Here is a 57,671-nt window from a genome sequence, read left to right on the forward strand (position 1 = left end):
ATCAGCTTGCGAATTTCTTCGCGATGCATCAGTAGCTTGCGGGTGCGGCGCGGGTCATGGTTGAACGCTTGGTTGGTGGTTTCGTGAGGAGAGATGTGGACATTGAGCAACACCACTTCTCCATCTCGCACCAAAGCAAATCCATCTCGCAAGTTGACTTGTCCGGCTCGAATAGATTTGACTTCGGTTCCCCTTAGCTCAATCCCCGTTTCATAGGTTTCAAGAATCTCATACTGAAACCGAGCTTGGCGGTTATCACTAACGATTTTGTAGCCTGTACTATCCTTACTCATAATTTACGCTTCAATAAAAGATTAAAACTTTGTGACTGCCAGCAATTAATTTAACTACAGCTTATTCAACTACAACTCGCCACTCATAAAGTTGATAATCCACACAGCCATTTTGTACGAGTGGGTCTTGAGCCACGATCGCAGCCGCTTCATCCATTGACTCTGCCTTAAAGAGCAACATCCCTCCTCCTCGTTGTGCCCAATAACCCGTTTTGGCTTGATGTCCCTTCTCAATCAGAGATTGCACATAAGCTTTGTGATCTGGGACGTATTGGTCAAAAAGCGGTTTATCCACTAAACCTTTTTCAATTTTCACGAACCAGGGCATGCATGTCTTCCTTATAACGGTGTATCAATTTAGGTAGCCTGTCTAGATTAGCTTGCACTTTGAACCAGCAAAAACGTCGCTTCTTTGTTGCCTTGTTGCCGCCGCAGCCAATTCAGGACTATGCGAACGAGATTAAGCAGCACTTCGCCGAGCAATACGCCAGTCGAGCTGCCCAAAAATCTCCGCCGCATATCACGTTACAGGCTCCCTTCGAGTGGTCAATGGATGAGATTGACACACTGAAGCAGAGTTTGAGTGAGTTTGCGATCGCTCAAACCCCTATCCCGATCTCATTATCCGGGTTTAGTGCCTTTGTGCCACGGGTGATTTATATCAATGTTTTAAGAACTCCCGCCCTGCTCGATCTGCACCAAGCTTTGATCGCTCATATGGAAACAGCACTGGGAATTGTTGACCCAAAAGCAAAACAACGTCCGTTTGCCCCACACATGACGGTAGCGTTCCGAGACTTGTCTAAGCAAAACTTCCGCGCCGCTTGGCCAGAGTTTCAACATCGGTCTTTAGAGTTTGAGTTCCTGGCGTTGCACCTAACCTTACTGCTGCATAACGGCCAGCACTGGAACAGCTACGAAGACTTCCCTTTGGCATCATCTACTTCTACCCCTCTGCGGACGGATTAGTCGCTCACCCGATTGCTGCCAACAGCTTCCCTACTTCAGAGCTTTAATGCCTCTATCATAGAGAATAATCTATGCCATAAATTAGAAACATTGTATTTTCTTTATGGAATTCTAAGAGTATTATCTTGACTATAGAGAAGTTCAATTCCCTTCCACAAGACGTTGCACAGTCCCAAATCGCAGGCTTTGGGGTTGTGCTTTCCCTCCTGACTTTTACCTATTTCAGCAGCAAGAGTCCGTCAAACTGATGATTCGGCATTGGGTCTAGTCATCCGTTCACGAAACTCTGCCTCAGCTTAATTGCATCTAGAGCCTCTTTGTCTCTAGAGGATTGATATTGGCGTTCTTTCGAGGACAGCCGCGCTATTCACCTCTGAGTTTCTAAGGATAGGATATGAGCCCGTTTGATCGTTCGGTTTCGCGTCGCAAGTTTCTGATCACGGCTGGAGCCTCTGCGGTGGGCTCTATATTTCTCCACGGCTGTTTAGGAAATCCTCCCGATTCATTTACTAGGTCTCAAGCCGTACAACCTGTGTCAGCAGCTAACTTGAGCCCAGAGCAAAGGCCAGAAACCACCACGATCAAGCTGGGTTACATCCCTATTATCGAGTCTGCTCCGCTGATCATTGCCAAAGAAAAAGGCTTTTTTGCGAGGCATGGCATGAGTGATGTGGTGCTCGATAAGCAGTCTTCTTGGGGCACCATGCGAGACAACACAGAAACGGGCTTCGAAGGTGGCGGCGTGCATGGAGGGCAATATCAGATGCCGATGCCTCACCTGATTTCAGAAGGGATTATCACGAAGGGTAATAAAAAAATCCCGATGTACAACCTATTGCAACTCGTTACACATGGCAATGGGATTGCGATCGCGAATAAGTATCGGGAGGCTGGGTTTGCCTTAAATGCGAGTCAGGCAAAAGGGGTAATCAGCAAAGAGAAATCTCTAGGAGCCCAGTTTGTGGCGGCGCACACTTTTCCACATGTGAACCAAGACTTCTGGATTCGCTATTGGTTCGCCGCAGGCGGGATTGATCCAGATAATGACATCAGTTTGTTGCCTGTGCCCTCAGCGCAAACCGTTTCCAACATGAAGACTGGCACAATGGGAGCTTTTAGCACCGGAGATCCCTGGCCCTACCGGATTGTGGCTGACAAGGTTGGTTATATGGCAGCTTTAACCGCCGAGATGTGGAAAGAGCACCCTGAGGAATATCTAGCGATTCGGGCTGATTGGGTAGATAAGCATCCCAAAGCTACTAAAGCAATTCTTAAAGCCGTGATGGAAGCCCAGCAGTGGTGCGATGACTTCAACAATCGCCAAGAACTATCTGAAATCTTGGCCAGTCGGCAATACCTCAATGTGTCTGTCAAAATTCTCCTCGATCCCTTCATGGGCAAAATCGACATGGGCACAGGTCGCGTAATTGACGATCGCTCAATGGCACCTCTGTATTGGAAAGGCGAGAAAGGAAGCGTTTCTTATCCTTTCAAGAGTCATGAACTCTGGTTCCTCACAGAGAGCGTGCGTTGGAATTTCCTACCTCCGGATACCTTGGCGAGAGCTAAAACCATCATCGACGCAGTTAACCGAGAAGACTTGTGGCGAGAAGCTGCCAAGGAATTAGGAGTTGCTGCTGCGGATATCCCTCAAAGTACTTCCCGTGGTGTGGAAACCTTCTTTGATGGCATCAAATTTGACCCGGAAAACCCCAAAGCTTATCTCGACAGTCTCCAGATTAAACGTGTGTAAGTAGACCATTTTAGTCCCGCTCCAAACCCTAAGAAGCAACATCAAGGAGAGTTTTTCAAATGACTATCAGCCTCAAAAGCCGCCGTCGTAGCTTTGATCTACTTGGTTCTGTTGGTAGCCTATTCAAGGCGGTTAAGTCACCTGCGATCGCGATCGCCGTCTTTTTAGCGATTTGGCAACTATTTAGCTGGCTGCCTGGAGCCACACTTCCCGGTCCGATTCAAGTGGTACAAGAGACTTGGATTTTGATTTTGTATCCTTTTTACGATCGCGGTGGCACCGATGTTGGTTTGTTCTGGCAGTTGTTGGCTAGCTTAAAGCGAGTTGCTGTGGGCTTTACAGCTTCTGCTATCGTTGGCATTGCCCTCGGTATCCTGATTGGGGTTAATACCGGGATCTACAAATCCCTTGATCCCCTCTTTCAGTTGTTACGCACCATTCCTCCCCTGGCTTGGTTGCCCCTCTCCCTAGCAGCGTTGCAGAAAAACGAACCTGCGGCTATCTTCGTCATCTTTATTACTTCGATTTGGCCAATTCTGATTAATACATCGGTAGGCGTTCGGCAAATCCCCCAAGACTACAACAACGTGGCTAGAGTCTTGCAGCTCTCGAAACAGGAATATTTCACTAGCATCCTGATTCCCTCTGCCTTGCCCTACATCTTTACAGGTCTGAGAATCGGGATTGGTTTATCTTGGTTGGCGATTATTGCGGCAGAGATGTTGGTCGGGGGTGTGGGGATTGGCTTCTTCATCTGGGATTCCTGGAACGCTAACAAAATCAGCGAAATCATCTTGGCCTTGGTTTACATCGGCGTGGTGGGTCTATTGCTAGATAAAGCAATGGCTTATGTCGAATCGTTAATTGTCCCTGCGGAACAGAAATAGCGGCGATCGCTCCATCACTCATTGCATTCCCTAGCCGTACTCCACTTGCAAACTCACGCCTTTGCCAGTTCAAAGGATACAGGCAGGCGTCGTTAACCCTACCTCCGAGATGAACCATGTCTACCTTTGTTGCCGTTGATCAAATTGATAAAGTCTTTCACCTGTCCGGTGGTCAAGAGTATATTGCGCTGAAAGGCATTGACCTGCAAATCAAAAAAGGAGAATTTGTCTCCCTGATTGGTCACTCCGGATGTGGCAAATCCACGCTCCTGAACATGGTGGCAGGGCTAGATCTCCCGACAGAAGGCATCGTGACCCTAGAAGGGAAGAAGATTACCCAACCAGGCCCCGATCGCATGGTGGTGTTTCAAAACTACTCTCTGCTACCCTGGCGAACCGTGCGCGAGAACATTGCCTTGGCGGTGAACGCGGTGATGAAAGATTTACCCGTGAGTGAGCGCCGCTCCATCATCGAACAGCACATCGACATGGTGGGATTGCGCCCCCACGCCGACAAGCCCCCCGCGATGTTATCCGGAGGTCAAAAACAGCGAGTTGCGATCGCCCGTGCCTTGGCAATTCGACCTAAACTGCTGTTGCTTGACGAACCCTTTGGAGCCTTAGATGCCCTGACTCGTGGCAACTTGCAAGAACAGTTAATGAAAATTTGTGAGGAGAACCAAGTCACCGCGATTATGGTGACGCACGATGTGGATGAAGCCGTGCTGCTCTCCGATCGGATTGTCATGCTCACCAACGGGCCAGAATCCAAAATTGGGCAGATTTTAGAGGTAGATATCCCTCGGCCTCGCAAGCGCTTGGAAGTGGTGGAACATCCGAGCTACTACAGCTTACGCAGTGAAATTATTTACTTCTTAAACCAACAAAAGCGAATTAAAAAGCTCCGGGCTAGAAAAACTACTGCGATCGCCCGTCACGGCCTAGAAAAAGTCAATTTAGAAATCGGTTTTGTGCCGTTGACCGCTTGTGCGCCTCTGGCGATCGCCAAAGAAAAAGGATTTTTTGCCAAGCATGGCCTAGATGAAGTCACGTTGGTGAGGGAAACCAGTTGGCGAGGTATTGTCGATGGCATATCCGGCGGATATTTGGATGCGGCGCAGATGCCCTCTGGAATGCCAATGTGGTTAACGCTGGGAGGACATGAGAATCGCTCGCTACCCACAGTGACCTCCCTCACCATGACCCGGAACGGCAATGCCATCACCCTAGCCAAGCGCTTTTATGAGGCAGGTGTTTATAGCCTCTCGGATTTCCGGAAATATCTTCAGCGCACCGCTCAGCAACGTCACACAATGGGGATTGTCCATCCCTCTTCTATGCACAACCTGTTGTTGCGGTACTGGTTAGCGGCTGGAGGCATTGACCCGGATCAAGATGTCTCTCTCACCACAATTCCACCCGCGCAAATGGTGGCAGACCTCCAGGCAGGGACGATTGATGGCTATTGTGTGGGCGAGCCTTGGAATATGCGTGCTACCGAAGAAGGAGCAGGTTTCGTCATTGCCACGGATCTAGAAATTTGGCTAGGGCATCCAGGAAAAGTGCTGGGCGTGCGGGAAGAGTGGGCCGCCGCTTACCCCAATACTCATATCGCCTTAGTCAAAGCGTTGCTAGAAGCAGGTCAATATTGTGCTGACCCCGCCAATGCCGCAGAAGTTCGCGAAATTCTAGCTCGCCGCGAGTATCTCAGCACAGACATGGCCTATATCCAGATTGAGGAGCATGACCCCACTATCTGTGACCTCGATCGGCCCATGCAAGAGTATGCACACCATCAGTTTTATGGAGAAGGGGTGATTAACCGCCCCAGTCGCACCGAACAGTTATGGATTATGACTCAGTTGGCCCGCTGGGGAGACACGCCATTTCCGCGTAATTGGGTGGAAATTTTGGAGCGGATCTGTCGAGTTGGAGTCTTCAGCACGGCTGCTCGCGAATTAGGCCTAGAAGTGAACTACAACCGCACCCCGATTCAACTGTTTGATCAGGTGCCATTTAACGCCGATGACCCAATCGCCTATCTCAATCACTTGAAGATCAAACGTGCCTTCAGCGTCGCAGATGTAGCAGTTCAGGCTTCCACCCGCACAGCTGCCTAGTATTTTGCCCCCTAGCCCCCCCAATCCTGGGGAGCTGAACTTCAGGCTTTTCTCTACCCAATCTTAAAAAGTTGAGCTCCACCGATGCACAATCGTCCCCTTGCTTATACAAACTCCGAGACCAGCAGCACCAAACAGCGCAGCTCAGTTGCTACCTCCTCCGAACCGTTTCTCAGCATTCAAGATGTCGCCAAGATCTACCCAACTGCTAACGGTCCTTATCCCGTTTTGCAAGGCGTGAACTTGACGGTGCAGCAGGGAGAGTTCATCTGTGTGATTGGTCACTCTGGCTGTGGCAAGTCAACGCTGCTGAACATGATATCCGGGTTCGCCACTCCCACCCGTGGAGAGGTGCGGCTGCGATCGCAACCCATCACCCAACCTGGCCCCGATCGCATGGTCGTGTTTCAGAATTATGCGCTGTTGCCGTGGAAAACTGCGTTGGAAAACGTCTACATTGCCATTGACGCGGTGCATAAGCAAAAGTCTAAAGCTGAAAAAATGGCGATCGCCCGTGACCATCTCGCCTTAGTGGGACTGACGGAAGCGGCTGACAAAAAACCAACACAACTGTCTGGCGGGATGAAACAACGGGTAGCGATCGCCCGTGCTCTAGCCGTTCGGCCAGAGGTGTTGATTTTGGATGAACCCTTTGGCGCGTTAGATGCCATCACCAAGGAAGAACTTCAGGAAGAACTGCTAAAAATCTGGAATGACCACCGTTGTACGGTCCTGATGATCACCCACGATATTGATGAAGCGTTATTCTTAGCGGATCGATTAGTCATGATGACCAACGGCCCTGCTGCCAACATTGGGGAGATCATGACCATTCCCTTCCCTCGCCCTCGCGATCGCGCCCGGATTATGGAAGATCCGCACTACTACAAGTTACGCAACCAAGCGCTTGACTTTCTCTACCATCGTTTTGCCCATGATGACGTTGGTTGAGCTATTTCTCCCGGTGGTTTGTTTTTAACCCAGTGTGCTGCTAACTCCTTGATTTTTGAGGTATCTAGTCATGGCTTCAGCAACCCTTAGCTTCCTGTTTATGCTCAATTGGGCTACGCAAGACTCGACTCCCACACTCAACTTTACAAGTTTTCTCTTTGTTCTTACCAGCGCGATCGCCTTGGCAACATTACAAATCGCCCACAAACATAACTAGAAACCTAACCCCCAACCTCTCTAAGACAAGACTTAAAGCCCCTCTCCCGTGGGAGAGGGGTTTGGGAAGAGGTTTTTCTAAACAGTGGATGAGCAAGCACATGTGGAAAGAAATTAGAAGCCAAATTTCTGATTGGAGCGATGATGAAGCTTTTCTCATCCGTGTGAAACAGCTGGAGAATCTGGCTTCCAAAGCTCTATCGATCGCGATGGTAGTGGTTATTTTATTTGCGATCGTTGATTTGGGAGTGGTGCTGATTAAGGATTTACTATTACCGCCTTATAATATCCTGGGTAAAGATTTACTTGAGATCTTTGGGCTGTTCTTAAATGTTTTAATTGCTTTGGAGATTCTGGAAAATATTACGGCTTATCTCCGAAAGCATGTGATTCAGGTTGAGTTGGTTATTGTCACTTCAATTGTGGCGGTTGCTCGTAAAATTATTATTTTAGATTTTGGCAAAACGTCAGGATTAGATTTAATTGGTTTGGCGATCGCAATTTTTGCTTTAGCTATCAGTTATTGGGTGATTCACAATACTAATTCCAAGTCATCTCATCATTAGCGTGCGTCAAATGCCAGAGCTTCTTGGATTTCAAGATCGTGTTGCTGTCCTAGCTAGCATGCACCAAAAAGAAACGGTGATTGCCCCAATTTTAGAGTTGGAATTGGGCCTCAAAATAGTAGTGCCACCAGACTTGGATACCGATCGCTTTGGTACTTTTACTAGAGAGAAAAATCGTCCCGGAAGTCAACTCGAAACAGCCCGATTAAAGGCAAAACAAGCTCTATCTCTGACTGGAGAAACGCTGGCGATCGCGAGTGAAGGAGCCTTTGGACCTCACCCACAAATTCCTTGGTTATCCTGCGATCGCGAAATTATTTTGTTGTTGGATCAACGGCAAGAAATCGAAATTGTGGGACAAACCCTTTCTACCGAAACTAATTTTGCCTCGCAAACAATCACCAGCTATGCAGAAGCTCAAGCCTTTGCTGCCAAAGCGGGATTTCCGGCTCATGGCTTGATTATCATGAGCGATCGCGACACTAAAAATCCGTCGGCAATCTTTAAGGGAATCAGGACAGAAGCAGCACTTTATGAAGCTGTGATGCAAGCTTTGGCCCAATCCACCTCAAGCCGTATCCATATCGAAACCGACATGCGAGCCATGCATAATCCTACTCGGATGCAGGCGATCGCTGCCGCAACTGAAGACTTGGTGAGAAACATTCGTCAGGTTTGTCCTCAATGCGGTTGCCCTGGGTTTGCGATCGTAGAGGCTCTAACGGGTCTAGTTTGTGCCCATTGCCACTCCCCAACTCGGTTGACTCGTAGCGTGAGATATGAGTGCCAGAAATGTCATTTTTCTGAGGAAGTTCTCTTTCCCAACGGTCTAACAACTGCCGACCCAGCACAATGTCTATACTGCAATCCTTAAAACTTGCGTGATTTACTACTGCCTTTGGGCATAACTATTTAAGCAATCACAATTTTGCAGTAATAAAAGGGTTTTCCATAGACTTAAGTCTATGGAAAATATTTGACATATTGACTTTTACTTATAACGAAGTCACTCTATGATGCTCATAGAGCGAACTAGTTGATTGCTTCCAAGCTATCTGTCGGGTGCCCCCTGAGCTTGCAAGTAGTTAACTCGTTTTAACTGCTGTTTTTTCACAATTAGGCACTTGCTATGAGCCAGCTTCTCTTGGAGAGCATCTGGTTGATTCCTTGCTATGCCTTAGTGGGCACGGTACTGGCGATTCCTTGGTCACCAGGCTTGCTAGACCGCGTCGGTCCACGGCCCGCAGGCTATCTCAACCTACTAATGACCACCTTGGCGTTTGGCCACAGTCTGTTGGCCCTTTGGTCGATCGGACAACAAGCGCCTCAACAAATCTTTTTCCCTTGGCTACATGCCGCAGGTTTGCAAATTGATCTTGCATTCTTGGTATCCCCGGTGACTCTTAGCGCGATCGCCGTCGTCACTGGGCTGAACTTACTCACCCAACTCTTTGCGATCGGTTATCTGGAGATGGACTGGGGTTGGGCTCGCTTTTTTGCCCTGATGGGCTTTTTTGAAGCGGGGGTATGCAGTCTAGCTCTCTGTAACTCTTTGTTTTTTAGTTACGTTTTTCTAGAACTGCTAACTCTGGCAACCTACCTTTTAGTCGGATTTTGGTTCGCACAGCCATTGGTGATGACTGGAGCCAGAGATGCCTTCTGGACAAAGCGAGTCGGCGATTTGATCCTCTTTATGGGCGTAATCGCACTTTTCCCTTTAGCAGGCACCTGGAATTTTACAGAGCTAGGAGAATGGGCTGCAACTGCCAATCTTTCTCCCTTAAGTGCGACACTACTAGGCTTGGCGCTGATTTCAGGCCCACTAGGTAAATGTGCCCAATTTCCCTTTCAACTGTGGCTAGATGAAGCGATGGAAGCGCCAATCCCCGCTTCAATTTTGCGGAACTCAGTGGTAGTCGGGGCAGGGGCTTATGTGCTGATCAAACTGCAACCTGTTTTAGCCCTCTCTCCCGTGGCTTTGACGGCTTTGGTAGTGTTCGGGACTGCGACAGCTCTAGGAGCTTCGTTAATCGCGATCGCCCAAATTGACATCAAGCGGGCGCTGTCTTACTTGGTTAGTGCTTACATGGGCTTGGTGTTTATTGCAGTGGGCACTCAACACCCAGAGGCAGCTCAGTTACTGCTGTTAACGCAGTCCTGTTCGTTCGCCTTGTTGTTTATGGCCGCAGGAGCGGTGATTTGGACCACGATTAGCCAAGACTTAACCCAGCTAGGCGGTTTGTGGTCTCGGCGACCCATCTCCGGTTTAGCTTTGCTAGTCGGTGGCGGTGGGTTGATTGCGCTCCCTCCATTCGGCGGTTTTTGGGGATTGTTGCAGCTAGCCGATTCTCTGTGGACAACCCGACCCTGGTTAGTGGGTGTGTTGTTAATCGTGAATGGGCTGACGACCTTCAGTTTGATGCGCGTCTTTGGCCTAACGTTTGGTGGCCAGCCAACCCCCATGACCGAGCGATCGCCAGAAGTAAGTTGGCCAATGGCTTTACCCATGACTGTGCTGACTGTCTTCACTCTGTTGCTGCCTTTGGTTTTAGAGCAATTTAATCTATTGCCAAACTGGGCAGACCTGAACAAACAATTAGCCCCATTGATCGTTTGGTCGAGTGTGTTAGGCGGTAGTTTAGGTGGCGCAATTTATCTCGGCAACGCGTTACCCAAGCCTGTCAAGTTGTTTTGGCAACCTCTGCAAGAGTTCTTTGCTCACGACTTTTACATTCAGCGGCTCTACCAACTGACCATTGTGAGCTTGGTGAATTACAGCGCTCGGTTAACGGCTTGGTTCGATCGCCATGTGGTCGATGGCGCGGTGAATGCAGTCGGTTTTGTGACTTTGTTTAGTGGCCAAGCGTTGCGATATACCGCATCTGGTCAGTCGCAGCTATATGTCTTGTTGGTGGTTTTTAGTTTGATTGCGATCGGATTTCTGGTCAGTTGGTCTTTCTAGACCCCATCGTTTTTAGTTCCTCGTTGACAGCATTTGTAAGCATAAAAGGATAAACAGTCATGGCTCAGCAGCAATCACAGTTTTCTCGCCGTAACATGTTGAAGTTTGGAGCAGGTGCTTTAGGTAGTGGGGCGATCGCCGTGGGCTTAGGTGCTAAGTCCCAAGCAAAGGAGCCAGCAGTTGCCAAACCAGCCGCTCAACCCGCTGCTGCCAAGCCCAAAGTTAACAAAAAGGACCTCACTCCCGATCAAGCGCTGAAACTATTAATGGATGGCAACAAGCGCTTTGTTACCCGCAAACTGGAAAAGCCTCGTCAAGATTGGGCCAGGATCCAGGAAGTTGCTAAAGGCCAAAATCCCTTTGCTGCTGTTCTAAGCTGTGCAGATTCACGCATCCCTTCTGAGATTGTTTTTGATCAGGGATTTGGCGATTTATTTGTCTGCCGCGTTGCAGGTAATGTTGCAACTCCTGAAGAGATTGGCAGTTTGGAATTTGGGGCGGCGGTGCTCGGAACCAAAGTAATTATGGTAATCGGTCACGAACGATGTGGAGCTGTAGAAGCCACAATGAAGGGTGCCCAGGTGCCAGGACAAATTGGCAGCTTGATCGATGCGATTAAACCTGCTCTAAGTCGCTCCAACAAGTTTACAGGTGATCCGCTGGCAAAGTCAGTGAAGGCCAATGTGTCGCTGCAAGTTAGCAAGCTCAAAGCCTCCACAGTACTAGCCGATCTGATCGCATCAGGCCAACTGAAAGTGGTGGGCGCTTACTACGACTTAGATGCTGGAACGATCACGCTCGTTTAATTGATTCATCTTGCTGGAGTAAATCGCGTCATGCTCAGTACAATCATTTGGCTGCCTGTGTTGGGCGCTGCTTTAATCGGATTTTGGCCGCAAACCTGGAGCCCGCAGCGATCGCGTTTTGTGGCTTGGGCGATCGCGGGTCTGACTTTCCTCGTTACGGTGTTCTTAGCGCTCAAGTTCGACTTTCAAGCATCAGGTCTGCAATTTCAAGAACATATTAGTTGGATTGCTCCGCTGGGCTTAGATTATCGGCTCGGAGTGGATGGCTTGTCACTGCCGTTGGTAGTGATGAATGGATTGCTGATCTGGATCGCGATCCAAAGTACACCTGAGCAAGTGTCTCGCCCTCGGCTGTTTTATTCGCTGATCTTCCTACTCAGTGCAGCGGTGGCAGGAGCCTTCCTGGCTCAGAACTTGCTGTTATTCTTCTTGTTCTATGAGATAGAGCTGATTCCCATCTATTTACTCATTGTGATTTGGGGTGGCGATCGCCGAGGCTATGCAGCAACCAAGTTTCTGATCTACCAAGCGCTCTCTGGAATTGTCTTGCTGGTTGGATTCTTAGCTTGGGCCTGGGCGAGTGGCTCCAGCACCTTTACGGTGGAAGTGGAAGCGCTGGCTTCTACCTTACCGATGGGACTGCAACTCATATTGCTCTCGATTTTAATCTTAGGCTTTGGTATCAAAATGCCGCTGGTGCCGTTCCATACTTGGCTACCGGATGCCTATGTCGAAGCTTCCACGCCTGTTTCAATTTTGTTAGGCGGCATTGTTTCCAAGCTTGGCACCTATGGCCTGATCCGCTTTGGCCTCAGCTTGTTTCCGGATGCTTGGAATGTGGTGGCACCTTGGCTGGCTAACGCTGCGGTCGTCACCGCTCTGTATGGAGCTTTAGTCGCGATCGCTCAAACCGACATGAAGAAGATGATCGCCTACAGTTCTGTCTCCCACCTCAGCTATGTTTTGCTGGCTAGTGCGGCTGCTACGGAACTGAGTCTCTTGGGTGCGGTTTGTCAGATGGTGGCTCACGGCTTAATCTTGGCCCTCCTGTTCTATCTGGTAGGTGTGATTGAGGCCAAAACGGGCAGCCGCGAGTTAACCCAACTGCAAGGATTGTTGAACCCCAAGCGGGGATTGCCACTCATCAGTGGAGCCTTAATCTTGGGGACAATGGCGAGTGCTGGAATTCCTGGAATGGTCGGATTTGTCGGTGAGTTTCTCAGCTTCCAAGGCAGCTACAGTAGATTTTCGGCGCAAACGCTGCTCTGCTTAGCCAGTACGGGGCTGACCTCAGTTTATTTTGTGATTTTGATTAACCGAGCTTTGTTTGGTCGTTTAGAAGGCAAACTCAGCTACCTGCCTAAAGTCACCTGGGAAGAAAAAATTCCAGCGATCGCCCTAGTCGCGTTAATTGTTCTATTAGGGGTGCAACCAAATGCCCTAGTGCGCTGGAGCCAAAACACCACCAATTCTCTCGTGGCAATGGTGGCTGAGCACAGCCCCCAACAGGTCGCTCTCACCCCTCCAGCCGCTCAATCTGATTAGAAAACAGTGGCTCCATGATGTCCTGAGCAATGTTCACGCCCTGAAAATACGACGCGATCGCTTAACTACAGCTTCTTGAATTAATCCCTATCCCGGAAAGGAGATCTGCAACATGACAACTGCAACCGCAACCAAACTGCCTCCTTCTAACCATGAATTCGCCGACGTGATTCATCGGCTAGAAGCGGGTGGTGCCATGCTGCCTGATACGCCAGAAAACCTGATGCAAATTATCGGCATTTATAAAGCTTATGCAGTGCCGATGGATTTCTACTGGCGCGATCTCCTTTACATTGCCGAGCGCGTCTTCCTCAATCCCTTGCCCTTTTTCAAATACTTCCTACCTCAAGAATATTTAGACCTGCACAACCACTACGCCGGAGACGATGCTGATCTTCGGATTTGGCGAGGGGAAGCAACCGCCCATCCAGAACTCCTAGCATTCATGCAGAAGGGCGAAACTACCCAGATGCCCAAGCTGTTCCATCACTTGTTGCACGATCGCGTCAACATGGAGTTTGCCGAAGCTTGTATGCGAGCGATGCTGTGGCATCGGGGCATGGGTGGCAAGTTTGACCCCTATCTCGACACACCCGAATATAAAGCCGCTGCCGATCGCGCCATCAAGGCTTACTTCAAGGGCAATCCTGCCATGCTGGGCCTCTACAAGCTATTCCCAGAAATGTTTATTGAGCAGGTGCGGCAGTTGTCTTACTACGCCAACCTAGGTTTGTTCTGGGAAGTGATGGCTCCAGTGTTCTTTGAGATGAGCGATCGCTACGATTGCGGCGAAATCACCAGTGTTCCAGAAGCGATGAATTTCTTGGTGAATGGCATCTTTGCAGTCGCAGGCCGCCCCATTTACCATCATGTCTATATTGATGGAGAGTGCTACGAAATTATCCCTAAATCCTGTGGTTTTACCTGGCTGTACGAAGCCGCGCTCCCTTATGTGGAAGCTGTGTTTTACCGCACCGCTCCCTTCCGAGGCACCAAGTCGTACAACGCTCAAGCGGAGCAAGTTCCAGCCGAGCAAAAGGATTTCCACTACGGCATTCTTTACGCCGATGTGAATCCGGTAGGGACGGCAGGGATTCCCCCCACATTGCTAATGCAGGATATGTTGCACTTTCTGCCGCCTTACTTGGTGGACTATTACCAGAAGCATTGCCGAGGCGAAGATGACATGCTGATCCAGCTAGGGGTAAGCTTCCAGCGATCGATGTATTGTGTCACCTCTGCGGTAATCCAAGCGCTACGGACAGCGTTGCTTTATCCCTTAGATGATCAAAATCCGAAGCATTTGCAAGCCAACCGAGAATTCTTTGAAGCCCAGATCGATCGCTTTAAGCGTCCAGAAGCTCGCTTGCGAGATGTTCAGTCCCAGTCCTATCGCTAAGCAGACTTATTCACAAATGTTTCACCGAGAAAGCGGGTGAAGCATTCGGGTGAGGCTCCTCCGAGCAGTTTTACACATACCTAGCCGAATGCTTCACCCCTACGACCCTATTGTTCTTTAGTTCCTATCCCTTCAACTCCAAACGCTATGGCAGACATTGTTGATATTGCAGTAGGTGCAGGCTCCTTTAATACCTTGGTGGCAGCAGTACAAGCGGCTGGTCTCGTTGAAACGCTTAAAAGCCCAGGACCGTTTACCGTTTTTGCGCCGAATGATGCCGCCTTCGCCAAGCTGCCTCCTGGAACCATCCACACGCTGTTGCAAAATATCCCGCAGCTGACGCGAATCCTGACTTATCATGTCGTGTCGGGGAAATGGACTCAAGCTGACTTGGCTAAGGTAGACTCTCTGACTTCGGTAGAAGGTTCACCGATTCGCCTTGATCTGTCCGATGGATTTGAAGTCAAAAACGCCACGGTGGTTGCTCCCGACATCGAAGCCGACAACGGCATTATTCACGTCATCGATAACGTGATTTTAATGGGTTGAATCGGTGTTGTCTTTGGTGAAGTTGCTCAATCCAAATACGAGTTTCTATTTCAGAGGATGGGCAGACAGAGTCGCCTGTGATTGAATCGTAGGTATACCATCAGATATTGCTTCGGCGATCGCGTCTTTACCAGACACGCAACTCTGGTGTGCCCATTCCTTGTGAACGGGTTATGTACCACCATGTTAATCTCCACTGATCTCCACCAATTTTTCACCAGAACGTAGCAACTCTAATGCTTCTAGCAAGACGGAACTCAAAATTTCCCGTAATCTTGCATTTGCAGTGTTTCCGCAAGTCAACCAAATAATCTGTGGTGGTGCTCCAAGTCGGTCAACTAAATCTACAAAGTCACTGTCTTTAGTCATAAAAATAACTCCTTGAGCTTTCGCAGCCTCAAAGATTTCAGGATCTTCTGCATCTCGCAAGCCAAGGTCACGTAGTGCTAGTGCTGTTACACCAAAGGTATCGGTAATCCAAGTTGCTATTGCTGGCGTCAGGTGTGCATCAATCCAAATAGTGGTCATGCGACTAATATAGGATGATTCAGTTTACGTGATGCATATACCAGAGATGCTCGTATATCTTCCATTTCTAAATCTGGCAAGTCTTCTAAAATCTCATTAGCACTTAAACCTGCTGCAAATAAATCTAGAACATCAGACACGCGAATTCTCATTCCACGAATACAAGGGCGACCACCGCACTGTCTAGGATTTACTGTGATTCGTTCAAGTGATTTCGACATTTGGAAAAACCTCCATAAACCAAGTATCTATCGAAAATTACGTTCGTTTATTTCCTCGAGAGATAATGCCTCACTTTGCTTAAGGCGGCATAACAACAGCTTACGAACCTAAGACCGCATTGCTTTAGTCGAAGTTATACTTATTTATCTCGTCGAATTCGATTGATCTCTTTTTGCAGTTCCGCCAATTGCCGCCGTAACTCCTCTGCTTCGGCTTGGGAGGATTTGGCAGAAGTATTGACGGCTCCTGCGGCTTCGGCGTGTTGATAGTGGCCTTGGCGAATTTGACGGTACTCTTCTGAGCTGGCCCATTCACGGATGTAGCGGATGCGCTCAACTGGGAATGGATGGCTGAGCATGGAGCCTTGAGAACCGTTGCCGTTATAGAGCAAAAACTTATAAATCTGGTTCAAACCATCTTGGTCTAGCTCTTGGTAGCTTTCGGACTGACGAATAAATTCATTCAAGCTGCATTCTTGTAGATGCTTGCTACTGCCGCCCGCAATTTTCATCATGGTTTGCATCACTAGCGTCAGGTCATCGGTGGCGAGGAGTGCGGCGCGATCGGAGGTCAGTTCGGCTTTGCGTCGCCATTCGTAAAAGGCGTAGATTAAGCCACTACCAACGATATTGCCCAACCCCATCGTCATTTCTCCGATCGCTGCCACCATCTGAATCGCCCAGTTTGCCATCTGGATCAAAGTGGTATGACCGCATTTGATGTGACCTAATTCATGGGCTAGCACTACCCGAATTTCTGCATCGGTGAGTAAGTCCAGCAGTCCTGTGTGAAGGACGATATAAGGATGCTCTTCTCCCAAGGCATAACTATTGGCCAGAGGATTTTGCACTACAAACAGGGAAGGTTCTGGATAGATGTCTAAGTCACGGACACATTCGCGAAAAATGTGATAAATCGAGGCGTACTGACGGGGACCAACCTGAATGCCATTGCCCATGAGATAAATCAGTTGGGGCCGTTCGTAGAGGAATTCCACAAACTTCCGCGCCACGAGATCAAAGCCAGGGACATTGCGTAAAGCTTGCTCCGCTTGGCGATCCAGGGGATGCCGAAATGCTTCACTCGAAATTCCTGGATAGGTAGGCATCGCAACACTCCTTAATGGTTGATCTCAAAAATCCAGAAAACTGCCAATACTGGTATAGCAAGTCAGAGAGCGCTTTTGAGTGATTTTGAACCACAAGTTAAAGAAAGGCGATCGCTTTTTGTAGCTTACGATTCTACATCGCTCGCGATCGCCCGGAATAATAATGGCAATTGGGATTCTTCAACCGCTTATGAAGCCGTACCAAACCCTAGCTACACTGCTTTCTACCGTCACCGGGCGTTTAACTGTGACCAGCAATCACAGGCGTAGTGGCTTTTTGGAAGCAAATCCGAGGCTACATGCTTTGCTACTGGAACATCCAGAGTTGGAGCATCCCGAAATTCTGTTGACTGAGCTGCCTAAAGAAGCTGCTTTCTCTTCCGTCACAGACCAAGATTTGCTGTTAACTCGCTAGTTAGCAGTCTAGTTAGGGGCACTACCGCATTGGTCATAGACTAACTACCTGTTTCTCCGAAGCGCGATCTCACACAGTTCTCCAGTCGTAAGGCTGGAGATTTTTTTGTTTAATTAGCCTTTGATGTTTGTCCAAAACTAGAAGCCCCAGTCAAAGACTGAGGCTGGGAAGTCGTATGCTAGCTAGCGATTTTATACAAGTTCAGCAGCGATGTTAGCTAGCCGAAAGAGCGACAAATACAGAAGTTGCAACCAAAAGAACAGCGATCGCGGCTTGGAACAGGTAACGCTGCTGTTGTGCTGGGGAGGGATATTCTGAGTAGTACATGGCAGGCTCTACTGCGTAGTTGTTGAGAACGCCGTGTTCGTCGGTGGTGTAGCGCATGTTTCAGTTCCCTTTGTTGCTTTATGTAAACTAATGTAACAGATTGTTTACAAATTGCAACGCTTTTCCGATTTTCTGCTATCTATTTTTCTGGGGTCAGTTATAAGCATGGCTTAACTGTGCCTTTAACCCCCGAAGGAAAGGCGATCGTAGGTTTAGCTAGAAGCTGGGGTAGCAGTATTTCTAAAGCCAATACGCAAAAAACCGCTACCCCAAAGGGTGCGGCTATGTTTACAAAAGCTGCCTACGCAGTTTCAAAGTGTCAACTTACAAGGTAGTCGAGCCGTAACGAATTACAGACTGTTGGCAGCGAAGGTATTGCATTGATCGGGGTCGCCACTCTGAACACCCCGGCGAAACCATTCGACTCGTTGTGCGGCACTGCCGTGTGTGAAGGATTCAGGTACTACATAACCTTTAGAGCGGCTTTGTAAGCGATCGTCGCCGATGCTACTCGCAGCAGTTAAGGCTTCTTCGATGTCGCCTGTTTCTAAAACTTGGCGGGAGCGGTTGGCTTGGTTAGCCCAAACACCCGCAAAACAATCGGCCTGTAGTTCTAAGCGCACAGAGAGTTGATTGACTTCTACTTTACTCCTGGCTTGGCTTTGGAGCGATCGCACTTTATCGGAAATGCCGAGCAAGTTCTGGACATGATGGCCTACTTCATGGGCCACGACATAAGCCTGCGCAAAGTCTCCGGGTGCGTCAAAACGGTTTTGCAGGTCTTCGTAGAAACTCAAGTCGATGTAAACTTTCTGGTCTCTAGGGCAATAAAATGGCCCGACTGCTGCTTCGGCGTAGCCACAAGCAGATTCCACGGCTCCCGAAAACAGCACGAGTTTAGGTTCAACGTAATTTTCGCCTGCCTGCTGGAAAATTTGATTCCAAGTATCTTCGGTGTCGGCAAGCACGACTGAAACGAAGTCAGCCATTTTGTCTTGGGTGGGGGAATTGGTCGTTTGGGGGGAGTCGGGGTAGGAGCGATCGCCTGAGGGGGCTGCTTGATCCAGAATCACGCTGGGGTCACCGCCTAAAAATGCCACGACCAACGCTAAAAGAATGGAACCAATACCGCCGCCAACAAGGGGGCCAGAAACTCTAGAACCACGCCGATCTTCAACGTTTTCGCTTCTACGACCAAATTCCCAACGCATGGCAGCTTTCCGAATGGTTTTATTGGTCTAGTTTGGCTTTCCTGGGCGAACAGTATCACTCTCTCTGGGCTTAATGTGTGGGTGATATTAAATCTGTCAGTCTATGTAAACGGGCAGATTTTATCTCTATCGCATCGAGGGTTGCAGTCTAATCTGCGATCGCTTTTGGATATGACATTCTTTGAAAAACCAAGAGCTTGGGGGCACTCGCCCCCAAACCCCCGCTGAGGGACGGTTGCGTCCCCCAGACCCCCTCCAAAAGGGTTTAGTGGTGAAGGTGTTTTTGTAGGGGATAGGGCGATCGCTCGATCTTGACAACACTAATTTGGCAGCACTAAGAACACAGATTTGACTGGACGTTGAACGGGATATCCTTCGAGGTCTACTTTGCCATACCAAGTTTTGTCTTGGTAATAAAAGGAGGATGAGCTGCCGCCATCTAGGTTCATGGCTTGCTCAACGCCTAAGGTTTTCAGGAAGGCGATCAATTCGGTAAAGGTCATTCCTGAGTCGGCGGGTGCTTCTGGTTTTTGCGCCACCATGACCCAAACCACATCTCCTGTTTGGGTGAGGGCGATCGCGGTTCTGGCGTTGGGTTGGTTGCTGCCTAATGGATCTCGAATCACTTCTCCATTGACGGTATCCACAAATCCTTCTGGCTGTGCGGTCAGCTCTGGGAGCAGGCGAGGGCCACCGCCCAAAGCATCGATTAGCTGGCAATTGGCAGGGGGAGGTGCGTTGTGTAGAGCTATGTCGTAACGAAAAGCAGAGCCACATTGATAGCGACGAAACTCGGTGCGGTTGAAGATTTGATTTAGGTAAGGAGATAAATCTGGGTTGTTGACTAAGCGCTCATTGAGTTTTGGATCGGCTGCTAGTTTGCCTTGCAATACAGCATAGGAAGCTGATTTCTGATTGGTTGGATCAAAAAAGCCACCGTTTAGAACTGCGATCGCGCCATGCTGCTGAGCGAAATTATCTAATGTATCAACACTTTCTGAGAGGGCAGGCACCACTGCAAATGAGCTTTGCGCCGGAATCAGCAAGGTATGGACAGTGCTATGAGCCAAACTGTAGGTTTTGTACTGCAATGGCATATTGGGTTGCCCTTGAGATGAGACAGGTGACATAGTTGGCGACATGGATTCTGGAGTAGATGGGGTTCGAGCCACTATCAGCAGGGCGATCGCCAAACTTCCTAACCCTGCTAGCACCCAACTCAGTCGCCACATCTTACTCACAAATGGTTGCAAACCTTAGGATTTTAACTAGTCACAGCCACAGAAGGATTTAGCAGTGCCGAAATCAAACAAGCCGTGATTTCTGCACTCTACCAGTCGCTGTATCTCAAACAGCCTTTGGATACTGCACTTTTCGTTCAAGCTATTCGCGGTATTATCCAACTCTCCGTCTCCTGACGCGAAGAACTGCTGCAACGGAGAGCGATCGCCAAAGAACGATTTGTCAGCGTCAAGTAAGGCAACCGCCGCTAATGATGAACTATTCAGAAAATGCGGCTTCAATAGGAAACTTTGTTTTTATTTGTTCAATCATCTGTGCTTCTTCTGGTGTAGTTACACCATCAAGTTCAGCAATTTTCTGGCTTAACGCAATTAAGGGTACTGCAAAGTCAGGTTCAAGCTGATTTAACAATGTTTCCAGAGCTATTGGTGATTTGATATGAACAGCGATCGCCTCTAGAGAAGTTGGACTCAAGCTTAAAGTTTGCAGTTCTGGTAGAATCTGCTGCCAAGTCTTGCTAGGATTACCTGCCAAAATGAGGTGGGCTAGGATCTGATCCATGACAGCTTGCTGAGCCACTACTTGCTTTAGATACTCTTCGCTCTCAACGGGAGAAGCGGCTGCTTTGGCATCAGGACTAGTTGGATTGAGCTTAGCTTCATAGAAATGACAAGCGGCATAGCCAACGGCATAAAGAGCGGCTGCATTACTACTTGCACCAATTACAGCGCCAGCCATCGGAATATTACGCAGGAAGCCAAGGCCAGCTTTGAGGGCATAGCTACCACCCAACGCCAGTCCAAAAACGGCCACAATCTCTCCTTTGCGGGCTGGTTCGTTGAGGTCAAAACCATAAGCACAAGCAATTTGATAACCCATCTCAGCTTGAATGGCAGTGGTTGCTGCTAAGTCTACTGCAAATAGAGCCGCCGCAAATCCTGGTACTAAACTACTGCTTAATCCGGAGCCACCTACATACAGCGCTTTTTCTAGCATGAGACGGTGGGCAATATCGCTCGGTTTTTCTTGAGGATATTTCCGTTGAAGATTTTTGACATGCGTTTCAGCCTTAACGACATCAACTTGATCAATAATCCTAACCAGCCAGTCAACTTTTACCGCTTTTGTCAGTTCCTGCAACTGTGGGCTGTGGCTAATCGTATCAAGGACGTAGCCAATTCCATCAGTTGCATGCCAAGCAGCATTGCCCACTGCTCCGCCAACACCAACCGCCGTTCCAACCACTGCTCCACCCGCTTGGACAGCAGCATTTCCAATCGCGCCACCTGCACCAATGGCAGTACCTACAACAGCACCACCTGCTTGAGCAGCAGTATTTCCAACCGCACTACCAATGCCAACCGCAGTGCCTACAATCGCACCACCCGCATGAGTCGCTGCACTTCCAACCGCTCCCGCTGCCCCAACTGCCGTCCCAACCACAGCGCTACCTGCGTGAGTCGCTGCACTTCCGACAGTTCCCGCCGCACCTGTCACTGCGCCAAAGACTGAACCCCAAAGCGATCGCTGCGGCTGTTCTGATTTTTGTGGTTGGGATGCTGTTTCAGGTGAGCTTTTCAGGATTGACGTTACTTCTGGTATTGCTAGAGCCATTTCCTCCACCGAAATTTGCTCAGAATCAATACTAGAGGCTAGAGAGAGGGTTGATTGAGATACATCTAGCTCTTGTTGCCACGCTGGAAAATCCTCACCAATTTGTCTTCCATAAACACGGATCTTTTGAATAGACTCTAATCCCAAAACCACTGTGCTTTTTCGCACAAACTCAACCAGGACTTGCTGGTTAGGGACTTGTTCTGATTCGAGCATCACTTGCAGGCAGTTGTCTTTAAGAGATGCCTTGGCAGTAATATTTTTAGGCTGTAATAACCGATTCATTAAAGCGGCGATCGCTTCTATATTGCCTTGCTTAGCGGGTTTTAGAAGATCAGGTTGTGAGGATGTCATGAGTGGAGTTTGGAGAAATTGCAGCAACGTCTTTCATAAGATGCCCTCTCCCAAACTTTGGCTAACGAATATCAGTTCATCTGCAAATTACAAATACTTTTTCAGTAGTTGACCTAAGACCGAAATGCCTCGCTCAATTTCGGCGGGTGTAGAGGAATAATTTAAGCGCATAGCGGTGTAGCCCTTTTGGTCAGGAAAGAAGAGAGAGCCGCAGGACATCACGACTTTTTGGGCGATCGCTTCTTGGCGGATCATTTCCATTGGTAATTGAGATGGCAGATGCACCCAGAGAAACAGCCCGCCATTGGGCACAGTCCAAGATGCTTCTTGAGGAAAATAGCGTTCTAGGGCTTGCAGCATGGCATTACGGCTTTGTAGATTCTCGGTGCGGAGATGGTTGAGATGCCGCCGATAGTGACCAGAGGCTAGATACTCACTGATGATGGCTTGCGAAACTGTGGAGACATGCAGATCATTCAACAACTTGCGCTCCACCAGGGGGCGGTAATGCTTACCCGTTACCACCATGTAGCCCACACGCAATCCGGGCATCAGTGTTTTAGAAAAGGTGCCAATGTAGGTGACTAAATCCTGGCGATCGATCGCCTTAATCGGAGCAGGCACAGGCTCAAAATTCAGTCCTTCATAGGCGTTATCTTCCAAAATGGGGCAGGCATACTGTTCTGCTAGTTCTAACAACCGTTGTCGATGCGCTTGGGAAGTTGTAATCCCAGTAGGATTGTGCAGCGTGCTAATCGTGTAAATCAGCTTCGGGCGATGGCTGCCAAGATATTGTTCTAGCAGTTCCAAATTCATCCCGGTTGCGGTCATCGGGATGCCAATCACTCTCGCACCCAAATTCTCTAGGACTGCGATCGCCCCATGATAGGTGGGACTCTCCACAATCACCCAATCTCCCGGTTGCACATAGTAGTGCATCACCAAGGACAGCCCTTGCTTGGAACCGCTGGTAATGATGATGTTGTCTGTCGAAACTTGTAACCCCTGTTGCCACACCAGCATTTGGGCAATCTGTTTCCGCAGCACCAAGCGCCCTTGAGGCAAATCATAATTGAATAAAGCTGTGTCTATATCTGCGATCGCGCGTCTAGCAATCCGCCGCAAATCCTCTGACTCTGGTGGCCGAGGGAAACCACAGCCTAGATTGATCACACCCTTTTGGGTTTGCGCTAGCATCGAGTCCGCGTAGACATCAAAAAAAGAGATGCTACGTTGTTGCGGAATGATCACATCCTGCGCTGGAGCAAAGGTAGGCTCCGATTTAGGGGCGGGAATGGAGGAAGAGTTGACAAAATATCCCGCACCTTGACGAGCAGACACCAAACCATCCGCCTCTAACACGCCATAAGCTTCAATCACTGTTAGTTTGTTGACTTGAGCATTTTCAGCCAACATCCGAATCGACGGCAGGCGTTCTCCTGGCTGCATCGCTCCTGATTGAATCAAATGACGAAGGCGATCGCGGATTTGCAAATAAACAGGTTTTGGTGACTGTCGGTCTAACGGAATTCTCATCACTCGCTCCAATAACAGAAGCAGCAGTTAAAAACAGTTGGAGCCGAAATCTACTAACAGCTCTAAGCAGAATTTAAGCATTACTAGCTGCCACAAATTGAAATATATATGATTCTTTTCAAATTAACCTGGTACAGTTTTGCTCAGTTTCTACTAGAACAGTTTTTGGACTTGCACAACTGTATTAGTTACTATCTCTAAGTTTTAAACTTTTCTGACAATCCTCACCCAAACCTGAATAGCCAAAGCTAAATCCAAATCAAAGCCTAGCTTACGATTCAGTAGAACCCAACCTTACTCTTGCACACATCCCCCGATCGCATGAATCTTCTGAACGAGGTAAATCTTTAACAGTTTACTTAGCTTAGAAGAACCAGTCCCACTACAAACATTCAGATTTCTTCCCTGCTACAGCCAATCAGCAATCACTTGAAACTACCAAGTAATTGCTGCACTTAGACAATTTTTAGGATTAAAAACTGTACTAGTCAAATTGATTCATTTTTGTACCTTTTCAGTCAATTACAACACCATCCATAGTAATTAACAAGAACTTGAATTACCTTTCGTGAGGTTCATCATGAAAACCTTAAGATTTACTTCTTCAACATCTCAATATCTCTCTAACCTGTGGCAATCATTGAGGCGAGTGATTGCTCGTTATACAGAGATTCGAGTTTGGCAGAAAAGCGATCGCCAGGGAAATTTCTATTGGCATGGGTACAATCCCAACAACGGCGACTATGTTTCCTTTGGCACAGAAGCGGAAATTCGCATGTGGATTGAGGAGCATTACTACAGATAAACCCAGTTTTCCGATAGGCTCTTAAGTGTTGCTGAGTCATCCAGGCTAAGAAACTGGAACATTTATGGGACTGACAATTACGCAGGTAGACGCATTTACCAATCAACCCTTTAGTGGCAACCCTGCCGCTATTTGCGTCTTACCTGAGTCACGAGATGATCAATGGATGCAAAACGTTGCCAGAGAAATGAACTTATCGGAAACCGCTTTTCTGCTGCAACAGGAAGATAGCTTTAATCTCCGTTGGTTCACCCCTACCGTTGAAGTTGATCTGTGCGGTCATGCTACTCTAGCTAGCGCTCATGCGTTGTGGGAATTGGGATATCTAAAACCTGACCAAGAAGCACAATTTCATACTCGCAGCGGACTCCTCACCGCCCAGCGCCAAGGAGACTGGATTGTGCTCAACTTTCCCGCTCAACCCGCCACCGCGATCGCGCCTCCACCAGATCTAGCTGCTGCTCTCGGTGTCACCAACCTCAACTATGTCGGCAGCAACCAAATTGATTATTTAGTCGAACTAGAGTCAGAAGCAGTAGTCCGCGATCTCCAACCCAATCTGACTTTACTCAAAACATTTCCTGTCCGAGGCATCATTGTCACTAGCCGAGCTGATGCTGGAGAGTACGATTTTGTCTCCCGTTTCTTTGCCCCCCAATCAGGTATTGACGAAGACCCAGTAACAGGTTCCGCCCATTGCTGCCTTGGCCCCTATTGGCAAGAACGCCTCAAAAAAGATGAGTTTCTGGCTTACCAAGCTTCTCCCCGTGGTGGGGTATTGCGAGTTCATTGCCAAGGCGATCGCGTTGCCATTGCTGGGCAAGCGGTTACTGTCTTGAAAGGGGAGCTAATTCACTAGGAGGTAAGGAGTGAGGAGTGAAGAGAGAAAAGGGGGTGTAGCAAGTGGGTATTAAATTAGAAACTATTGTGCCTTGGGGGCGATCGCTGAGGGAATACATCGTTATGTTCAACCTTACCCCCTCAGATCTCAGCCACAAAATTTTGGACTGTGGCGCTGGCCCCGCTAGCTTCAATGCTGAAATGACCCGCCAAGGTTACACCGTCACATCCTGCGACCCGATTTATCAATTCAGTACCGACGAAATCTCCCAACGCATCCAGGCAACCTATCCCCAGATTATCAATGGAGTTACAGCCAATCGGGACAGCTACATCTGGGACGCGATCGCTTCTCCCGAACAGCTAGGAGAAGTCCGCATGGCTGCGATGAACCAATTTCTCCAAGATTTTCCAGTGGGTTTCCCAGAAGGACGCTACCTCACCGCCGAACTCCCCCATCTCCCTTTTTCAAACCAGCAGTTTGACCTAGCCCTCTGCTCCCACCTGCTATTCACCTACTCCGATCAACTCTCAACCGAGTTTCACATCCAAGCGATCGCAGAACTTTGTCGAGTTGCCACCGAAGTTCGTATCTTCCCAATTTTAGATATTTCTGGTGCAACCTCTCCCCATCTCCAACCCGTACTGGATCATTTCCAGCAACAAGGCCACCAGACAGAAATCCAGCTAGTTTCTTACGAGTTTCAAAAAGGAGGCAACCAACTTCTCAAAATCAGCCAACCTTACCAATCTGCCAACTGTCACAGTCCCACTCCAGCAAAACCCAGAGTTTAGGCCTGCGATCGCCATCCTGAATCAGCCAATTGAAGTTCTGGATCAACCACCGCACCTCACTTGCTGCTACCGAGATTTACTCAAGCTATAGAACTTCCACCAAGTTCAACGTGCATCAGTGAGGTCAACTCCATGAACTTCAAGCAGACAGTTCTCAGCTTCTTCCCTTGGGTCAAGTCCAACTCAGAATCCAACCCAGAGCCACCAGCCGCTGCTCCTGAAGCTAATCCTACCCCTCAGCCTCCCGTCACTATGTCCTTCTACGCCGTGAGGTCCCGAAGGATTCCTGGCCGTCGTAGCCCAGCAGGGTCTCGCTAGCTAGTCAGGATGATACGAATGTGAGCTATTTGGTCATACCGCAGCGCGATCGCAGGCTGACCCAGACGGCACAACTACCTTGAGAACGGGTTAAAACCGTTTTACCCCCATGTTGAGCCAAGTCAATTCCTAAAGCGTATGCCTGACGATGTTGCTCAATTTCAAAGGAAGCGACATGGCGATAAAGCTCCGAGCGGTGCCGCATCCCGTCTTGCAAGTCACCTTGAACCCCTAGAAACTTAAAACGATGAATTGTTAATTCAGGAATAACTGGAAGCAACATAGCTCTACACCAAAGCCTACCTGGCTCAACTCATAAGCTCAGCTTAGGTATTTCCGATTTACTTCTATTCAGTTATTTGGCCTAAATTAGCTCCGCAATAGTGCCAACTTACTTATCGCGTGCAGTTTGGTTAAACCTGCATTTCTAGGATCACTAACTGGCTTTAGCTACCTGCTGAGCTATACCAAAACTTGCTCATGCCACCAACGAGAGAACCGCTGCATCCCTTCACTCGTTTGCCCTAGCAATTAATCCTTCAAAGAATCCAATAACTCTGTCAAAGCTGAAAAGGTATCTGGATTGCCGATGATCAAGTCACCATTTGCATCCATAGAAAAGTCTTCGCCAAACTCGAAGCCGCTGCGAATCAGAAAGAGTACTATATCAACCTTAAAGTCATCCATGATCTGTAGATGAAAGCCTATATCTGATCTAAATAGAAACAAGACTTATAGCCACCCCTCTATAGGATTAACTTAGATAATTGCTTCTCTAACCTGCGATCCCCACATCGCAAGTTATGCATTTTGGGAACTTTAGAACCTCGAATTCTTCAAACCTAGGGGAGACTGGACAAACTAAATTGCTGCGAAAGTTCTCCATTTTGTTTGTCTTGATGGCAGTGTTTAGGGTGCCAGCTTTTAGTCGTAAGCCCAACTCTTAACTAGCCATTTGTGGAGGTGTCAATGAATCGCTCAAGCTTAGAATCCCCAATCCGGTGGTATCTCCAAGCCATAGCGCCGGGACCAACTCAACAATCTGGACGACCCCAGCAACGGGTCAAAGCCGCAAAGCAGCTAGTATTATTGGCGCTGGTGGGCTTGATTGCCTGGCCTGCTCCCGGTGTGGCGCAATTTGCTCAGACAGTCCCCAACCTACAACCGAGTGCAGCAACAACCGGAGACGCTGGGTACATTTTGGGAGCGGGCGATCGCATTCGAGTCGATTTCTTTGAAGTTCCAGAGTACAGCGGCGAGTTTCTTGTCTTGCCGAGTGGCACTGTGAACCTACCCCAAGTGGGTGCCGTCTCGGTGCAAGGCAAAACCTTAAAGCAAGCTTCTAACGACATTGGCGCTAAATTTGCGCCTTATCTCAGACAGCCTCTAGTGACGATTAGTTTGTTGGCTGCCCGACCAATCAAGGTGGCGATCGCGGGTGAAGTCAATCGTCCTGGTTCTTACAGTACCAAGCCAGAAGCCTCAGCTACCGACATTGGCGCAACTTCAGTCACAAGAATGATCGAACTTGCAGGCGGCATTACCCAAGCGGCAGATGTGCGTCGTGTACAAATTCGCCGAGCTAGACCTGGCAGTACTGGTGCTGCTGTGCTCAATGTTGACCTGTGGCAGCTCTTAAAAACAGGGGATATCAATCAAGATGTTGCCTTACGGGATGGCGACAGTATCTTCATTCCTGCTTCTGAAAGTATCAATTTAGACGAGGCATCGCAGTTAGCCTCTGCGAGTTTCTCCACGACTGAAACTCGTCCCCTCAAAGTTGCCATTGTGGGTCAGGTGCAACGTCCAGGACCTTATATTATTAGCGGCGCAACTGATAATGAGACTGGCATCAACACCAATACTCAACAAAAAATTCCTACCATTACTAAGGCAATTCAGGTCGCTGGCGGCATCACCCAAACTGCCGATATCCGCAATATCGAACTGCGTCGTCGCACTAATTCTGGGCCAGCTCAAATTACCAAAATTGACTTCTGGCAACTTTTAGCAGGAGGCGATCTGCGTCAGGATCTACCCTTACAAGATGGCGACACGATTGTGATTCCAACTGCCACCGCCATGAGTGCCAAGGAAGCCACCGAACTTGCTGCCGCCAGCTTCTCCCCGGACAAGATCACAGTCAACATTGTGGGCGAAGTGGTCAAACCAGGAGCTGTAGAAGTACCACCCAATACGCCGTTAAATCAGGCAGTACTGGCAGCAGGGGGCTTTAATAAGCGTCGGGCTAAGCAAAGCGCTGTAACGCTGATTCGCCTCAATCCTGACGGTACTGTGTCCAAGCGAGTCATTTCAGTTAACCTGGCCCAAGGCTTGAATAACAACAGCAATCCGCCCCTCCGCAATAACGACACAGTCATTATTGGTCGTTCCTCTCTAGCAGGTATCTCCGATACCGTGGGGAATGTTCTATCACCTCTAAGCAATGTCTTTGGCCTCTTTAGGTTGCTAGGGCTCTAACTTCTGGCTCAACCATCATCTCTTGACCCAGCGATCGCTTGCCGTTAGGATACAAGCAGTCATACCAACCTTGTCTTATGCGCACACAGCAGCGATCGCTACGCCAGCCCTCAACCCTACTCCTAGGGCTGGGACTGCTGCTGCGCCTTGCGCGCAAATAATTCTGTGAGCTGAATCTAGTTTTTTTCCAATCTAACCACCCTTCTGCAGGGGGTCTGAGGGACAGCTGCGTCCCCCAGCGGGAGTTTGGGGGCAGGTGCCCCCAAGCTCTTGGTTTTAGAGTTTCAGAATATTTAGCTATCCATTGTCTTAACGTGACTGGAGATCTCTGATGCAACTGCAACAAACATTTGAGGCATTACTGCGACTGTGGGTGGGTTGTCAGGCTCGGACTGAGTGGCAACCTACATTGCAATCTGACAACCCCAATCTTTTAATTACCACCGCCACAACACCTCATCAACCGCAAAAATTAAGGATTTGTCGATCATGTTGAAACAGCCTGCTAACAAATACCGCTCCTTCCCCCCAGTCGCCTTACGCGATCGCACTTGGCCCGACAATATCATTTCCCAACCTCCCATCTGGCTCAGCACCGACTTGCGCGATGGTAATCAAGCGCTGATCGAGCCGATGAATGGAGAGCAAAAATTACAGATGTTCAATTTGCTAGTGCTGATTGGCTTCAAAGAAATCGAAGTTGCGTTTCCCTCCGCTTCACAAACTGACTTCGACTTTGTGCGCCACCTAATTGAGCAAAACTTGATTCCCGATGATGTCACAATTCAAGTTCTGACACCTGCCCGTGAAGCCTTGATTCGCCGCACATTTGAGTCTCTACGCGGTGCCAAACGCGCGATCGTGCATCTCTACAACGCCACCGCTCCCGTTTTCCGTCGCGTTGTGTTTGGACTCGATCGCCCTAGCACTATTGACCTCGCAGTCACCGCCGCCCAACTCTTTAACGAACTCGCTGCCGAGCAAGCAGACACCGACTGGCAATTCCAATATTCTCCTGAAGTCTTTACCTCGACAGAGTTGGACTTTGCCAAGGAGATCTGTAATGCGGTGCTAGAAGTTTGGCAACCTGCTCCCGAACGCAAAGCTATCATCAATCTCCCTGCCACAGTGGAAGTGTCAACTCCCAATATCTTTGCAGATCAAGTGGAGTGGATGCATCGTCATTTGGCTAAACGAGACAGTGTGGTTTTAAGCGTGCATCCTCATAATGATCGGGGTTGTGCGATCGCGGCAGCAGAGTTGGCCCAAATGGCAGGGGCCGATCGCGTCGAAGGCTGTCTATTCGGCAACGGTGAACGTACAGGTAACGTAGATTTGGTGACGCTCGCCCTCAATCTCTACACCCAAGGCGTTGATCCAGGTCTAGACTTCTCTCAAATTAATCACGTCGCCAGATTGGTAGAGGATTGCACACAACTCCCGATCCATCCTCGTCATCCCTATGTAGGCGATTTGGTCTTCACAGCCTTCTCTGGCTCGCATCAAGACGCAATTAAAAAAGGATTCTCCGCCCAATCATCAGATGACATTTGGGAAGTCCCTTATTTACCCCTTGATCCAGCCGATGTCGGACGCACTTATGAATCTGTGATTCGAGTGAATAGCCAGTCTGGCAAAGGTGGAATTGCCTTCTTGTTAGAGCGAGATTACAATTTGGTGCTACCTCGACGCTTACAGATCGAGTTCAGCCGTATTGTGCAGCAAGCCGTAGATACACATGGTCAGGAGATGGCCGCAGCAGATCTCTGGAAACTGTTTGAGCAGGAATATTTGCAAGCAGTTTCACCCCTCAAATATCTCACTCATCACCTCACAGAAGTAGATTCACAGCAGATGATCAGCGTGACATTGGAGAGGGACGGCCAGCCAGCCACACTACAAGGCCAAGGCAACGGTCCGATAGATGCTTTCCTCCAAGCCTTAAACCTAGACATCCGCGTAGACCATTACGAGGAGCACTCCCTCAACCAAGGCAGTGATGCAGCAGCGATCGCCTATGTCGAAGTCAGGAGCGATCGCATCTCTGGTTCGTTGCATGGCGTGGGCATTCATTCCAACATCGTCACTGCATCATTGTTAGCCATTCTCAGCGGCGTGAATCGGGTGTTGTCACACAGCGATAGAGATACATAAACTCACTGATTTAATCCGTTGTAAGAATAGGGGCGAACGGCCGTTCGCCCCTACAATAATCTGTAATTTGAGTTTAGAGAATTGGTATAGCACCATTCCTAGAGCTGAGCATTGCGATATTGCAAGCGATATAACTGGGCGAATAAGCGATCGCGCTTGAGCAGTTCCGTCATTGTTCCTTGCTCTGTCACCTGTCCCTCCTCAATCACAATAATCTGGTCGGCTTGCTCAATTGTCGAGAGACGATGGGCAATCACAATCAAGGTGCAACGCTGGCTGAGGGCATTAATGGCTTCCTGGATCAAATGCTCTGAGATACTGTCTAAGGCATTGGTCGCTTCATCTAGAATCAAAATTTCGGGATTACGGATAATGGCGCGGGCTAGAGCCAGACGTTGGCGTTGGCCGCCCGACAGCCGCACTCCCTGATCGCCTACCTGAGTCTGATATCCCTGAGGTAGCTGACTAATAAATTCATGAGCATTGGCTTGTTTCGCAACAGCGACCACTTCCACCTCTGTCGCTTCAGGTCGACCGTAAGCAATGTTCTCGTAGACCGTGGTGCTGAAGATATGCACGCTCTGACTGACAATGGCAATGCGATCGCGCCAGTCGGCCAAATTGAGCTGTGGCAAAGGCTGCCCATCAATCTCAATTTCACCACTGGTGGGGTCATAAAAGCGACAGATCAGGCTGATCAAAGTAGATTTACCCGCTCCAGAAGGTCCCACGATCGCCGTTGTTTTACCTTTAGGGATACAAATTGAGATATTTTGTAGCGCTGTCTTTTCGCCCGCTCCATAACAAAAATCTACGGCTCGAAACGCGATCGCCTGCCGCAATCCTGTAAACCGAGCTTTGCCAGAGCGGATATAAGGCTTATCACTGCGATCGAGCAGGGACATCACATCATCGATCGCCGTGGTGAGCGACATCAAATTGACTCGCGCTCCATCTACATGCCGCATCTGGGGTTGCAGCCGATAGAGCATAAATACAAAGGTCAGCAAAGTGGGCAGATTTACTTGTTGCTGCAAGGCAATAACTAAAATGCCAGCCAGCAAACCCGTAGACAGCACTTCAGAGAGTGGATAGACTGCTCCAGAAATGCGATCGAGTTCCATAAAGGAGTGACAAACTTGCCGAGAAGCTTGATCGAAGCGAGCTTGTTCATAGGATTCGCGGCCAAACTCCCGAATCACTCGCATCCCTAGCAATCCTTCCCACACCCGTTGCACAAAGACGGCGTTTGCCTTCTCAGCCTGCTTGCCCAACTGCTTAACTTGGCGAGTCATAAATTGAATCATGCTGGAAATTAGTAGCATGACTGCTGCTACCAAAAGCGTCAGCTTCCAGGAAATGAGCAGCAGCAAAATTGTAAACACAACGACTGTGCAGCTACTAATAATGAGACCCACCAGTACAGATAGCGCTTGACTAGTGCGCCAGGTTTCGTTATCTAAAGTACTGAGAAACTTACCCGATGGACAACGCTCCAAAAAGCTATAGCTAACACTTAATAGCTGTCTAAAAATACCCGAACGCAACTGATAGCTAATCCGCCAATTCAACCAGGAAAATAGGAGAGTGTTGCCATATAACAAAGCATTTTTCAACAAAACGCTGCCAAAGATAAATCCAGCAGTAGTGGGTAAACGGTTTTGAATCGGAATTTGAGCAAAAACTCGATCAAAAAAGGCAATCAAGACATTATTCTGAACAGTTTGAGCCGTGCCAGCATCAAAACTTTGCAATAAAGGAATAAATAAACTAATTCCTAATCCTTCAGAGAGAGAAGCTAAAATTCCCAAGACTACAATAACTGGGATTGCCCAAGGATACAGCTTCAATAAAGGAAACAATTTTCTGATTGCTTTCGCCTCTTTCATAAATTCCTATTTTGCTAAAAGTTTAATGCGAAAGCAGCAATTCTTGTGATTTTTTTGATTTGATAGAGGCAAGCTGTTGACAAATTTTCATTGCTTTTGTCCAACGCCATAAAAGCACCCAATCATAGGGTTTCAGAATTGGCAGGGGCTTTGTCTCCTGATTGTTAATCTCTTCAATCGTTAGCGGACGCGGCGGCAATCTAAAGCGCTGTCTAAATTCCAGCCAAGAGCGATGATCAGGCCAAATCAAGGAAGTAACTGGTTTAGCGACAATTTTGAGTAAGCAGGTCAGGATCATCGGATACAAACCAGGACGCAGTAGCAAGCTCAGATCATCCTTGAGTGTCAGAGCCAGCCACTCTAATGTGTGCCAGTGCGCTCCAGATTTATAGCTTTTACCCATTAAATAGTGATAGAAACATCCCCTAGACCAACGATAGATAGTAGGTGGGATTTCAGCGTGGCGACTTTGCACTTCTGCTATGACCAACTGATAGGATTTAGCCATCGCTCGGCAATTGCTGGCCATACTGCCGAGCAACTGGCGATACCCAACTAAAAACTCAGGCACAACGCGAAATTCATAAGCATCAGCGATGCGTAAATACAACTCCCAATCTTCGCAGCCTTGAGCATTTTGCGCCCGCAATTCTGGATTAAATCCTCCCACTCGATCTAGGCAAGTGCGACGGATCATTGGGTTACTAGCATTATCCAAAAAGTTGGAATAAACCAAAATTGGATAAATAGAACCCTCTGGTTTATAAGCTCGTTCTAGATTATATTTGCCAACAATGGCTCCCGCTTCATCGATATGAACCGACCAGGTATAAACTAGACCAACTTCTGGCCCCGATCGCAACATACATTGCACTTGTTTTTCTAGCTTTTCCGGATACCAAATATCATCGGCATCAATCGGAGCAATGTATTCTCCCTGAGCATGGGCGATCGCTAGGTTCCGAGCCGCTGCCACTCCAGCATTCTTCTGCCTCAGTAGCTGCACGCGCGGATCTCTTTGCACAAAAGATTCAACAATTTCGGCAGTTCGATCCTGCGAACCATCGTCTATTACCAAAACTTCAATGTTTTGATACGTTTGTGACAGAACTGATTCCAAAGCTGGGCCAATATAGAGTTCAGTGTTATATGCAGGGATAATCACTGAAACAAGCGGAGACTGAAAACTCATGGGTTATGGCTGAAGTACTGGATGAGTGAGATTTGTCCATGCCAACCTCACCCCGCCTACAGCACCCCTCTCCTGAAGGAGAGAAGACGGGGGACAGGTCTACATAGGATGTCTGGTTTAACGAGTTGTTCTACTTGACTAGATAGAGACCCGCCTTCAAGCCAGTGCCTGAATTCAACGGAGGAAACAGCAAATATTACAATTCAAAACTGGTAAAGGCTTTAGAGCGATCGCGTTCTGCCATCAACTCTTGGTAGACTGCTAAAGTTTCTTGATGCACACGCGACACACTCAGCCAAGCTAAGTTGCGTTGGGCCTGTTTCTTCCAGGCTTGCAACTGCTGAGAACACTGAAGCAATTCTAATAAAGCTGCCGCGATCGCTGCACTATCTTTAGGGTGAACTAATAAACCTGCGGCCCCCTGATCTAATGCTTCTGGGATACCATCTACATTGCTGGCGATGATGGCGCATCCCGCTTCCCGCGCCTCTGACAGCACCAAGCCAAATGGTTCTTGATGAGAAGCCAACACAAAAATATCCGTGGCTTGCAAATATCTTTGGGGTTGGGGTTGAAACCCCAGAAAATGGATGCGCTCTGATACTGGCGTAGCCTGAGCTTGGGCTTCAAACATCTGGCGGTCAGGCCCCTCGCCAATTAAATACAGATGTGCCTCCGGGAAATCTGCGGCAATTTGAGCAAAAGCCGTAATCAATTCTGTAATGCCTTTGCGTTGATACATTCCCGCTACCGTGGCGATCGCAGGATGCTGGAGAGAGATCGTAGGGAGAGAAGAAGAACGCTGGCGAGGACTCCCCAAAGTGCCATTGCGAATCACTCGCAGCTTCCTCTGCGGAATGCCCCGTCGCTCCATCGAATCAGCCACCGCTTGACTCACCGCAATCACGCGATCGGCCACGCCCATTAAAGTGGCGCTGCGCTGAAACTCATTATGAACGGTAGAAACTAGCTTATAGTTGCCAAATCTGCGTAAGCAGCGCGCCAAAACCACTCCAGTCATCATGTGGGCATGCACGATATCCGGTTGGAACGTTTGGGCGATCGCTCGGTATTCCTTGGTAGCTCGGAGGAGATTCCCCAATTGCCGCTGCTGATTCAAGGGGAAATGTGTGACACCGTAGTCTGCTAAAAGGGTTTCGTACTCGCCACCATCAGAGGCTACGGCTACCTCAAGCCCCGCTTTGGCTTGCAAACAGGCCAGATCGATCGCCACATTGATAATGCCGTTTCCGAGTTCTCGGACATCATTCAGGATATGGAGAATTCGCATCACGTTCTCTGCTCAACGACTTAGCTGTCTTGTAGATTAGCTAGCTTGAAGAGCATCTTGGCGGCTGAGGTTCTCCAGCACATCCAGATATTGCCCCACGATATTGTCCATAGCAAAAGCATTGGCCCGCTGCTGTAACACTTCAGCATCGGTTGGTTGCTCTAGCGCAGCAATAATTCCATCTGCCAAAGCTTTGAAATCACCGACAGGAGCCAAGCGACCATATTTGCCATTGCTCAAGATCTCTGCGGGGCCACTTTCGCAATCTGTCGAAACGACAGAAGTACCTGCGGCCAAGGCTTCTGCCACCACATTGCCAAATCCTTCATAAATCGAGGAGAGCACAAACACGGCTGACTGTGCCATGTAGGCATAAGGGTTTTCGACAAAGCCAGGCAACGATACATTATCTTGCAAGCCCAACTCTTGAATCAAAGCTTCCAACTCTGGCTTCACTAGAGGCTCGCGTGGATCGGCTTCTCCCAAAATCATCAATCGGGCGGGATGGCGTTGTCGCACCAAATCAAAAGCGCGGACTAAGGTGAGAAAATCTTTCTGCTTGACTAACCGCCCCACCCCCAGAACTACCGGAGGTTCTCCAGCCGCAAACCAGGGATGATCAATCGGTGCTTTGATTTTCTCGACCAGATTCGGCATCACGACTGGATTGTAGATCACTTGCACCTTATCCTCAGGCAAGCCTGCCATCTGCGCCACATCTCTCGCTGTTCCTTGAGAAGCAGCCACGATCGCATCGGCCCAAGGATAAAACTGCCGCACCAAAAAAGGCCGAACGTTGCCAGTCCCTCCATGCCTATCTTGAAACTGCTGCGAGAGATTGGTTTGCACACACATCACAATCCGAGTTGGCACCCCTGCTAAGCGCTGGGCCAAGGTTGCGGAACTGGCAATATCTAAAGCTGAGAGCAAGAAATCGGGTTTTTCTTGCTGCAAGTAGCGTCTGAGCGCCCAAGTTTTAGAAACGATGACAGGGGACTTGGCTTTGAGATTAATCAAACGGACATTGGCAGGCACCTTATCAAGATAAGCACCCTCTCCTTGAGCCAGCACTAGATCAGTTTTTAAGCCTCTTGCCGCAAAGCCTTGAGCCAAGTGCAACATCGCTCGCTCTGCTCCGCCCCCCGCTAAGTTAGGGATAAATAAGCTCACAGATGGTTGCTGCGATCGCAAGGTTACAGGCATAGAATCCTCCAGTTGCTTGGGTTATCGGTTCACTTACGCTGGAACTAGCTCAATCACGAGCGGATGATCAGAGATAGTCAAGTTTAATTGCTTGGGATTGGCGTATCGCTGCACAGGAGCGACAGACGCTAACGGTTTGTAGGTGGTTGCCTGACGCACTCGCGTTCCCAGAGTTACAGTCACGGTCTGCTGAGGAACGTAAACATCCAGTTTCGTTTGCAAATCAAAACTAGAAACCTCTTGCCACAGCGCTAAATAAAATCGACCATCCCGTTTTTGCAGCAGCGTATGATGCACAGCGGGACTTAGGGGAGCACTGCTGCCGCTCAGACTGTAGCTCAGAGCCTGCGGAGCAAACTCAGAACCCGGATCTTTTAGCAAAGCAATCAAGTTCTTTAGGGAGTCAAAGGCAGGTTTAGCAGAGCCATTGTTCCGGAGCAGACCAAAGTTCTGTTCTTGGGTAGTGCCCTGGCGCTCGTTGATGAGTTCGTAAAGGAACGATCGCTGGATGCCCCGATTAAAATACTCCAGATAGAGTCTAGGGACGTATTTAGCTGCTGCGAGTTCCGAAATCCCTGGCTGAGACGCTTTGAGATCGCTGGTGGCATTATGCCAACCGCATTCTGTCGCCACAATTGGCTTAGCTACCCCCGTGACTGCCTGAGTCAAAGGCACCCACTTTGTGTCTAGGTCCTGGCTGGGCAAGTTGCCCCCCGCATAGCTATGCATATTGCCCAGATCCGCCGAAGCCAGGGAGCCCAAGCGAGGAGCATAGTAGGGAATGGCCAAGGAAGGCATGAGCACAGGTAATGCGGCTGTCGTTGGATCTGCCTTGACTGCGGCATATAGTTCATCTTGGTAAGCCCGAAGCCCTTCCGGAAAAGCTTGGTTTTTATAAGTTGCTTGAGGATTCACATCCCACTCATTTGGCCCTTCGACTGCTTCAATCGAGGACAAGACAGGTTGAATCGCCTCTGCAACAACATTGGCAGGCGTAATGCCATCTCTAGAATCCATCACTAAGGTTGATTTGATTCCCAGGGTAGCTAAATCGTTGAGTCGGCGATAAAACTCGGAGTTCTTACCTCCGTCACGAATGTGGCGCACTCCCAACTCTTGCAATTTGGGTCTGATAATCGTGTCGTAGTTGCCATAGGCAGTGTCAACATAGCGTAGATGAGTTGCCACGCCAATCGAGTTCACGAATGAGTCAGCACTGCGAGCCTGCTCTGGTTGTAACTGGGCCTGCGAGGGAGACCAGGAAGCGGTACAGGCAATTAGTAGAGCACTGAGTAAGGCTAGTAAGGGATAACGGTAGCGTTTCATGGAATAAGCAAGGGAAAACTTCATAAGCTTGCAACTTGCGAATAACGAGGAAGGGTCTAGGTGTAATTAAACCTGCGGGACGCGTGCGAGGGTTTGCCCTAGGAGTTGAGCAATTTTTTGGTTGACAATGTCCAGGTCAAAGCGTTGACTAGCTTGGATTTGAGCGCGATGGGCGATCGCGCTGGAGCGTTCTGGTTGATTCCGACAGAGATTAATCACAGCTGCCAGTTGTTGAGGATTTCCAGGAGTCGCTAGCCAACCATCAACCTCAGGCGTAATTAATTCGATCGCACCGCCCGATTTAGCAGCAACCACTGGTTTGCCGCAGAGCATGGCTTCTACAATTACCCGCCCAAACGGTTCTGGAGCTGTGGACGTGTGAGCAATCAGGTCACAAGATTTCATCAGGGTCACGACATCAGAACGAAACCCTAAAAAACGCACCCGTTTTTGTAAACCGAGCGCGTTGACTTGTTGATGCAGTTGCTCGACATATTGCTGCTCTCCAAATAAAGCGTCACCGACAAATAAAGCCATGACATCCTGTGGGCAGTGCGCCAAAGCCTCCAGCAAGACATGCTGCCCCTTCCAAGGCGAAAGCCGACTAAAATGACCCACTACAAACTGCCCCTCCAAACCCAGTTGCTGCCGCAATTGCGCAGCCTCAGCGTTGGAAGATTGATAGATTTGGGGTTCAAAGCCGTTATAAATGACTTGGGTTAACTCAGCACGACCACCCGCCGCAATAAAAGCGGTTTGGCTTGCCTCTGAGTTGGCAATCACTAAAGAGGCAAACCGATTTGCCAAAGTGACAGCAAGCCGCCGATTCATGGAGCTGAAGTGGTCGGGCGAGAGGATATCATGCAAGTGATAAACCAAAGGCCGACGACTGAGCCAAGCAGCCAAAGCTCCCACAACAAGAGCTTTCTGGGTGTTGGCATAGATCAAGTCGTAGTTGCGGCTCAACTGCACCACTTGGGTAATTAGGGGCAGGAGTTGAGCCAAGCTACCAAAGCCTTGCCGCCAACCGCTATCTTTTCGCACTTGGATGCCTTCAGAGCTAAGCACCTGTACCGGAATCTGATGTTGCTCTAGGAGATCCCGGAAGGGGCCATCTGCCAATAAAGCGACTAAACAGCGATCGCGATAGGGTTTCGCAATATCCAGCAGACATAATTCTGCCCCTCCTGGCTTGCCGCTTTGGTCTAAGAAGAGAATCTTCATAAGAAATCCTTAGAAACGCCAGAATCAATTCAGAACTAAATAAGCTGGTTTTTTATCAACACTGAATTCAACTGAAGTTATTGAGCATTAACCCAAGCAGATTGCTTCGGAACTAATTTACGTCGTAGCCAGGTAATTAACGGTTTTTCAAGATACAAGTAGGTCAACCAACCAACAATGACTGCGATCACAGTCAACAGGCTCATGGTGAGGAAATTCCCAAATAAACTGACAAGATTTAGCGCGATCGCCACCTTGAAACAGGCAGCCAAACAGGGATAATGCACTAAATAAATCGAGTAGGAAGCATCTCCTAATTCGTTCAGCCAAGTAGGACTTTTCCAACCTTGATTCAAATCAATCGAGGCTGCCCCTAATACAACTAACATCGAGGGTAACCCATAAGCAATCACATCAGGAATTTCTACGTTTGTGTAGTTATCACCCAACCCCGAAGTGATAAATAATACTACTCCTGAAATCAAGTAGATTACTCCTAGTTTTATTCTTTTCCCTACTACCCAATAAGCCGCCAAACAACCAAAAGCAAACTCTAGATTGTGCGGATTAAAAATAAAGTTCAAGAGCAGGGGTGGCTGTACAGCGGAGGCGCGATCGCTGACACTCAACCAGAAAAAGGTCAGAGTTCCGCCTAGCCAACTACAAAGCACAAATCGAGAAACTTTAGGTGTGAGCCAAATTGCCAAACCAAAGATAAAGTAGAAAAAAATTTCGTGGCTTAGGGTCCAGCCAACGATTAAAACCGGAAAGTTTTCTTGAGGCACTAACAAAAGTGACTTTAAAATCACACCTAAATCCCGCTCGTAGCCTTTGCCAAATGAGGGAATTAAAAAGTAAATTGGCAGCAAAGCCAAGGTAATGATCCAATAGAGGGGGTACACACGAATAACTCGTTTAACTATGAAAGCGTTAAGTTTCTGTTTTTGCCCAATATCCGCTTGATGAGCGAAGAAGATAATAAATCCACTCAACACAAAAAAGAAATCAACACCTGAACCCCCAAAAGCAAATAGCCCTGACAGGAAGTTTTGATTTAACTTTTCCTGACTAAATTCAGTGACGTGAAACAACACCACCAACAGCGCTGCAATACCTCGACAAGCCTGAATTAGTTCTAGCTTTTTCCTGGTAGATGAATCTGCGATTACTCCCTTAGCTGAAGTGCCTAACTGTGCTGGACTGATTGCAGCCGCAGGATAATTTGAAGCATCTTTCATGCATTTCTCCTGAAACTAAGTGAAATCCAGCGCGATCAAGAACGAGAGAGTCGCGATCGCCTTTTCTAAACTTTTCATCCTGACTGCAAAGCTGTTAACCGTTGGTAGCGATGGTATTGGCTAGCAGCCAGAGCCATACCCGCAAACCCCCAGAACACAACTCCTGAAAGGGCCAATGTGACGCTGCCTAGGCCAATTTGAGCAAATACACCCAAACTGATCGCACGAGCCGCACTGGCAAAGGTATCGGCCCGAATATCGACAGACTGAAATAAGCTAAACAGCAGCAAAATAATGCCACCTAAATAAGGAATGGTGCCGAACCAACCAAGCGAGAAAAACATACTCAAAATGCCGCTGTCATTACTACCCAAACTGGTGCCTTCCAGCACAAATCCCAAGCCTTGGCCGAGAAATTGGGAGAGCGCTAAACTCAAGGTCGCGGCATAGCCCTCGCTGCGCTGGCTATAGCTGACATCTCCTTTGGTATTCGTGAGAGACTGCAAACGGGCTCCGATCGTGTCGGCAAACGGATCAAGGTTGGCGAGCGGAATAATACAAAGCGCCATCACCACAATCGTCACTACCAGACGCATCTGTAGCTTTGGTTTCAGGGATGGCAAAAAGGTCAACATCGCGACTCCCCAACCAAGCCAAGCCGAGCGGACCAGAGACAACAGAAACGACAAATAGCCCACCCCAGAGGCAAAAAATCGCAGCTTGCCTTTGCCGCTTAGCAGCAACATTAAGCCTGCCAGCATGACTGTGGCGAAGGGGCCAGGGGAGTTCATGATGCTAAAGACCCGAATGCCCAAGGGTTCTGGGGTACCAAAGGCAATGGCTTTAGAATTGACTAGCCAAAATCGGTCCCATTGTGGTGCCACCAAATATTGATACACGCCGTAAGCCCCTGAAACTAAAACGCCCCAAAGAAATATGCGCTCTAAGCTTTGGCGGTAACTCGGATAACTTCGCCAATTGACAAATAGATGAAACCCAAACAGGATCGGGGTGAACCAGTTCAGCATGGGGACTACTACAGCCATTGGCGAGTATTTGATCAGCCCCACCAAAAAGCCGTAGATGACTCCCACAAAAGCCAAAATAAAGGGCAAACCTCCCTGGCGTGTGGCTCTAGGCAGCGATCGCACCAAAGTTGCTAGGGTCACTAACATGACCAAAAAAGGAGCCAGCAAGATAGTACTCGGGTCCACCCAACCACTGTTGTAATCCACCATGCGTCGCACCCAAGGCGACAAAAACGCAATCCACCAAGTAAAGCCTAGGTAGAGCAAGGGATAACGCCCATAGAGAAACAATCCCACCAGAAAAGCGCCCCCAGGAAAGGCAATTCTGAGTAGCCCTGATTTCACCACCAAACATAAGGCTGAAAACAAGGTAAAACCCAGGATTGCCATCCAAGCAGGGGCTGGTTTCAACCCAAAGTTAAAGCTTTTTGTGGCTGCTCTGGAGGAGCGAATTTGCATGAGCTTGTGAAGTAATTAATGACTAAAAAGGTACGAGAAACTTAAGCTTGAACTTGATGAGTCGGCGTCACAGACAAGCCAAATTCTTTTGGTTCTGGTTGAGTATCCCCTTTAGCTCGCCAATCAATTTCATAAAGCTTGATTTCCTTGAGAAAAATGTAATAGCTCCACAAACTAGCCAACGTAAAACCTGCCAAACCTTGGCGATACATGCCATACCAAAGATATTGTTGTAAAAACTTTGCAGGTGGCTTTAATAGCAATCTAATTAAACTAAATTTCTTGCCTAACAAATGAGCTTGGTTAGCATCCAAATCAGTATATTTATTAAATCGAATTACTAGATCACTCATATCTCGAAATCCTTGATGCCATAAAGTTCCTGGCAACAACGTCACAGGGTCGTCTTTGACATCAGGCCCTTCATGAACGAGCACATCTTTAATTCGACATTGAGTTTTGTCATACAAGCGCACATGGGCTTCGGCTCGGCTATCCAGCCATTTGCCAAAAAAGTCTCCAACTCGTTTCACAGAGAGAGCTTTAGTAGTTGGCTCCAAACCCGTTTTCCAAGCTGAAATTGCGATCGCTAGCTCCGTATCTACCACCTCATCAGCATCTAGAAAAAAGATCCAATCATGCTTTGCTTGGTCTGCTCCAAAATTACGTTGCTTCGAGTATCCTGGCCAAGGATTAGTATAAACCTTACAACCCAAGCTCTCAGAAATTTGCACTGTAGCATCTTGACTGCCACCATCAACCACAACAATCTCATCCGCAAAAGGTAAGCAAGATTGAATGGCATTAGCAATACATTCTTCCTCATTTTGGGCAATGATAACTGTTGAGATTGAGCGAATTAAGGTGGCTTGAATCATTTCTCTTTTCCTCTAAAGGTCTATTATTTAATAATTCAAAATTCAATAGATTTTCAGGTTTTCAGGATTTTAAGGAAACCATCTTCAGGAACAGAACAGAGAGTTAACCTATAGATGATTAGAATGCTCGGCAAAGACATTTCGCATTTGCAAAAAAGGACTCGCTAACGACTGAGGGATAAAACTTAAAGCTAAGGCTACCATCGTCCGAAGATTCAATTTTTGATATTGGAGCGATCGCAAGAGATAGGGGCGAGCCGCGATCGCTTGATTTGCCCGCAACAATCCAATCCCCAAAGTCGTATTAGCGTAGGCCCATTCCCGCTCAAAGTATTTCCGTAGCTTTGGAGTCGGAGCATCAGCCATAAAGCTTTCATAGCAAGCAATTCCTGCCTTACCTTTACGAATTTTGGCTTGGGCGTTGCGATTTCCGCTGGTCATGTTTTCCGACTGAGCGTGGACGCGGTAGCAAGCTAAGCGCTCTGGGCAGTAGTAAGCTCCCTGACCAGAACGACAAGCCAGATAGCTAATGTAGTAGTCCCAAAATACGCCTGCTTCCTGTAAGCGCTCCCAAGCCACAGCCTCACAGCGAATTAAGGCCGCAGAAGCTGCAAATACCGAGCGATCGATTAAACCCAGTTCCCAAAAAGGTCGATAAATACCTGCTGGCAATTGATGCCGCTTTTCCCGGCAAGATTGTTTCTCTGTGGCTAGAGCGTCGATCGCGCCCTCCGAGTTAATGATGAAGTAGTCACAGAACGCTAGAGCCAAGTTTGGGTCAGCTTCCAATGGTGGTACTAATTTCTCTAGGAAATCTGGACACCAAAGATCATCATCATTCAGGCTTGCCACATATTTACCTTGAGCCTCTTTGAAGGCGTAGGTTGCGTTCAAGCCAATGCCTAAGTTAGTCGGATTGCGGCGCAAGCGAATCCGCGCATCTTGAAAAGCATCAATAATCGGTTGGGGATGCTCCGGGCTACAGTCATCTGAAACGATGATTTCAAGATTGGTGTAAGTTTGCTGAACGACACTCGCGATCGCCTGCTTTAAATAACCGGGGCGATTGTAGGTCGGAATAATCACACTGACGAGAGGCCCCTGATGCTTGGTCTCTGCGGTCATAATCTGTTTCCCCAATCCTCACAAAGTTCCATCATTCATTGCTGTCAAAGCCTAGGCTCACTAAACTAACCAGGAAATTAACCAGGCACTTCTTGTTTCAGCCAGGGCTTCTGCTTGCGGAGAGTATGCAACAGGTTTCTCAGCTTTTGGTAGCCTTGCGGACCTAACCAACGCATGGCGGTAATAATCAGACCCAGGCGCAGATAGCTTTTGGTGGAACGAAGTTGAGGATAGTAAGTCAAAGCCTGTCGCCGCAAGCTTAAAGCAGTGTCGTAATCCTTCGCCAGCAAAGGCTTCCAAGCGACCGACAGATGAGCCCGCCCATAGGCTCGATTTTTCAAATGCTGGAGTTCTGGGGAGGCAGAGGCAAAGGTTTTGTCGATTACCTTCAAACGATGGTTGAGATGCCGCTGCAAGTTATTCGATTTGCTGTTGGCATGCTGGCGATAAAACACCAACGGCTCCTTTACCACAGCAAAGTGATAGCGAGCGGCAATGCGAATCCACATATCCCAGTCTTCCGCCGATCGCAGTGTTTGGTCAAAAACTCCCACCGTTTCAAAGCAGCTACGCCGCACCATCGGAGAACTACCACAAAAGATCTGATTTTCTTCGGCGATCGCTTGCCAAATCTCTCCCTCAGCATCCGACATTAACACTTGGTCGGTTAAGTTGCCCGCCGCATCCATATTCACCACCCAAGTATTGACCAACCCAACGGCTGGATCTGCCTCCAAACACCGCACCTGTTTTTCTAGCTTGGTCGGTGCCCACAAGTCATCGGCATCTAGGAAAGCAATATATTCTCCTTGAGATTCCGCAATGCCTCGGTTCCGGGCTCCCGCTGACCCTTGATTTTCCTGGGTAATCAGCCTGACGCGAGCATCGGTTAATGCAGATACCCATTCCACGGTGCGATCGGAACTGCCATCATCTACGATTAACAGTTCAAAGTCTGGATAAGTTTGCTCTAGGACACTCGCCACCGTATCGGGCAGATAGGCGATCGCGTTGTAGGTGGGAATCACGACAGAAACTTGGGGCATAGGTCATCCTCTGAATTTACTAACAGGGTTGAAGCAACAGTTGCTGGTAAATTTCCACCAATCGGTCATTCAACTGGTTGATGTTGTAGTGAGTTTCTACATAAGAACGACCTGCGTGCCCCATTTGAGGCCAAATTTCTGGCTGCTCAATTAAGTAGCTGAGCTTGCTAGCTAAAGTATCAGCATCCCGCTCAGGCACTAATAGACCAGAGCTGCCATGTTCGATCAGCTCTGGAATGCCGCTGTGGAACGTACTAATCACAGGTAATCCCATTGCCATTGCTTCCATCAAAGCCACAGGAATTCCTTCTTGATCGCCGTCCTGGCTGGTAACACTCGGCGCTAGCAAAATGTGAGCTTGGTTCAAAATCTCCAATACTTCCTGATCTTGTTTCCAACCTAGGAGCTTCACATGCTTCTGAACACCCAGGCTCTGAATTAGGTCAGATAAAAAGTCTCGCAGTGGCCCATCCCCAACTACGTGATACTCCAGGTTTGGGTACGTTTCAGCTAGTTGAGCCACGGCTCGAATGCTGTACTCAATTCCTTTTTTCTCCACTAAGCGGGCGATCGTGACTAAGCGGATGCGACCATCGGCATCGGGTTGGCGCGGCGCAAAGGTAAACTTTTGGCAGTCAATCCCCATCCGATGAACCATAATTTTTTGCTCATCACAACCCAATTCAATCAAGCGCTGCTGCCACCGCTGACTGATGGGCAGAAACAGGTTGCCCATGCGAAATAGAGGATCGTAGAGGCGATCGCCAAACAGCTTCAAACTGGTCGTAATATCAAAGCCATGAAAGGTAGTGATTAGTTTCCCTCTGAGGGCACCGATATCTTTAAGAAAGGCACTTTGCAACCCACTCCACCCAAAGTGGCAATGAATAATGTCATAGGCAGGCCGCTCTTTGAGTAGGGGAAGAGTGGGGTAGAGCAATCGGAAAGAGGCCGCTTCTTTGCCGTACTTCAATACATTGAGCGATCGCCCCAACAGCACCGGATCTTTGAAGCTATGCGTCAACAGCAACCCAGTCCCCTTGACCCATCGCCAGATTTGATTGTCAGGGATAGGGGGCCAATAGTGAGTGTGGCGCAGCAAATCGTACTTCTCGACATCTGGATGAGTTTTAGGCTGCTTTTGCCCGACGTTGGCATAAATATCGACTTGATGACCTCGGTCAATTAATCCTGTAATTTGGCTCAGGATAAAAGTTTGAGATAGAGAGGGAAATTCTCCAACGACAAAAGCAATTTTCATGACTCAATTTCATCCCTAGCGACTCGTCTCACACCGCAAAGTTTGTGCGTTTACGATCGCACCAAGCTCTTGACCTGCCGCAGCCGATCTCGTAAACCAGGCGAGTCCATCAACCAGAGATGCACCTGGAGTTTGAGGTAGTCTCCCAAGAAATTCTGTGCCACTGGATAATCTTGCAAAAGCTGTTCTGCGGTGCCGCGATCGCCTGCCCGAATGCAACGCTCGGCAGCGATTACAGCTAAATAAGTCAAATAACGCTCCAGAGCTGAGTGATATTCAGGCGGACAATCCATTCGTAAAGGTTGAGGATCGCTCAGCATCGGCCAAGGCGGCACTATCTTTCTCGCACTATAAGCTGATATCTCAGACGCTTCGGTATGCCACCAAAACAGAGGCGTGGGATTGCGATAGATTTTGTAGTTCAGGGCAATTTGCACCCACAGATACACATCCTCGCCATAGTTGCAGCCGTTCTTGGTGTAAAAGCCGCCAAAGCGTTCTAACACTTGTCGCCGACAGACAATCGCGCCCGGATGAAAGAAGTCTATGACTTGCTTGGTTGACTGACCATCCAGGTTGATCGGCATCCGCCACTCCCCTTCTGTCACCCCAAACCGTCGGCACTCAGGCTCCCAACTGGTGCGATCGCTACCCAAGAAGCGGCCAAAGGCACTCATTGCACAATCTGGATGTGCTTGCAGTTGTTGCACAGACTCAGCTAAATACGTTGGCAGCCACTCGTCATCCGCATCCAAAAAAGCGATCAGGGAAGCTCGACTTTCCCGAATTCCTCGATTGCGAGCTTCACCTGGTCCTGCATTTGCCTGACGGATAAATTGCAGCCGAGGATCTGTGTAGCTCTGGACAATTTCTGGCCCGTTGTCCGTGGAGCCATCATCCACCACGATGATTTCAAAATTTTGATGTGTCTGAGCCAAGATAGAATTTAATGCTCTAGCGATATATTGGCCCTTGTTATAGAGCGGAATAATGATCGAAACATCTGGGTTGCTGTGAGTTTCCACTAAATTCATCGGGTACCTCTGAGATTTAGACCTTGCGACTGGAGCTAGTTGGCGATCGCTTGCATACGATTGGGGGACTGCTACCGAGTCACTAATCCTGCCAGTGCTGTCGGATTGGTCACGACTTCGTGCTCCCAAGCTTGCAGGCTTTCGGGCGAGGGACCTAACCGCACCGGACCTGCCTCGACTGCTTCCTGCAAAACGGTTTCTACTTCAGCCACCATCCGCTCCACCGGAAAACGCTTCTCGACATAGGCGCGACACCGCTGGCCTAAAGTAGGATCTGTTTCTTGCCAATTCCTCAGAGACCGCAGGCGATCGCTTAACCCTGCCACATCTCCTACAGGAATCTGAAACTTTTCAAATTCATCTGCAAGCACATCTGGAATGCCACCGTATTTGAGGCCGAGCGCTGGAGTTCCACAGGCCATCGACTCAGCTAAGACCAACCCGAAGGTATCTGGCAATAAACTGGGCAATACCGAAACATCGGCAGCCCGGAATATTTCAGGGAGATCGGTGCGGCGCCCTAACCAATGCACACTGTTGCTGATGTTGAGTTGGCTGCACAAGTCTTTGAGTTCCTGGACATACGCTGCTGCCGCTTCGGGTGAGGAGTGAACTACAGGACTGCCGACAATCATCAACCGAGCTTGCTCAGGGGGCAATCCCAGTTGAGCAAAGGCCCGGATCAGCATCTCAATGTTTTTAGGGCGATCGATGCGACCTGCATAGAGCACGGCAAAAGCATCTGGAGGTACATCTAGCCGCTGTCGAGTTTGCTGGCGATCGCCCTGCATCGAAAACCGTTTCAGGTCAATGCCGTTGTAAACCACTTGCAGCGTTTTGGGGTCAAATCCAGCTCGCAGGTAACCTTGAAGCGTGGCCTGCGAAACCGTCATAAACCGGGTGACATGTTTCAACCCCCACTTAATCTGTGGCCGAAATGTTTTGTGGGGAAAGATATGTAGGTGACAGACCAGGGGCACTCGCTTCAGCCGAGCCACAGCGCCCCCAAAAAATGCTTCTCTCGTCTGGTTGATATAAACCACATCAGGATTAATCTTGAGCGCTGGCAAGAGGGAGCCGAGCCAGGACAGCGACGAGAGGATGAGGTGACGTTTTCCGGTCGTATCAATTACATAACGTCGTACCTTGGTCATCGACTTACAAAATTGCTGGTACTTGGGCAAAAAATCTCCATCTTCCCGATAGATCAGATGAACTTCATGCCCCCGCTGCGCTAGACCTGTACAAACTTCGAGCAAACACCATTCCTGTCCGCCTCGACGAGAAGAAGGTTCATTTTCTAAGACCAGAATTTTCATAGCAATCTCCTTGGCTTAACGGTTGCAACTCCTTACATGCTTCATCCAGCGGTTGAGCCAACTTCATGCTGCATTTGGTGATACTTCCACAGCTTGCCACCTTGAGCGAGCAATTCCTGATAAGTGCCTTGCTCAACAATTCGCCCCTGCTCTAGCACCACTACCTTGTCCGCTCGGACAATCGTGGAGAGTCGGTGGGCGATCGCAATCACTGTGCGACCTGTAGACAGTTTTTCTAAAGACTCCTGAATCAGACGTTCTGAAACCGAGTCCAGCGCACTCGTGGCTTCATCGAGAATCAGAACCTCTGGGTTGCGAAGCAGTGCCCGCGCGATCGCCAGTCGTTGTCGTTGCCCCCCAGAGAGCCGCACCCCGCGATCGCCCAGTTGGGTATCAAATCCTTCTGGCATTTCCTGAATGAACTCTAGAGCATTGGCAAATTTAGCGGCTTCCCAAATTGCGGCTTCATCCACCCCGTCTAAGCCATAAGCAATGTTATTGCGGACAGAAGTGTTGAAGATAAACGTATCTTGGCTCACTACTGCCATGCGGCGACGGACCGAATTGGTGTCAAACTCGCGCAGATCTACGCCGTCCATCAACACTTTGCCTTGAGTTGGGTCGTAGAAGCGGGGAATCAAATCAACCAATGTGGTTTTTCCTGCGCCTGATGCTCCCACTAAAGCGGTCATTTGGCCGCGATTAATTGTGAGGGTGACATTTTGCAGCACCAAATGCATTGGGTCATAACCAAAGTCAACGGAGACCAATTCGATCGCTTTTTTGACTCCAGTAAACTCTCGAACTCCATTGGGTAAATATGGTTTATTGTCAGTGCGCAGAAGCTCTTTAATATTGTCTACTGAGCCGCGAAAGCTACTAATTAAAGCGCGGTTGCCATTGATTTCGTGAACTGCGGGCACTAGCCGAAACAAGATGAATAGAAATGTGAGCAACGAAGCGGTTTGCATCGTGCCATTGGCGACAAATACAGTCAGTGCCACAATGATCATGCCGATCAAAATAGTGGTCGCTAATCCTTCTGCTAGAGGACGCACGATCGCCCAGCCAATGACTGCATTGGTTCCTGCTTCCACAATGTCATCGCTGGCTTTATAAAACCGTCTGCGCTCGAAATCCTGTGTCGCAAAAGATTGGACGGTACGAATTCCATTAATAAATTCCATTGCGATCGAAGCAAACCGACCATTGGCTTGCGACACCGGAAAACTTGCTTCTCGCACTTGCTTATTCAGCGTGGATAACCCTACCCCTAGCAGGACAAATAGCATCACCGAACTAACCGATAACTGCCAGGAGATGCTAAATATAATCGCCACATAGACTAAAAGGGTCAAGCCTTTAGTCATAATGAAAGCGCTTAAATTAAAAACTTGCCTCAGTCGCCCAATTTCACTAGTGATGCTATTCAGTAGTTCACCCGATTGAGATTTACTAAAGTAACTCAGGCTCAAGGATTGCCACTGCTCAAAAATTCGCTTATGTAAGCGATTCACCAAGTGCATTTGGGCTTTTTCGGTATACACATAAGTCAGGTAATTAAATCCTGCCCGCAACCAGGTTGATAACAAAATCAAGCCAGAAACCCGAAACAAACGGCTGGTTTCTGATGTGTTTATACCTAAAATCCAAAGATCAAACCAACGAATTCCGGTTTGAAAGGGTTCAGCACTAGGGTTAACCAAGTTTTGTAAGAACGCCAACAAGAACCCTAATCCGAATCCCTCAAATGCTGCCGCTAGAAGCGAGAAAACCACAGCCAATATTGCGATTTTTGGAAAATACTGAAACTCTCGTAGAATCAGGTCGTTATCTTTCCAAAAACTTGTCGCTTTTAGCAACTGACGGAGAAACGCTGGAAGCTTGAACTGCATTATGTTTCTAGTGGGGTAAGAGTTGTCACGCTTCAGGAAAGGTCCTTGATAACCTCTCCTCCAACCCCTCTCCTACAGGAGAGGGGAGTTGAAGACGGGATAATGTGGGGATGGCATATCATCCAACGACCTTAGTAGGCACCGAAACCAGTTAGAACCTTAGGCACTGTGAGCAGGAGAATTTTTAAGTCCTGCCAAAGTGACCAGTGACGGAGATATTTCAAATCAGAGCGGTTGACTGTATCAATGTCTCGCATATTGGAACGAGCCATCACCTGCCACGGTCCGGTAATTCCGGGGAGCGCATTCAGTCGCTGCCTGACTTCGGGGCTAATCCGGACTGCGTCATACAGCGCCCAAGGACGAGGACCAACAAAACTCATCTCTCCGCGCAGCACATTAAATAGTTGGGGTAGCTCATCCAGACTGTACTTGCGTAACCAACGACCATTAGGAGTGACGCGGGGATCGTTCTCATGTTTGTGCAAGCCTGGCTGATGGCCCATCACTTGGTGGTGCAGTTGCTCAGCATTCGCGCTCATGGTGCGGAACTTATAGATCCGGAACAAACGACCTCGTTCTCCCACCCGCCACTGGCAGAAGAGAATCGGGCCAGGAGATTGCAAACGTACCAGTAAGGCGATCGCAAGGAACACAGGACTAAGGAGGAGAATGGCGATCGCGGCGGCAACTCGGTCCAGCAGACGCTTGATCCGCCAACTCCTGCCAGATTGCTTCTTTGGTAATTCTGAGGTGTTGGGAATAGTGAGGAACAAAGACTTACCTGCTTGCTCACAGGCATCCGCCCAGAATCGGAGTTTCTCTTCTCCCACATCTGGAGCAAGACTGATCAGGCGAATGGGCGATCGCTTGAGGCAGGCGATTAGCCAACGCTGGCTTTCTAGAGAGGGTAGGTAGTTGCTAGCGCTGTTGGGAGCGCGGCGGACTACCAGATGTTTTTGTCGCCATTTCAGTTCGTACTTAAAAGAGCGATCGCTCTTGGGGAGAACCTGGACAGAATTTGTAGGGATTGAAAGTAGATTCATAGCGATTCAGAGGGATAAGGTGACTCGGATGAAATTCAATCGGTAACCAATTTCGACATCTGAAGTTGATAGATTCAAAGATTCAATCCACGGCAACACGCAGATTACTAGGCAGACCTAGCGTAGGGTAGATAGTTATTCGCTGGCATTTCAGCGCCATTGGCAATTACGCCAACCATGTTGAGTTTGCTCAGCATGTTGGTGGCTTGAGTTAGCTCGCTACGGGTCACTTGTCCCATCCGTCCCACCATCAACACTCCACTACAGAAGGACGCTGTGAGAATGGCATCGACAATGCCCAAAACTGGCGGAGCATCCAGTAACACGAGGTCGTAGGATTCCTCAAAAGTAGAGATTAGCTCTACCATGCGGCGCGAACTCAGGAGCTTGGCGGGATCAGCGGGCGTAGGGCCAGCCGTCAAGATGGAAATGTTGCTATAGGCGATCGCTGGCTGAATATAACTGTGCTCCTCCGTAATGGGGCGATCGCTGGCCAGCAAGGTAGACAGTCCTTGCTCATTGGGCAGGTTTAGTTGTTTGTGCAAACTGGGACGGCGGAGATCCGCATCAATTAGCAGCACCCGTTGGTGCAAGCGAGCCGCACTCATCGCCAACCCTAAAGCCAGAGTCGATTTACCTTCACCAGATAGAGCGGAGGTAACTACCAAGGAGCTAAAAGGGAAGGTGGAGTTGAGTAGCTGAATGTTTTTGTAAATCAAGTCCAGCGATTCCCGGAAGGGAGGCCAATCTACGACTTGAAGCGTGGCAGGAGCCAAAGCGGGAGTTTTGCGGAAGGATAAATTGAGCATCGGCTCGCTAAAGCCAGAGCGAGGCACCGCCGGGATCAAGCCCAGTAAAGGTACTGCCACTTGTTTCTCCAGTTCATCGGAGCTGTGAACCGCATCATCAATACCCTCCCGGACAAAGGCGGCGACACTGCCCAGAATTAAGCCTGCTACCGCTCCTAGAAGTAAGTTTTGCTTTAGGCTCGGACCAATTTGGGTTCCTAGTTGAGCCGCTTCTACCACTTGCCAGTCAAAGCCACCCCGCGCAATTTCTAGCGCTAGTTCTTGCTTCGCTTTCAGCAACTGTTGCAGTGTTTCCCGACCGACTTCCACATTGGGTTGTAGCCGTCCATATTCCGCTAGCAAGCGGGGAAAGCGCTTGAGTTCTGCCGTTAATTGCTGTTCAGTTTGGCTCAAGCTCTGACCCCGAGCCTGTAAAGCTCTGGTATTGACCTGAGCCTCAACCAATTGAGTAATCAGCGTTAAGTCTGTTGCGCCTAGTTGGCCTGCTTTGAGTAAGTCGTTCCCTGAGGCGTTAAATTGCGCGGGAACGGTTCCTAAAACACGGCTGACCTCGGCCCGCAATAACCCAAGTTGTCGTTGCCGCTGCTCTAGCAAAGACTTAATGTGCGGGTCAAAATCCTTAAAGCGGAGCCGTTGCTGCTCTAGGGTTAATTCACTTTTTTGCAGCTCGTTCAGTAAGGTTTGGTAGCGTGACGATTGGCTCAAGCGAGAGGCAACCAAGGCTTCTTGGGGCGATCGCTTGACTTGCTGTTGCAAAGCCACATAACGAGCCTGCATATCCTTGAGCTGCGCCTGATTGGTGCGTTGTTCTTGCCGCACACTATTCAGCGCATCAAACAAAGCTTTCGATTGAGCTTCGGGATCAATTAGGTTTTGGCGATCGCGGAACTTCTCCAGCGCATCTTCCGCTTGATTTACCTGCCGTTGGACCTTCGGCACTTGGTCAGTAATAAAAGACAAACCTTTGGATAAGCGTTGCTGTTGCTGTTCCCGGTTGTAGTCTTGGTAAACCTTTTGAATGGCTTGCAAAACTTTTTTGGTTTTCTCTGGATCAGAATCGGTATAGACCGCCTGAAACACCTTGGTTTTGACTTTGTCCTCCATCAGCTGAGTCAAGACCAACGATTTTTGAATCTCCGCCACTGTAATCTCTGGGTATTGCGGCTTCAGAATCTTAACCGCCCGCTGCAAGAGATGAGAACTCCGCATCAGAGTCAGTTGTGTGGCATTGTCCACCTCAACCGTAGCGTCCGCGAAAGGGACTTCTGTACTGCCGTTTTCTCCTTTTTTGCTTTGGTAGTTGGATTCCACCAACAATTGCATGGAGCTTTGGTAAATAGGCTCAGCTAGAAATGTGAGGACCGCAGCGATCGATACAACGCCACTAAATACACCCAAGAGCCAGAAGCGTCGCCGCATCAGAACTGCAAACAGTTGTCCATATCCTGGATCAGTGTCAGCAGCCTCTATGAGCTTGCTTTCAGTTAGGTCTACCATCCCTCACCTCGGAAACAGTTCAACAATCAAATCATCCGCAATCTTAGTAACAAGCCTGCTCCATCACCTGATCGACTTGGTCAAAGAAGGCCTCTTCCGAAAAACGGCTCATGGCATGTTGGCGAATTTTGCCATAATCCCAAGTCATATCTGAGGCTGCAAATAAAGCAGTTTGCAGCGCTTCTGGTGTTTGCCGATTGAAAAAGACACCCGTTTTTCCCGGCACTTGGGTATCTAGCACTCCCCCAGCTCCATAAGAGATGACTGGAGTGCCGCTGACGTTGGCCTCTACGGGTACCAAACCGTAGTCTTCTAGAGCTGCTACTACTACTGAGCGGGCTTGCGCCATCAGTTGAGTGCGTTTGGCATCACTGACATGACCGAGAAATCGAATGTTGCTTAAGGCTTGAGCTTCTAAGCGCGATCGCTCTGGCCCATCACCTGTAATCAACAAAGGCCATCCCAGCCAGTTAAACGCCTCAATAATTACATCCATCCGCTTATAACTAATCAACCGAGCCGAAGCTAGATAAAAGTCTGCTTTGTGGTCAGCAAACAGAAATTTACTGCTGTCAATTGGATAATTAATTACTAGGGCAGGCTTGCCATAGATTTGCTGAATGCGCTTTGCTACCACACTAGAATTGGCAATATATAGATCAGGTTCCTGAGCATATTGCAAATCCAAATTTCGCATCTGGTGGAAAACATTTTCCAGCAGGGGATAGAACCTGTGATAGGTGCCATACTCCCGCAAATAAGTCTGGGTATCCCAAAGAAATCGCGTCACATTGTGGCAAAAACAAACATGACGTGATCCCGGGCCTTTTCTGACTGCTTTAGCGAAACTAGTACTACTGCTAATGATTAAGTCATAGTCCCGTAAATCCAGCGATCGAAATGCTGGAAAGTAGAACGGTGCCATCAATCGAAAGTATTTGCTAGCTCCTGGAATGCGCTGAAGTAAAGTTGTGTTGACAAAGCGATCGCCTAGGTCAATTGTTCGTTTAGGATCGTAGAGAGAGGTAAAAATATCGGCCTTAGGATATCGCTTGCAAAGCAGTTCAAAGACTCGCTCTGCACCACCTCGTTGCGTTAAATAGTCATGAACTAAAGCAACTCTCATGGCTAACCAAGAATCATGGATTACGGTTTTACCCGGAAGCCAGCCTTTAAACTAGATAGTTTTCAACTCTTATGTTGCGTCTAGTTAAGGCTAGTAAAAACATTCCAGGGCTAGAGGGAGATGGGGATCATTTCTACCTTTAGTGAGATATTTGATGTCTGTAGCAATCGATGCCAAATCCACTCTGGGCCTTTGGAAATACACCCAGGGCAGAGATCGCCACAGTTCTTTCCGCCTTCATTGCAAACGATAACTCTTGCTTCTTGCAACTCAAATTCTTGATTGCATAATAGGCAAGCTTGGTCTGTCAAGGAAGTGTTGTTACACTCAATTTGTAATTGCATAAACAATCCTCCTTGGCCTTAGCCAATCTGGTGTTTAAAACTCACTTGAAGCATGAATCAATAACTAATCAATATGCTCAGTTAAAATCCAACAATTGCAGGTAACAAAGCCTACAAAATTTGCTTAATCTAGGCTTTATTTGCAGTGTAGTTTAAGCAGGACAAAATCTTTGTAGTCCACCCTACCTAAGAACCTCAAGATAGCCTTAGAAACTGAACTAAAGGATATTAAGAAATAGGGTAGCAAGCTCAAAAAATCAGGTTCTTGGTTCCACAATTGACATATCTCCTAGCTCAATTACCTCTAGTAATGAAGAAACTGATCGACCGATTGAGTTTGGTTTATAGAGGTAGAGCAACTTCTGTAGCATTGGTTCTAAGCGAGATCTAGTGACGGGACTGACTCACTGGATACTCTGCCATGCACTGGAGGGAACAAACATAAAAGGGAACTAAAGCGTGTACGTTCAACGGTAGATGGCTTACGGGTGCTGATACAAAGCCATACACTTGGCACGTACCCTGTACTGCTAACGAGCGCAGCTTCTACGAACGATACGGAGTTTTTTAAGCGATCATCATCACCCTATGGAGTGATGTTGCTTTACATAACTAAATCTATCTACAGAGGGAGGCCAAGCTTGTCAACTCGCAAAACTCGGAAGTAGATGGCGATCGCACCTTTCCTAGCTGCAACCTTTCCTCGCTCTCTATCGTCTACCTCACTCAGTGCCTAACTGCATTTCCTAAACTGCTTAGCTAACCAGGATTGCAGTAGTTAATCTATTCGGCACCTCAAAGACTGACAGGGATAGGGTTTATGAAGTGAGAACAAATGCTGAATTGAAATAATTGTCGAGTTTAGGGTTATATTTTTCTGTGTTTCACCCTAATTTTTTAAGTATCTAATTTTCAGATTTGTCTTTTGAGTCTTGGTTCTTTAAGGGCAAACCTCCCTGTCTGACCGCAATACAGCTACAAAGTTCAACCCCAGATTCAATGTCAGACTCGATGCTAGAGATGAGTGCATGACATCAATTAGGATGACAACCCTCAGTAAACATTTGCTATGGTGTCCTCCAGAGTCAAAAGAGGTTTGTAAGGCAGCGCGATCGCTGGCTCAAATCCTCTAGATTTTTCGTTTTGAAGTAATTCCAGGGAGGAAAACTTTGGCTAAACCTCGAGAAATGACTCAAGTAACCTCACATCCTGCATCGATGGCTACATCCAGTCCTGTCTCGGCTAGTATCGCCGCCACCGAGCTACGTCCTTGGGGAGCTTTCACGATTCTCGAAGAAGGCAGAGGCTACAAGATTAAGCGCATTGAGGTCAAACCAGGTCATCGCCTCAGTCTGCAAATGCACCATCATCGCAGCGAACATTGGATTGTGCTCTCAGGTACAGCGCGGGTGCTTTGTGATGGCCAAGAATTAACCTTGTACAACAATCAATCTACTTATGTGCCTCAATGCACCCAACATCGGCTGGAAAACCCCGGCGTAATTCCGCTGGTCTTGATTGAAGTGCAAAACGGTGATTATTTGGGAGAAGACGACATTGTGCGGTTCCAGGATGATTACAATCGTCAGCCCAATTCGTCAGCCGCTTCTTAGCATTTTGAGGTCAGGTTAAATTTCCCAGATCCGAGCAACGACTTGTGTAAGATGACAATAAGATTTCTAATCTGACACAGACTCGCTGGCTGGGAAAGCACGCTCAATCAATGCCTCACTCCTCACCCATTCATCCGGACCTGATTTTAGACAAGCGGTACAAAATTGTTCGCATGTTGGGCCAAGGGGGCTTCGGACGTGTTTATTTGGCTGAAAACCTCAACCGCTTCCATGAATATTGCGTCTTGAAGGAATTTGCTCCCCAAGTTAAAGGGACAGCAGTTCTGCAAAGGGCGGCTGAGCTGTTTCAACGAGAAGCGGGGGTGCTCTACCAACTGCACCATCCCCAAATCCCGGAATTTCGCGAGTTAATTCAGACCCATTTAAATGGAGAAGATTATCTTTTCCTGGTTCAACAGTATATTGAAGGCCCGACTTACTGGGAACTGCTAGAGCAAGGACAAAAGTTTAGTGAACCGGATGCCCTGGGCCTCTTGCTCGATTTGTTGCCTGTGCTGGAGTACATTCACGCTCAAGGCGTAATTCATCGTGATATTTCTCCAGACAATTTAATTCAGCAGCGGTTTACAGGTAAGCCAGTTCTAATAGATTTTGGCGGTGTGAAACAGGTAGCGGCGACCGCAGTGCGCCAGTTGACCCAACAGCCCATCCCCACGCAGCTAGAGAAACCAGGTTACACCCCAATTGAGCAGAGATATGGCAAAGCTTCCGCAGCTAGTGATCTGTATGCTTTAGCCGTAACCATTTTGGTATTACTTACTGGCAAGAATCCAGCTGATTTATATGATGCTCACCAACGTACTTGGTGCTGGCGGCAAACCTTAAAGCTGAACTCTCAATT

53 protein-coding genes (2 of these 53 only partly in view) are annotated in these 57,671 nt (G+C 48.5%); 22 read left to right on the forward strand and 31 right to left on the reverse strand.

Annotated elements, in window-relative coordinates:
- Nucleotides 1-293, reverse strand: the 5' portion of a protein-coding gene (gene smpB / locus H6F90_RS09480) for an SsrA-binding protein SmpB (RefSeq protein WP_190439420.1). It extends 172 nt beyond the left edge of the window; only the first 293 of its 465 coding nucleotides appear in the window; the start codon lies at nucleotides 291-293; its stop codon lies beyond the left edge, outside the window.
- 61 nt (nucleotides 294-354) lie between these two features.
- Nucleotides 355-621, reverse strand: coding sequence for a YciI family protein (locus H6F90_RS09485; protein WP_190552237.1), 267 nt, complete (start codon nucleotides 619-621; stop codon nucleotides 355-357).
- Between the two features lie 59 nt (nucleotides 622-680).
- On the opposite strand from H6F90_RS09485, the gene H6F90_RS09490 reads away from it, so the two are divergent.
- The 13 genes from H6F90_RS09490 (at nucleotide 681) to H6F90_RS09550 (ending at nucleotide 15,016) form a co-directional block, all read left to right on the forward strand.
- Nucleotides 681-1,262 carry a 2'-5' RNA ligase family protein gene (locus H6F90_RS09490; RefSeq protein WP_190552239.1) on the forward strand — a complete coding sequence of 194 codons (582 nt, stop codon included), beginning with the start codon at nucleotides 681-683 and terminating at the stop codon, nucleotides 1,260-1,262.
- A gap of 394 nt (nucleotides 1,263-1,656) precedes the next feature.
- Nucleotides 1,657-3,015 carry a CmpA/NrtA family ABC transporter substrate-binding protein gene (locus tag H6F90_RS09495; RefSeq protein WP_190552241.1) on the forward strand — a complete coding sequence of 453 codons (1,359 nt, stop codon included), beginning with the start codon at nucleotides 1,657-1,659 and terminating at the stop codon, nucleotides 3,013-3,015.
- A gap of 59 nt (nucleotides 3,016-3,074) precedes the next feature.
- Nucleotides 3,075-3,902: a nitrate ABC transporter permease gene (gene ntrB / locus H6F90_RS09500; protein WP_190552242.1), complete on the forward strand. Its 828-nt coding sequence runs from the start codon at nucleotides 3,075-3,077 to the stop codon at nucleotides 3,900-3,902.
- 116 nt (nucleotides 3,903-4,018) lie between these two features.
- Nucleotides 4,019-6,022 (forward strand): nitrate ABC transporter ATP-binding protein, encoded by a 2,004-nt coding sequence (locus H6F90_RS09505; RefSeq protein ID WP_190552243.1) that lies wholly within the window; start codon nucleotides 4,019-4,021, stop codon nucleotides 6,020-6,022.
- A gap of 84 nt (nucleotides 6,023-6,106) precedes the next feature.
- Nucleotides 6,107-6,973, forward strand: a complete 867-nt coding sequence (locus H6F90_RS09510) for a nitrate ABC transporter ATP-binding protein (RefSeq protein ID WP_190439450.1) — start codon at nucleotides 6,107-6,109, stop codon at nucleotides 6,971-6,973.
- Nucleotides 6,974-7,043: 70 nt separating this feature from the next.
- Nucleotides 7,044-7,190, forward strand: coding sequence for a hypothetical protein (locus tag H6F90_RS09515; protein ID WP_190552244.1), 147 nt, complete (start codon nucleotides 7,044-7,046; stop codon nucleotides 7,188-7,190).
- 100 nt (nucleotides 7,191-7,290) lie between these two features.
- Nucleotides 7,291-7,755: a phosphate-starvation-inducible PsiE family protein gene (locus H6F90_RS09520; protein WP_190552245.1), complete on the forward strand. Its 465-nt coding sequence runs from the start codon at nucleotides 7,291-7,293 to the stop codon at nucleotides 7,753-7,755.
- A gap of 10 nt (nucleotides 7,756-7,765) precedes the next feature.
- On the forward strand, nucleotides 7,766-8,629 hold the full coding sequence (locus H6F90_RS09525) for a TFIIB-type zinc finger domain-containing protein (RefSeq protein ID WP_190552246.1): 864 nt from the start codon (nucleotides 7,766-7,768) through the stop codon (nucleotides 8,627-8,629).
- Nucleotides 8,630-8,884: 255 nt separating this feature from the next.
- Nucleotides 8,885-10,717, forward strand: a complete 1,833-nt coding sequence (locus H6F90_RS09530; protein WP_190439461.1) for an NAD(P)H-quinone oxidoreductase subunit F — start codon at nucleotides 8,885-8,887, stop codon at nucleotides 10,715-10,717.
- Between the two features lie 59 nt (nucleotides 10,718-10,776).
- Entirely contained in the window at nucleotides 10,777-11,523 is a 747-nt protein-coding gene (locus H6F90_RS09535) for a carbonic anhydrase (protein ID WP_190552247.1), read from the forward strand.
- Nucleotides 11,524-11,553: 30 nt separating this feature from the next.
- Entirely contained in the window at nucleotides 11,554-13,068 is a 1,515-nt protein-coding gene (locus H6F90_RS09540) for an NADH-quinone oxidoreductase subunit M (RefSeq protein WP_190552248.1), read from the forward strand.
- Between the two features lie 112 nt (nucleotides 13,069-13,180).
- Nucleotides 13,181-14,467: a CO2 hydration protein gene (locus tag H6F90_RS09545; RefSeq protein ID WP_190552249.1), complete on the forward strand. Its 1,287-nt coding sequence runs from the start codon at nucleotides 13,181-13,183 to the stop codon at nucleotides 14,465-14,467.
- Nucleotides 14,468-14,614: 147 nt separating this feature from the next.
- A complete protein-coding gene (locus tag H6F90_RS09550; RefSeq protein WP_190552250.1) occupies nucleotides 14,615-15,016 on the forward strand; it encodes a fasciclin domain-containing protein in 402 nt (133 codons plus the stop codon).
- A gap of 186 nt (nucleotides 15,017-15,202) precedes the next feature.
- Here the strand turns inward: H6F90_RS09550 and H6F90_RS09555 are convergent, their stop codons facing one another.
- The 3 genes from H6F90_RS09555 to H6F90_RS09565 form a co-directional block, all read right to left on the reverse strand.
- On the reverse strand, nucleotides 15,203-15,544 hold the full coding sequence (locus tag H6F90_RS09555; RefSeq protein WP_190552251.1) for a DUF5615 family PIN-like protein: 342 nt from the start codon (nucleotides 15,542-15,544) through the stop codon (nucleotides 15,203-15,205).
- A complete protein-coding gene (locus H6F90_RS09560; protein WP_190552252.1) occupies nucleotides 15,541-15,765 on the reverse strand; it encodes a DUF433 domain-containing protein in 225 nt (74 codons plus the stop codon). The genes H6F90_RS09555 and H6F90_RS09560 overlap by 4 nt, the downstream gene beginning before the upstream one ends.
- A gap of 140 nt (nucleotides 15,766-15,905) precedes the next feature.
- Nucleotides 15,906-16,874, reverse strand: a complete 969-nt coding sequence (locus tag H6F90_RS09565; RefSeq protein WP_190439476.1) for a M48 family metallopeptidase — start codon at nucleotides 16,872-16,874, stop codon at nucleotides 15,906-15,908.
- A gap of 190 nt (nucleotides 16,875-17,064) precedes the next feature.
- Here H6F90_RS09565 and H6F90_RS09570 point away from each other — a divergent pair, with 190 nt between their 5' ends.
- Nucleotides 17,065-17,289 (forward strand): hypothetical protein, encoded by a 225-nt coding sequence (locus tag H6F90_RS09570; protein WP_190439479.1) that lies wholly within the window; start codon nucleotides 17,065-17,067, stop codon nucleotides 17,287-17,289.
- A gap of 213 nt (nucleotides 17,290-17,502) precedes the next feature.
- On the opposite strand, the gene psb34 is transcribed toward H6F90_RS09570, so the two are convergent.
- The 5 genes from psb34 to H6F90_RS09595 form a co-directional block, all read right to left on the reverse strand.
- Nucleotides 17,503-17,673 (reverse strand): photosystem II assembly protein Psb34, encoded by a 171-nt coding sequence (gene psb34 / locus H6F90_RS09575; protein ID WP_190439482.1) that lies wholly within the window; start codon nucleotides 17,671-17,673, stop codon nucleotides 17,503-17,505.
- A gap of 293 nt (nucleotides 17,674-17,966) precedes the next feature.
- Nucleotides 17,967-18,827, reverse strand: a complete 861-nt coding sequence (locus tag H6F90_RS09580) for a neutral zinc metallopeptidase (protein ID WP_190439485.1) — start codon at nucleotides 18,825-18,827, stop codon at nucleotides 17,967-17,969.
- Between the two features lie 320 nt (nucleotides 18,828-19,147).
- Complete coding sequence (locus H6F90_RS09585) at nucleotides 19,148-20,059, reverse strand: phosphodiester glycosidase family protein (protein WP_242024408.1); 912 nt, start codon at nucleotides 20,057-20,059, stop codon at nucleotides 19,148-19,150.
- Nucleotides 20,060-20,327: 268 nt separating this feature from the next.
- Nucleotides 20,328-22,037, reverse strand: a complete 1,710-nt coding sequence (locus H6F90_RS09590) for a hypothetical protein (protein ID WP_190552253.1) — start codon at nucleotides 22,035-22,037, stop codon at nucleotides 20,328-20,330.
- Between the two features lie 87 nt (nucleotides 22,038-22,124).
- Complete coding sequence (locus H6F90_RS09595; RefSeq protein ID WP_190552254.1) at nucleotides 22,125-23,573, reverse strand: PLP-dependent aminotransferase family protein; 1,449 nt, start codon at nucleotides 23,571-23,573, stop codon at nucleotides 22,125-22,127.
- Between the two features lie 580 nt (nucleotides 23,574-24,153).
- Here H6F90_RS09595 and H6F90_RS09600 point away from each other — a divergent pair.
- The 4 genes from H6F90_RS09600 (at nucleotide 24,154) to H6F90_RS09615 (ending at nucleotide 26,331) form a co-directional block, all read left to right on the forward strand.
- A complete protein-coding gene (locus tag H6F90_RS09600; protein ID WP_190552255.1) occupies nucleotides 24,154-24,378 on the forward strand; it encodes a hypothetical protein in 225 nt (74 codons plus the stop codon).
- Nucleotides 24,379-24,442: 64 nt separating this feature from the next.
- Nucleotides 24,443-25,237 (forward strand): PhzF family phenazine biosynthesis protein, encoded by a 795-nt coding sequence (locus tag H6F90_RS09605; protein WP_190552256.1) that lies wholly within the window; start codon nucleotides 24,443-24,445, stop codon nucleotides 25,235-25,237.
- A 44-nt stretch (nucleotides 25,238-25,281) separates the two neighbouring features.
- The gene (locus H6F90_RS09610; protein WP_190552257.1) at nucleotides 25,282-26,013 is read left to right on the forward strand and encodes an SAM-dependent methyltransferase; all 732 of its coding nucleotides are present in this window, start codon (nucleotides 25,282-25,284) and stop codon (nucleotides 26,011-26,013) included.
- Nucleotides 26,014-26,145: 132 nt separating this feature from the next.
- Entirely contained in the window at nucleotides 26,146-26,331 is a 186-nt protein-coding gene (locus H6F90_RS09615; RefSeq protein ID WP_190552258.1) for a hypothetical protein, read from the forward strand.
- A gap of 25 nt (nucleotides 26,332-26,356) precedes the next feature.
- Here the strand turns inward: H6F90_RS09615 and H6F90_RS09620 are convergent, their stop codons facing one another.
- Entirely contained in the window at nucleotides 26,357-26,614 is a 258-nt protein-coding gene (locus H6F90_RS09620; protein WP_190552259.1) for a hypothetical protein, read from the reverse strand.
- Nucleotides 26,615-26,862: 248 nt separating this feature from the next.
- On the reverse strand, nucleotides 26,863-27,018 hold the full coding sequence (locus tag H6F90_RS09625; RefSeq protein ID WP_190439507.1) for a hypothetical protein: 156 nt from the start codon (nucleotides 27,016-27,018) through the stop codon (nucleotides 26,863-26,865).
- A gap of 282 nt (nucleotides 27,019-27,300) precedes the next feature.
- Between H6F90_RS09625 and H6F90_RS09630 the strand changes: the two genes are divergently transcribed.
- Together H6F90_RS09630 and leuA are read left to right on the forward strand one after the other, a co-directional pair.
- Nucleotides 27,301-28,812 carry an SLBB domain-containing protein gene (locus tag H6F90_RS09630; protein ID WP_190552260.1) on the forward strand — a complete coding sequence of 504 codons (1,512 nt, stop codon included), beginning with the start codon at nucleotides 27,301-27,303 and terminating at the stop codon, nucleotides 28,810-28,812.
- 489 nt (nucleotides 28,813-29,301) lie between these two features.
- On the forward strand, nucleotides 29,302-30,966 hold the full coding sequence (gene leuA, locus H6F90_RS09635; protein WP_190552261.1) for a 2-isopropylmalate synthase: 1,665 nt from the start codon (nucleotides 29,302-29,304) through the stop codon (nucleotides 30,964-30,966).
- 98 nt (nucleotides 30,967-31,064) lie between these two features.
- Here the strand turns inward: leuA and H6F90_RS09640 are convergent, their stop codons facing one another.
- From H6F90_RS09640 to H6F90_RS09730, 19 genes are all read right to left on the reverse strand, one after another.
- Complete coding sequence (locus H6F90_RS09640) at nucleotides 31,065-32,855, reverse strand: ABC transporter ATP-binding protein (RefSeq protein ID WP_190552262.1); 1,791 nt, start codon at nucleotides 32,853-32,855, stop codon at nucleotides 31,065-31,067.
- A 22-nt stretch (nucleotides 32,856-32,877) separates the two neighbouring features.
- Entirely contained in the window at nucleotides 32,878-34,047 is a 1,170-nt protein-coding gene (locus H6F90_RS09645; RefSeq protein ID WP_190552263.1) for a glycosyltransferase family A protein, read from the reverse strand.
- Nucleotides 34,048-34,243: 196 nt separating this feature from the next.
- The gene (locus H6F90_RS09650) at nucleotides 34,244-35,338 is read right to left on the reverse strand and encodes a glycosyltransferase family 4 protein (RefSeq protein ID WP_190552264.1); all 1,095 of its coding nucleotides are present in this window, start codon (nucleotides 35,336-35,338) and stop codon (nucleotides 34,244-34,246) included.
- Between the two features lie 36 nt (nucleotides 35,339-35,374).
- Nucleotides 35,375-36,541: a glycosyltransferase gene (locus tag H6F90_RS09655; RefSeq protein ID WP_190552265.1), complete on the reverse strand. Its 1,167-nt coding sequence runs from the start codon at nucleotides 36,539-36,541 to the stop codon at nucleotides 35,375-35,377.
- A gap of 33 nt (nucleotides 36,542-36,574) precedes the next feature.
- Nucleotides 36,575-37,891, reverse strand: a complete 1,317-nt coding sequence (locus H6F90_RS09660) for a hypothetical protein (RefSeq protein WP_190552266.1) — start codon at nucleotides 37,889-37,891, stop codon at nucleotides 36,575-36,577.
- 42 nt (nucleotides 37,892-37,933) lie between these two features.
- Nucleotides 37,934-39,091, reverse strand: coding sequence for a glycosyltransferase (locus H6F90_RS09665; protein WP_190552267.1), 1,158 nt, complete (start codon nucleotides 39,089-39,091; stop codon nucleotides 37,934-37,936).
- 77 nt (nucleotides 39,092-39,168) lie between these two features.
- Nucleotides 39,169-40,329, reverse strand: coding sequence for an acyltransferase (locus H6F90_RS09670; RefSeq protein ID WP_190552268.1), 1,161 nt, complete (start codon nucleotides 40,327-40,329; stop codon nucleotides 39,169-39,171).
- A gap of 74 nt (nucleotides 40,330-40,403) precedes the next feature.
- Complete coding sequence (locus H6F90_RS09675; RefSeq protein WP_190552269.1) at nucleotides 40,404-41,816, reverse strand: O-antigen ligase domain-containing protein; 1,413 nt, start codon at nucleotides 41,814-41,816, stop codon at nucleotides 40,404-40,406.
- 41 nt (nucleotides 41,817-41,857) lie between these two features.
- Entirely contained in the window at nucleotides 41,858-42,694 is an 837-nt protein-coding gene (locus H6F90_RS09680) for a glycosyltransferase family 2 protein (RefSeq protein WP_199295809.1), read from the reverse strand.
- Nucleotides 42,695-42,802: 108 nt separating this feature from the next.
- On the reverse strand, nucleotides 42,803-43,819 hold the full coding sequence (locus tag H6F90_RS09685; RefSeq protein WP_190552270.1) for a glycosyltransferase family 2 protein: 1,017 nt from the start codon (nucleotides 43,817-43,819) through the stop codon (nucleotides 42,803-42,805).
- A gap of 77 nt (nucleotides 43,820-43,896) precedes the next feature.
- Nucleotides 43,897-44,865, reverse strand: coding sequence for a glycosyltransferase (locus H6F90_RS09690; protein WP_190552271.1), 969 nt, complete (start codon nucleotides 44,863-44,865; stop codon nucleotides 43,897-43,899).
- 19 nt (nucleotides 44,866-44,884) lie between these two features.
- Nucleotides 44,885-46,126, reverse strand: coding sequence for a glycosyltransferase (locus tag H6F90_RS09695; RefSeq protein WP_190552272.1), 1,242 nt, complete (start codon nucleotides 46,124-46,126; stop codon nucleotides 44,885-44,887).
- Between the two features lie 50 nt (nucleotides 46,127-46,176).
- On the reverse strand, nucleotides 46,177-47,160 hold the full coding sequence (locus H6F90_RS09700; protein WP_190552273.1) for a glycosyltransferase family A protein: 984 nt from the start codon (nucleotides 47,158-47,160) through the stop codon (nucleotides 46,177-46,179).
- A 71-nt stretch (nucleotides 47,161-47,231) separates the two neighbouring features.
- Complete coding sequence (locus tag H6F90_RS09705) at nucleotides 47,232-48,479, reverse strand: glycosyltransferase family 4 protein (protein ID WP_190552274.1); 1,248 nt, start codon at nucleotides 48,477-48,479, stop codon at nucleotides 47,232-47,234.
- A 41-nt stretch (nucleotides 48,480-48,520) separates the two neighbouring features.
- Nucleotides 48,521-50,374, reverse strand: a complete 1,854-nt coding sequence (gene hepA, locus H6F90_RS09710) for a heterocyst formation ABC transporter subunit HepA (protein ID WP_190552275.1) — start codon at nucleotides 50,372-50,374, stop codon at nucleotides 48,521-48,523.
- A gap of 131 nt (nucleotides 50,375-50,505) precedes the next feature.
- A complete protein-coding gene (hepC, locus tag H6F90_RS09715) occupies nucleotides 50,506-51,420 on the reverse strand; it encodes a heterocyst development glycosyltransferase HepC (protein ID WP_190552276.1) in 915 nt (304 codons plus the stop codon).
- A gap of 107 nt (nucleotides 51,421-51,527) precedes the next feature.
- Nucleotides 51,528-53,726: a polysaccharide biosynthesis tyrosine autokinase gene (locus H6F90_RS09720; RefSeq protein ID WP_190552277.1), complete on the reverse strand. Its 2,199-nt coding sequence runs from the start codon at nucleotides 53,724-53,726 to the stop codon at nucleotides 51,528-51,530.
- Between the two features lie 43 nt (nucleotides 53,727-53,769).
- Nucleotides 53,770-54,852: a glycosyltransferase gene (locus H6F90_RS09725; protein ID WP_190552278.1), complete on the reverse strand. Its 1,083-nt coding sequence runs from the start codon at nucleotides 54,850-54,852 to the stop codon at nucleotides 53,770-53,772.
- Nucleotides 54,853-54,962: 110 nt separating this feature from the next.
- Nucleotides 54,963-55,196, reverse strand: a complete 234-nt coding sequence (locus H6F90_RS09730) for a hypothetical protein (protein WP_190439566.1) — start codon at nucleotides 55,194-55,196, stop codon at nucleotides 54,963-54,965.
- 1,217 nt (nucleotides 55,197-56,413) lie between these two features.
- Between H6F90_RS09730 and H6F90_RS09735 the strand changes: the two genes are divergently transcribed.
- Both H6F90_RS09735 and H6F90_RS09740 read left to right on the forward strand, forming a co-directional pair.
- A complete protein-coding gene (locus H6F90_RS09735; RefSeq protein ID WP_242024409.1) occupies nucleotides 56,414-56,809 on the forward strand; it encodes a phosphomannose isomerase type II C-terminal cupin domain in 396 nt (131 codons plus the stop codon).
- A gap of 110 nt (nucleotides 56,810-56,919) precedes the next feature.
- Nucleotides 56,920-57,671, forward strand: partial view of a serine/threonine-protein kinase gene (locus tag H6F90_RS09740; RefSeq protein ID WP_190552279.1) — the 5' portion only. Its footprint extends 778 nt past the window's final position; only the first 752 of its 1,530 coding nucleotides appear in the window; it begins with the start codon at nucleotides 56,920-56,922; its stop codon lies beyond the right edge, outside the window.

The sequence above is a fragment of the Trichocoleus sp. FACHB-591 genome, from assembly GCF_014695845.1.
GTDB lineage: Bacteria > Cyanobacteriota > Cyanobacteriia > FACHB-46 > FACHB-46 > Trichocoleus.

Coding starts and splice junctions, on each gene's coding strand:
- H6F90_RS09485 (WP_190552237.1), bottom strand. CDS start 621: ATGCCCTGGTTCGTGAAAATTGAAAAAGGTTTAGTGGATAAACCGCTT.
- H6F90_RS09495 (WP_190552241.1), top strand. CDS start 1,657: ATGAGCCCGTTTGATCGTTCGGTTTCGCGTCGCAAGTTTCTGATCACG.
- ntrB (WP_190552242.1), top strand. CDS start 3,075: ATGACTATCAGCCTCAAAAGCCGCCGTCGTAGCTTTGATCTACTTGGT.
- H6F90_RS09505 (WP_190552243.1), top strand. CDS start 4,019: ATGTCTACCTTTGTTGCCGTTGATCAAATTGATAAAGTCTTTCACCTG.
- H6F90_RS09510 (WP_190439450.1), top strand. CDS start 6,107: ATGCACAATCGTCCCCTTGCTTATACAAACTCCGAGACCAGCAGCACC.
- H6F90_RS09515 (WP_190552244.1), top strand. CDS start 7,044: ATGGCTTCAGCAACCCTTAGCTTCCTGTTTATGCTCAATTGGGCTACG.
- H6F90_RS09520 (WP_190552245.1), top strand. CDS start 7,291: ATGTGGAAAGAAATTAGAAGCCAAATTTCTGATTGGAGCGATGATGAA.
- H6F90_RS09525 (WP_190552246.1), top strand. CDS start 7,766: ATGCCAGAGCTTCTTGGATTTCAAGATCGTGTTGCTGTCCTAGCTAGC.
- H6F90_RS09530 (WP_190439461.1), top strand. CDS start 8,885: ATGAGCCAGCTTCTCTTGGAGAGCATCTGGTTGATTCCTTGCTATGCC.
- H6F90_RS09535 (WP_190552247.1), top strand. CDS start 10,777: ATGGCTCAGCAGCAATCACAGTTTTCTCGCCGTAACATGTTGAAGTTT.
- H6F90_RS09540 (WP_190552248.1), top strand. CDS start 11,554: ATGCTCAGTACAATCATTTGGCTGCCTGTGTTGGGCGCTGCTTTAATC.
- H6F90_RS09545 (WP_190552249.1), top strand. CDS start 13,181: ATGACAACTGCAACCGCAACCAAACTGCCTCCTTCTAACCATGAATTC.
- H6F90_RS09550 (WP_190552250.1), top strand. CDS start 14,615: ATGGCAGACATTGTTGATATTGCAGTAGGTGCAGGCTCCTTTAATACC.
- H6F90_RS09555 (WP_190552251.1), bottom strand. CDS start 15,544: ATGACCACTATTTGGATTGATGCACACCTGACGCCAGCAATAGCAACT.
- H6F90_RS09560 (WP_190552252.1), bottom strand. CDS start 15,765: ATGTCGAAATCACTTGAACGAATCACAGTAAATCCTAGACAGTGCGGT.
- H6F90_RS09565 (WP_190439476.1), bottom strand. CDS start 16,874: ATGCCTACCTATCCAGGAATTTCGAGTGAAGCATTTCGGCATCCCCTG.
- H6F90_RS09570 (WP_190439479.1), top strand. CDS start 17,065: ATGAAGCCGTACCAAACCCTAGCTACACTGCTTTCTACCGTCACCGGG.
- psb34 (WP_190439482.1), bottom strand. CDS start 17,673: ATGCGCTACACCACCGACGAACACGGCGTTCTCAACAACTACGCAGTA.
- H6F90_RS09580 (WP_190439485.1), bottom strand. CDS start 18,827: ATGCGTTGGGAATTTGGTCGTAGAAGCGAAAACGTTGAAGATCGGCGT.
- H6F90_RS09585 (WP_242024408.1), bottom strand. CDS start 20,059: ATGTGGCGACTGAGTTGGGTGCTAGCAGGGTTAGGAAGTTTGGCGATC.
- H6F90_RS09590 (WP_190552253.1), bottom strand. CDS start 22,037: ATGACATCCTCACAACCTGATCTTCTAAAACCCGCTAAGCAAGGCAAT.
- H6F90_RS09595 (WP_190552254.1), bottom strand. CDS start 23,573: ATGAGAATTCCGTTAGACCGACAGTCACCAAAACCTGTTTATTTGCAA.
- H6F90_RS09600 (WP_190552255.1), top strand. CDS start 24,154: ATGAAAACCTTAAGATTTACTTCTTCAACATCTCAATATCTCTCTAAC.
- H6F90_RS09605 (WP_190552256.1), top strand. CDS start 24,443: ATGGGACTGACAATTACGCAGGTAGACGCATTTACCAATCAACCCTTT.
- H6F90_RS09615 (WP_190552258.1), top strand. CDS start 26,146: ATGAACTTCAAGCAGACAGTTCTCAGCTTCTTCCCTTGGGTCAAGTCC.
- H6F90_RS09620 (WP_190552259.1), bottom strand. CDS start 26,614: ATGTTGCTTCCAGTTATTCCTGAATTAACAATTCATCGTTTTAAGTTT.
- H6F90_RS09625 (WP_190439507.1), bottom strand. CDS start 27,018: ATGGATGACTTTAAGGTTGATATAGTACTCTTTCTGATTCGCAGCGGC.
- H6F90_RS09630 (WP_190552260.1), top strand. CDS start 27,301: ATGAATCGCTCAAGCTTAGAATCCCCAATCCGGTGGTATCTCCAAGCC.
- leuA (WP_190552261.1), top strand. CDS start 29,302: ATGTTGAAACAGCCTGCTAACAAATACCGCTCCTTCCCCCCAGTCGCC.
- H6F90_RS09640 (WP_190552262.1), bottom strand. CDS start 32,855: ATGAAAGAGGCGAAAGCAATCAGAAAATTGTTTCCTTTATTGAAGCTG.
- H6F90_RS09645 (WP_190552263.1), bottom strand. CDS start 34,047: ATGAGTTTTCAGTCTCCGCTTGTTTCAGTGATTATCCCTGCATATAAC.
- H6F90_RS09650 (WP_190552264.1), bottom strand. CDS start 35,338: ATGCGAATTCTCCATATCCTGAATGATGTCCGAGAACTCGGAAACGGC.
- H6F90_RS09655 (WP_190552265.1), bottom strand. CDS start 36,541: ATGCCTGTAACCTTGCGATCGCAGCAACCATCTGTGAGCTTATTTATC.
- H6F90_RS09660 (WP_190552266.1), bottom strand. CDS start 37,891: ATGAAGTTTTCCCTTGCTTATTCCATGAAACGCTACCGTTATCCCTTA.
- H6F90_RS09665 (WP_190552267.1), bottom strand. CDS start 39,091: ATGAAGATTCTCTTCTTAGACCAAAGCGGCAAGCCAGGAGGGGCAGAA.
- H6F90_RS09670 (WP_190552268.1), bottom strand. CDS start 40,329: ATGAAAGATGCTTCAAATTATCCTGCGGCTGCAATCAGTCCAGCACAG.
- H6F90_RS09675 (WP_190552269.1), bottom strand. CDS start 41,816: ATGCAAATTCGCTCCTCCAGAGCAGCCACAAAAAGCTTTAACTTTGGG.
- H6F90_RS09680 (WP_199295809.1), bottom strand. CDS start 42,694: ATGATTCAAGCCACCTTAATTCGCTCAATCTCAACAGTTATCATTGCC.
- H6F90_RS09685 (WP_190552270.1), bottom strand. CDS start 43,819: ATGACCGCAGAGACCAAGCATCAGGGGCCTCTCGTCAGTGTGATTATT.
- H6F90_RS09690 (WP_190552271.1), bottom strand. CDS start 44,865: ATGCCCCAAGTTTCTGTCGTGATTCCCACCTACAACGCGATCGCCTAT.
- H6F90_RS09695 (WP_190552272.1), bottom strand. CDS start 46,126: ATGAAAATTGCTTTTGTCGTTGGAGAATTTCCCTCTCTATCTCAAACT.
- H6F90_RS09700 (WP_190552273.1), bottom strand. CDS start 47,160: ATGAATTTAGTGGAAACTCACAGCAACCCAGATGTTTCGATCATTATT.
- H6F90_RS09705 (WP_190552274.1), bottom strand. CDS start 48,479: ATGAAAATTCTGGTCTTAGAAAATGAACCTTCTTCTCGTCGAGGCGGA.
- hepA (WP_190552275.1), bottom strand. CDS start 50,374: ATGCAGTTCAAGCTTCCAGCGTTTCTCCGTCAGTTGCTAAAAGCGACA.
- hepC (WP_190552276.1), bottom strand. CDS start 51,420: ATGAATCTACTTTCAATCCCTACAAATTCTGTCCAGGTTCTCCCCAAG.
- H6F90_RS09720 (WP_190552277.1), bottom strand. CDS start 53,726: ATGGTAGACCTAACTGAAAGCAAGCTCATAGAGGCTGCTGACACTGAT.
- H6F90_RS09725 (WP_190552278.1), bottom strand. CDS start 54,852: ATGAGAGTTGCTTTAGTTCATGACTATTTAACGCAACGAGGTGGTGCA.
- H6F90_RS09730 (WP_190439566.1), bottom strand. CDS start 55,196: ATGCAATTACAAATTGAGTGTAACAACACTTCCTTGACAGACCAAGCT.
- H6F90_RS09735 (WP_242024409.1), top strand. CDS start 56,414: ATGGCTACATCCAGTCCTGTCTCGGCTAGTATCGCCGCCACCGAGCTA.